Below are 57,671 nucleotides of genomic sequence, written 5' to 3' on the forward strand. Positions count from 1 at the left end.
CGCTTAATACCATGCACTTCATACCCTTTTTTCAGTAATAACTCCGCCAAATAGGCGCCATCCTGTCCGGTAATACCGGTAATCAATGCTTTTTTCATATCCGGATGCTTCAATAGTTTGAATAATGTGTACCATCTGCCGCAATTTCCTGCTGCCCGCTAACGGGCGCAAAAATAAGGGGTTTTACAGGCAAAGCAGCACTTCACCTGATGGTTTTAATGAATATTTGGAACAAATGGGCATCATCTGTTGCAACCTGCAACCGTAACACCGATGTTCAACAATAAAAAATGGGAAATTTGGCCCGATACCGCCAACACGAATGTACGGTATGGAAAAAGTGATTCCAAATTTTTTTTGGGGGGGGGAGTGAAGCTGAAAAATAGGAAATAAGGAGGATGAACTTTCTATGTGTAGCCCTTTCCTGTTGCATGGAAGCATTAAGTATATATTCAGAGAATCTGTTATGGAGTAAACTGAAAACGGACTATGCTTCTCTATTTCCCAATTTGATTGACCGAAGGCGTTTCAACCGAAGGCGGTTAACGCCCTTTATTATTCAGGTTCAGGAACACATTTCTGCCAAGCTTGAAAACCTGAGTGAATTAATGGTGATTGACAGGAGGAGATAATGCGGGGAATAGAAATGTTGGTGGATGTGAAACACTGCAAATACAGGAAGCCCAAATCCTATTGAAACATTGCTGCAGCGCCTGCCAGAGATTCGGGAGTGCCCACATCTACCCAGCTATCGCCGGTATGGTCGAAGCACAGTATGGGATAATCGGGTGCCAGTTTCAAATACACATCTACCATGGAATATTTACCAGCACCGGGCAGGCGCTGCAATAAATTGGGATGCAGGATATGGATGCCACTGAAAGCTTTAGGATATAAAGGCGCATCCATCAATACCAGTTTTTCTTCTCCGGTTTTCCGGTTGCGCCAACCGCAAAGGCGGTTCCGTTGGTTAAATAAAAAATAGCGGGAAGAGGTACGCTGCATGACCGCCAGTGTGGCTGAGGCACCTAATGCAATATGCTGGGCCAGCATAACATATAGATCCAAATTGGTGAGTACATCCACATTCATCAACACCAATGCATCACAATCTCTAAAAAGGGTTCGGGCACGGTACAATCCGCCACCGGTTTCTAATACTTCACTGCTTTCATCTGAAACCATAATTGTACTGCCCCACCCCTGATTAGCCTCGATAGCAGCAATGATCTGATCGGCAAAATGGTGTACATTTACCACCACGTTGGTAATGCCAAATTGTTGCAGGTAGCAGATATTACGCTCTAACAAAGTTTTGCCATTTACCATAGCCAGTGCCTTGGGATGCTTAAGGGTAAAGGGTTGCAGGCGGGTACCAAGGCCGGCAGAGAGCAACATGGCTTTGATAACAGGATCTGGTGATGAGGTATTCATAACAATCAGTTAACGGTTATATATTAGAAGATTCAGTAACAGGCGTAGTGACCCAGTTGGCACGGTTGGTATGGTTTAACTGTACTTTCAGATTGTATTTGTTGCGCAAATGCCTGGCCGTTTGTTCGGCGGCATAAACACTGCGGTGTTGTCCGCCAGTGCACCCAAAATTGATTTGCAGATGGTGGAAGCCGCGTTGCATGTATTCCTGAATGGTAATATCAATCACATCCCATACGCTGTTTAAAAATACATTCATCTGGGTTTGCTGTTCCAGAAAATCCTGTACCGGTTTATCCATGCCGCTAAGATGTTTGTAGGCATTGATGCGGCCGGGATTCAGAATACCCCGCATATCAAAAACAAATCCACCTCCGTTATCGGTTGTATCCGCCGGGATCCCTTCGCGGTAACTGAAGCTGTTGATTTCAACCCGCAATGGCGTATGCTCATTGGCTTTGGGTATATGAAAACGTTTCAGTATGGGCGCATCAGTCATTAACCGCAGCAGGCGGTCCAGTTCCGGGGTAATAATACCCATCTGCCGGTGCTGCAGAAAGAATTGCAGGTTTTGCAGGGCCAGCGGAATACTGGCTAAGAAATGCGCCTTTCGTTCAAATAGGCCACGGAAGCCATAGGCGCCGAGTACCTGTAAGAGGCGGATGAGTACATAGCCATTGTACTGCCCTTCAAATACGGTGCGGTGCAGGGGTTTCGGCAAGAGCCTGTCAACACAATCCATATAATATTCCAGTAAACGATGCTTCCAGTCCTCGCTTAAATTGGCCCTGGCCTGCCACAATAAACTGGCCACATCATATTGCAGGGCGCCTTTCATTCCGCCTTGAAAATCGATACAATATACTGCACCTTCCAGCACCATGATATTGCGGCTCTGAAAATCGCGTACCATAAAATAATGGTGTTCCGTTTTTGTAAGGTAAGAGCCCAGTGCTTCAAAATCGTCCATCAGCGCCTGTTTATCATAGGACAATTGGAGGGTGTCGAGAAAATAATATTTAAAGTACAGCAGATCACTCAGAATGGCCTGTTTGCCAAATTCTTTGGCCGTTAAGCAGGCTTCGTAGGGAAAATGCCGGTGCCCATTTATCTGCAGTTGAGCCAGCATGGCCAGACTTTTTTGAAACAGCGCATATACCGCAGGAGTTGGCCCATCAGCCTCCAGCACATTCAGTAAGCTGGTATTACCCAGATCATTCTGCAGGTACAGGGTATGTTCGGCATTCATGGCCAGAACGGCCGGTACGGGCAAATTGGCCTGCCGAAAGTGGGCACTAAAGCGCTGAAAGGTCTGGTTTTCTTTGGTATTCAAATTATAAGTAGCAACCAACGACTGTTTGGGAAGGTGTACCCGGTAATAGTTGCGGTTACTGCCACTGGGCGGCAATTTCTCTATCCTTTCCGGTACCATACCGGCATATTGTTGGGTTAAATTGGCAATTTGTTCCGGAATCGTTTGCATAAGGCAAGGTTCAATGATTGGGGGATAAAAATAATTGAAATGACGGTTTTATTTATTATTTTTTAATAGATTAATTGAAACCTTCACAGTAATTTACAGTTTTACACTATTTCTGACCAAAACTAAAATGCATGAAGCTACTGAAACAACTTTTACTGCTAACGGGAATGGTATTGACTACCACCGTAATTTTTGCACAAAAACCGATTACCGGAAAAGTAACTGACGCCAAGGGGCAACCGCTGGAGAGTGTAACTGTACGGGTAAAAGGCACCCACACCACTACCAGCACCAATGCCCAGGGGGCATTTACCATTATTGCAGCGCCGGGAGCTACGCTGGAGATTAGCTCAGTAGGCTTTGAACCTCATACCATTAAAGCGGGCACTACCGGTAATCTTAACATTGTATTGCAAGAATCTGTTGCCAATCTGGGCGATGTGGTGATGGTAGGAAGCCGCGGGGCCGGAAGAAGTAAAACCGAATCGCCCGTGCCGGTAGACGTGATTAAGCTGGGCACGGTGAACAATACCACGGCGAGGATGGACCTTACCTCGGCCCTGAATTATTTAGCCCCTTCTTTCAACTACAATAAACAAAGTGGCGGAGATGGCTCAGATGCGATTGACCTGGCAACTTTACGTGGCTTAGGCCCTGACCAGACCCTCGTTTTGATTAATGGCAAACGCCAGCACCAGACTGCATTTGTATCTTTATTTGGTACCCGTGGCAGAGGCGCTTCGGGAACTGATTTAAATGCTATTCCGGAAGATGCCATTGACCGGGTGGAAATATTACGCGATGGTGCTTCGGCACAATATGGTTCAGATGCCATTGCAGGGGTTATTAATATTATCCTGAAAAAAGATGTGAACCACCTGAGCATCAACACCGGCTGGTCGGGCTACTACGACCACAAATACAATTCGCTCAACGGCTTCGACCCGAGCCAATACTATACCGGCCATCAGGTAGATGGTAACACCGTAATGTTGGGTCTGAATTATGGATTACCCATTGGTAAAAATGGAGGCTTCATTAATTTTTCCGGTGATTTCCGTTCTGCCGGCAAAACTTTCCGTGAGGTACCTGATACCAATGTAGCAACTAATCCCAAGGCATTGCCGGTTAATACCATTCGCAGAGCCTTTGGCGATGCTTCTGTTCTGGCTGTAGGGGGCATGTACAATATGGAAATTCCTGTAGCAGGAACCAAAACTACTTTTTACAGTTTTGGTGGATATAACTATAAAAACTCGAATGCTTATGCCTATACCCGTAACTTCTCTGCGCACCCCGAACGATTCCCCACCGATGCCAATGGCAAACTGATTTTTGTACCCGGCATCATGAAAAAAACAGCAGATGGCAGTGAAACCTATTATAACCCGATTGAAGATGTACATATTACTGACTACGAAGGCTCTGCCGGTTTTCGGGGCACTTTAGGCAAGGGGTGGAATTGGGATATCAGCAATACTATCGGTTATAATAACTTCCATTATTTCGGCCAAAAAACATTCAATGCTTCCTTAGATGCTGCCGGCGCCAACAAAACTAATTTTGATGATGGCGGGTTTAGCTTTTTACAGAATACCGTGAATGCGGGTGTGAACAAAAACATCAGCAAAGGATTTAATCTCGCATTTGGTACTGAATATCGCTATGAAAATTATAAAATTTATAAAGGTGAAGAAGTTTCTTATGCTTTGTACGACCAAAGTAAAGCGCCCGGTGCGCAGGGCTTCCCCGGCTTTCAGCCCGACGACGAAATTAATGCAAACCGCTCCGTGATTGCTGGTTATGCAGATGCCTCCATAGATGTAACCAGTAGATGGTTAATTGATATGGCTGTACGTGCAGAAAATTATACAGATTTTGGCGGTGTGGCTACCTACAAATTTGCAACCCGTTATAAGGTAACCGACAACTTTAACCTGCGTGGTTCAGTAAGTACCGGTTTCCGCGCCCCTTCTTTACAACAAATTAACTTTAGTAATACTGAAACCAGCATTCTGGGTGGTCAGTTAGTAGCCGTGAAAATAGTTCCTAATTACAGTCCAGTTGCCCGCACTGCTGGTATACCACCACTTACACCTGAAAAATCAACCAATGCCAGTCTGGGTTTTACCTGGAAACCAGCCACCGGTTTAACCATTACCACCGATGGTTATTTAGTGCATATCAAAAACAGGGTAGTATTATCCGGACAATTCAGTGCATCTGACAATACTCTGCCCACAGCGCTTACCTCGGCATTAAACAGTCTGCATGTAGTAGCTGCACAATTCTTTTCAAATGCCGTTACCACTACCAATACCGGTTTAGATATTGTGATAGATTATAATAAACATATTGGTAAAAGTAATTTGCATGCCACATTAGCGGGCAACTTTAACAACATTAAAATTGATGCTTTGAATGTGCCCAATGTACTCAACACCAGTTACCTGCACCAACAAACATTTTATAGCAGCCGTGAACAGTCTTTTCTGATGGCTTCGGCCCCAAAATCTAAATTCTCATTGGGATTAGATTATAGCCGCAATAAATTTGGAGCAGGCATACATTTTACCTATTTTGGACAGTTAACCACACAGGGATTTGGTTATTCCGGTTCTCCAAACCCCACCCCCAACGGACCAGGCGACCCGAATATTTCGGGTAGTGGCAATGGGTACGACCCTTATGTAACTACCGATAATGGTGCCACTTCTGTACCCGAAAACTTTTTGTTTCATGGTAAAGTAACCACCGATATTTATGCTTCGTACAAATTAGCCAAGTCGGTAACATTATTTGGCGGTATTGATAACTTATTCAATGTTCACCCTGATTTGTCAGCTGTGCCGAATGCGCGTTATGCTTCTGCATACGACAGTGAATCCGGTGGTCCTTTCGATGCTGTACAAATGGGATTTAATGGCATGCGGATGTTTGTTAAATTAGCCTTTAACTTCTAAGTATTTTCTAAACTCACCATAGCAGCCGCCTCCAGAAGGAGGCGGTTTTTTTTGGTGTGTTTGAAACTTAGTCTTGGACTGAGTATGTTGTAATTGCTCATTTTGTTTTTATCCTTGGATTTCTAGCGGTTGAAATTGCCAGTACCCAACTTAACTGTTTTCTGTTCCTGAAAATAGGTTGCAAAGGCAGACTGCACTCCTCCGGAGTGCGCCTTTCTATTCTGAAGTTTCCTGTTATCCAAACACTGCTCCTTTTGAGCAGGTTTAAACAGCGCCTTCATTTACCGTTGAACCAAATAGCTTTGTTTTGAAATGGGTGCCATACTATTACTTCAATATCCTACTGTTCTGGCGGTTTTTTTTTTGGAATTCCCGCAGTATTGCCACTACTGCTAACGTTACCCATTTTGTGTAGTTAAAATGAATGGTTGGTGTTATAACCTTTTGTGGAGATACTGTAGTAACTGAACCTAAAGACCAAATTCTACTGGCTCAACCTCATTCCTTGTTTTTCCCCGAAAAATAATAGACCGGAATACCTGCAGTGGTAATCAAAATACCCAGTAATGAATTGATGATGGGTGCCTGCCCTGAACGGTATTGCATAATATCTGTATATAGTGTAGCGGAAAGAAAAAAAGTTACAAATGCAACAAACAACAAGGGCACAAAAGGATATCCAAATACCCGGTACGGCCGGGGGGTGTCTTTCATTTTACTGCGCAGAATAAATACCCCCAGCGCACTCATCCCATAAAAAAACCAACTCACAAAAATGAGCATATCAGTAAGCATATCAAAAGAGCCACTCAATATCAGCATCACCGTCCATACTGCATTGGTAATCAATGCATTGCCAGGGGTATGGTACTTTGGCTGCATTTTGCCCGCCCAGGCAAACCATCGGTTTTCGGTGCCCATGGCATAGGTAACCCTTGCCGTTGCCAATACATTGGCATTGGTGGTGCTGATGATAGAGAAAATGACCATCAACGCAATCATACTGCCCCCCCATGTGTCCCATACCACCGTAGCAGCATCTGAAGCCACAAAAGCAGACAATGCCAACCGATGGATGGGCAAAACATAGAGATAGGCCAGGTTCACCAATGCATACACCACCATACAAAAAAACAGCCCTATTAACAGGCTTTTGGGAATATTGCGCTGGGGTTGTTGAATTTCGCCGGCCACAAAAGTGATATTGTTCCAACCATCATAAGCCCAGAAGGCACCTGCCAGTGCCGCCATATAAGCCCCCACCAAAGCCCATCCCGTTGGTGCACCGGGTAAATGCTCCTGCAAATGATGCCAATGCCCTTTTCCGGAGAATAAAATGCCACCAATTAATAGTACAATGGCTACTGATTTTAAAGCGGTTAATACACGTTGTATAGCACCCCCCTGCCGCACACTGCGGTAATTGACCCAGGTTAACACCAGCACCAGTGCAATGGTGAGTAGTTTAACACCAATATGGTTTAATGGATAAATGGTACCCACCAAGGGTATGGTAACATGCACAGCCTGTACGGTAGCAGCACTGCATTGGGGTAACGCAATAAAATAATTGGTGTATTGTGCAAATACATAAGCAATAGATGCATTGCCGGCAGTATTAAATACCGCAAAAGCCGCCCATCCATATACAAACGCAAAGGCATTCCCGTACATTTTCTGGAAAAAGATATATTGGCCGCCTGTTTCCGGAAACATGGCTGCTACTTCGGCATTACTCAAAGCCCCAAAAAGCGTGATGAGGCCTGCCACTACCCATACACTCAGTAATAACCATGGGTCACCCAATTGTCCTGCCATGAGTGCCGGTTTCATAAAAATACCGGAGCCAATTACTCCTCCTACCACAATGGCAACGGTGGTACGAAACCTCAAGGTACGTTGTAATTTAGCCATTCAATTGTTTAATTGTTGATAAAGTTGGGTTGCTGATTTAAAAAACAAAAAGCCCTATCCGTTAGTAGGTGTCAGACTTTGTGCCAGCAGCCGGTGAAAATGATGCGTACCCTGTTCGAGTAGAACAGAGTACCGGCCATGCTGATAAAAACGGGAGCGGATACCCTTTTGTACCAGTTGCACTACGGCTTCATCTTCCTGCTCCACCGTATCCAATCCACTGCCGGCACCGCTGCCTAATTTATCCGCATCGTATACATAAGTGATAAAGCGAACGGTAGTTTGATCGGGCGATTGGGGTTCAATGATATTCAGCGACAAACCCCAAGGATAAAAATTAAACATCATGTTTGGATATACCCAAAAATAATAGGCCGCAATTTGTTTGCCTACATCGGGCGCATTGGGCGGTATATCAAAACAAACATCACCCGCTTTGGCAATGCCAAGTTGCAGATTGCTCAGTGAAAATAATTCGGTGGTATAATCTTTAAAATTGAGGATGGCATTCAGTTGGGGGTGAACAAAAGGAATATGAAAACCTTCCAGATAATTTTCGCAATACAATGCCCAATGTGCCTGTACCTGATAGGTGGCCGATAAATCGGGCCGATACTCCATGTGTTGCAGCGGCAACCAGTTTACCCGTTGCATCATATCGCCGAAATAGGCGGTGGCGGGTAAGCCGGGCATTAACCGGGTAAACAACAGGTTGCCCCATTGAAACAGCGGTAATTCGGGCAGGTGGTTGTTTTCGGGAATAAAGTTTTGCACCCCTTCAAATTCGGGCATGGAGATAAAGCGTCCATCCAGTTGAAATAACCTGCCGTGATAATTGCAACGCAAGTGCTTGGCATTACACGGTGTTTGGGCAATGATGTTGCCCCGATGGTTACATACATTGCTGAGGCAATGGTATTGGTTTTGTTGATCGCGAGTCAATACCAGTGGCTCCTCCAGATATTCCGGCAGCAATGTAAAAGGGTATACCGTTGTATTGGCATCGAGGCGGCCGGTATCGCCTATCCACTGCCAGGAAGGGGCAAAGATGCTATCTTTCGATGCTTCAAAATAATATGGATCAAGGTAAAAATCGGTAGCGATGGTTCTGGCCACTGCAATATCAGGATGAACAAATAGACTGCTCATGGTTCAATATTTCTTTAAAAATAGGAAATTGAGCGGAAACCTGAGGTTGGGATTTGGGGGTGGAGAATGTTAACTTAGCTGTGTAAACATTCTCCTTTTCTTCTTACCGAACTCTTGCTATCATCCCTTACCCGCTGAGGCCTTTCAAAAAACATCTAACTGCTTAGCAATCATATTTCTATTACAGGCCATTAGCAATTGCTTCTCTCGGGTACCTCTACCCCAAAATCAATTTTTCAAAAGTAAAAAAACATTTCACCGGTTAATTAATTCAGCATTGAGGAAATGCTATGCGCAATGGGCAATATATTTAATAAATATTTTATTTAAATACATAAAAATACGTTTATACATATAAAACTAAGTCCATATTTTAGTGGCTGTGTTGTATGTGTAAGCTCTTCCACATCCACTCGGTTGGATTTACCTGATACACACACTCGTTGAGCCGAAGTTGGTGTATGCAGGGCATAGCCAAGGAGTTGCCGGCTGCAGATCCGAGAAAAAAAATGTTGCAACGGGCTGCCATTGCTCACCTAAATGCCAGTTTGCCCCATATTGCATCCAGGCAGTTTTGGAGGCAAGCATTGGCTGGCCAGTTTTGCAGTTTATGCACTATTACAGTAGGGTTGCTTCAGAACTGATGGCAGCATTCAATACTTTAGAAACGGGACAATTGGCTTCTGCATCTTTTACTGCTGCATCGAATTGATCTTTAGAAATGCCCGGAACTTTTGCCTTAACTATTAAATGCGAATGGGTAATACCGGCATCACCCAAAGTAATTTCGCATTTGGTTTCTAAATGTTCAGGCGAAAAACCTGCTGCACCTAACACAAAACTTAATTTCATGGTAAAACATCCGGCATGTGCGGCTGCTATTAACTCCTCGGGGTTAGTGCCTACACCTTCCGCAAAACGTGAATTATAAGAATATTGGGTTTGCTGCAGCGTAGTGCTTTGTGTGGTAAGATGGCCTTTGCCTTCTTTACCTGAGCCGGTCCATACGGCAGTTGCATTTCTAATCATAATGGTATTATTTGTTGAACAGGCAAGATACAAAATGTAGAAGCCTTTATCTTTGATGCCATCAATAATTCCCTATTTCGTGAATGTAACAGAAATCTGGCACCAACTGATAACAGGTATTCAACAAACTTCTTTCTTAGAATTTACGGGTACTATTTGCGGTATTGCCAGTGTGTTTTTCTCCCGAAGGGAAAATATATTGGTATATCCGGTTGGGATGGTGAGTACCATTATTTACATTTACTTGTATCTGGTACATGGTTTATACGCCGATGCCTCCGTTAATTTTTATTACACGGTGATGAGCATTGTTGGTTGGATAATGTGGTCTAAAAAAAAGAATCACCAAACCGTTTTGCACATTTCTTATAATTCAAAAAAAGAACAATGGATTAGTGTAGCGTTCTTTGCGGTTTGCTGGGTAGTATTGTTTTTAGTATTGCATCATTTTACCGATAGTACAGTACCGCAAGCCGATGCCTTTACCTCTGCTGCAGCTTTTACCGGTATGTATTTAATGAATAAAAAGAAAGTAGAAAACTGGTGGTGGTGGATTATTACCAATGTTGCCTCCATTCCCTTGAATTTTTATAAAGGATTGGTGTTTACCAGTTTTCAATACCTTGTTTTATTAATTTTGGCCATCATGGGTTTAACGAGTTGGATAGCCAAAGCAAAACAAACCCGTTTATAATAATATGTTGCCTTATTGCTCTTTTATTGATTCCGGTGATGAAAATGCCAATGGTTATGCTTTGCACAAATACTATCATGATCATTTGTATGGATTTCCGATTGATAGTGATGATGAATTATTTTGCCGGTTGGTTTTAGAAATTAATCAGGCGGGTTTAAGCTGGACGACCATTTTAAAGAAAGAGGTAGCGTTTAGAGCAGCCTACCATCAATTTAATATTGCAAAAGTGGCTGCTTATGGGCAAAAAGATAAAGAACGCTTGTTACAAAATGCCGGTATAATCAGAAATCGCTTAAAAATTGAGGCTGCCATTTACAATGCACAGGTCATATTGACGCTTCAGGAAGCTTTTGGATCTTTTAAACAATGGATAGAACATCATCACTCAAAAACAAAACAGGAGTGGGTGTTGTTGTTTAAAAATACATTTCGGTTTACCGGCGGTGAAATTGTGAATGAGTTTTTAATGAGTACGGGCTATTTACCAGGCGCACACGATGCAGATTGTATTATTTATAAAAAATTAATGAAAAGCAAACCGGCTTGGAGCAGAAAAACATAAAAAAAATAGTAGTGATAGGCCCGGAAAGCACCGGAAAAACAACACTATGCCAAAATTTGGCACATCATTTTAATACCCTTTGGGTTCCCGAATTTGCACGGGAATATTTAGAGGTGCATGGAAAGGAATATACCTTGGATGATTTGGAAAAAATTGCAGCCGGACAATTAGCACTGGAAGATGAAATTACCTTGAAACTTCAAACACAGTTACCGAAAGCATCTTGCCTATTGATAGATACCGACATGTATGTCATGAAAGTGTGGAGCGAATATGTTTTTGGGCAATGCAGCCCGTTTATTTTAGAAGCCATAGCGGAACGCAGCTACGATTTGTACTTATTGTGCGATGTAGATGTGCCCTGGGTGAAAGATGATTTGAGGGAATATCCCGATGAGGAACCGAGGATAGAATTATTTGCTATTTATAAAGATATTTTAATACATCAACAAACCCCCTGGCAAATTATTTCGGGTAGTTATGCAGAGCGCAACGAAAAAGCCATTCAGGCAGTGAGATCAATATTATGAATTTGTGGTATGTATAAACGGAATGTCATTGCTGTTACTGTATAATTTTTTGAATATCCGCATCATCTTCAATATTCCGCATTTGCTGTACAATTTGCGGATAACGCCAGGCCACCCTGGTACTCATGGGCACTACCGTAAATTTTTTTGGATTGGGCAGACAGGCAATAATCATGGCGGCTTCGGTTCGGGTTAAATTTTTGGCAGGTTTATGAAAATATTGTTGTGCGGCAGCTTCAATACCAAAAATACCGGGCCCCATTTCAATGGTATTTAAATACACATCTAAAATGCGTTGTTTACCCCAAATTTTTTCAATTAAAAAAGTAAAATAAAACTCTAACCCTTTGCGCAGGTATTTAGAAAAGCCACTGCCCTGCCATAAAAAAACGTTTTTTGCCGTTTGTTGCGAAATGGTACTGGCAGCGCCACCGAGCGGTATGCGGGTTTTCTTTTTCTTTTTTGGGTGCAGGCTTTTTTGAATGGCATCCCAGTCAAAGCCATTGTGGTCGGCAAACGACTGATCTTCGCTGGCAATTGCCGCCAGCTTTGCATTGTAAGAAATATTGTTCCAGGAAATATAATCTCTTTTCAATCCATAACTAAACACATTGCCCAACTGCGTAAGGGTAATGGGGGGCATGATCCATTTGCACGCAATTACATACAGCAGGGAAGAAAGAAATAAAAACAATACTACCCTTGTGGTCCATTTCCAACATTGGGATATCAACTTGTTTACCGCCATGCTGGCAAGATACTATTTTGCCGGTGGCAGATGAATATATTCCAGCGTAAATTTTTTTCCGATTTTGTAACCCGGGGGATGTTTGTTTTTAAAAGGTTTAATGTATTGTGTGGCAAAATTAATGGCTAATGCTGAAGCAAACTGCGCCAGATAAATGGTAGGGACAGGAATGTTGAATTGGTTAACAACAGCAATGCCGCCAATAATAAATCCGGCTTTAAAAACAAGGTTGCCAATATCGGCCCCTGTCATTCTTTTGGCGGGAATTATGGCAATATCTTTTACTGCTATGGTAATAAAACCCATAAAAATACTATCTATGGTACTGCCAAACATGGTTGGTTTTAAACCCATGTAACCAAGGTGGATAATGATGCTGTCATCCCTGCAAAAAAACACAAAGCCCGAGTAGGTATTTTGGTTTTTGGTATAAACGGTGATGGGCTTGTCGTTGTAAAACCGATCAATGGTGTAGCCGTTTTTTTTCAATAATACAAAATCGTTTTGGCTAAACGATGGTAGGGTATTGATGCAAAAAATGAAGAGTAAAATATATTTCATCGAAGTAAATTAAGTTGCAAATTTTTATGATACAACTAAATTTTGGTTAAAAGCGATTGCTAAATTCCAAAGTACCCCAAATTAATGCCAGACCAAAGCCTATTAAAATTAAACCGGATATTTTATTGATGAGATGAATATTGTGTGGGGTTAATTTTTGGCGAAGTTTTCCTGCTAATAATACTTTGGCTATATCTGTACTTAGTACAAACAATAAGCAGGTACTAAACATAATGATACGGTAACCGCGGGAAAGGTCAACTACCGAAGTGGCTATCACCAACCAAAAACCAATTACGCCGGGATTCAGGGTATTCATAAAATATCCTGAGAAAAAAGTTTTAACATAGTCGCGTTTACTCATGGCAATCATCTGGCTGCCATCTTCATTTATTTTTACTTTTTTGAAGAAAAGAACAAAAATGCCAATGGCAATTAAAAGCATGCTGCCACCAATGCCAATTTCTTTTTTAAAATCGAGCAGGTACCGAAACAATTCTGTAAACAACTGGCTAATCAGCACAAGGGTAATATCGCTGGCACTTACGCCGGCAACGAAAGTAAAACCGCCTTTATGACCATTGTTAATGCTTTGTTTAATGATGGAAAAAATAACCGGGCCAACCGATATAGCCAGCATAATTCCCAAAACCAGTCCTTTTAAAAACGGTGCAATCATATCATAAAACTGGCTACTAAGATAATTCTTATTTACTGTGGGCCATTTGCTGTTGCATATATTCCTGCCATTCTTTTAACATATTGCCCTTTAAAACCCTTGGAAATTTGTGTTGTCCGCCCATTTTGCCTTTTTGTTGCATAAAATCAAGAAACTGTTGTTCACTTAACACATCCACAAAAACTTCTTTTAAAGCACTTCTTCGCTCAACAGCATAATCATCGTTTAATGTTTTCAGGTTCTCATCTATACAGCGTTTCAATTCATTTGCATCTACAGGTTCGTTACACGCTATGTACCAATGGTGCGCAAAAAAACTTTGGTAAGGAATGCCGGCTACGGTAAATTCAGGAATGCAAATATTTAATTGTTCGCCTGCCAGTTGAATGGCTTTATTCATATTATCTACACTCAGGTGTTCGCCAACTAAGCTTAAAAAATGTTTGGTGCGGCCGGTAATAATAATTTCGCAGCGTTTTTTATCAACAAATTTCACGGTATCACCAATCAGGTAACGCCATGTGCCGGCACTGGTGCTAATGAGCAGCGCATATTCTTTCCCTTCCTCTACTTCATGAATCATGAGGGTTTCCGGGTTTTGAATCATGTCGCCATTACTATCAAAATTTTGTTCGTTAAAAGGCACAAACTCCAGAAAAATATGTTCATTGGTAACCAAACGCATGCCTTTAGCATATTGCCGATCCTGATATGCAATAAATCCCTCACTGGCCAAATAAGTTTCAATGTAAGTAATGGGTTTGCCCAACAATTTTTCGAAGCCTTTTTTGTAAGGTTCAAAACTTACACCGCCATGTACAAAAAATGCAAGATTGGGCCACATTTCATGAATGTTGTTGAGTTGATATTTTTTAATAATCATCTCAATGCACATTTGTATCCATGCAGGTACGCCTACAATAAAACCAATATCCCATTCCGGGGCTTTTTCTACTATTTCTTCTAATTTTTTATTCCAGTCGCGTTCTTTTGCAATTTTTTTACCCGGTTTATAAAAAGGTTGAAACCAAAGGGGTAACTTTTTTGTGGTAATTCCACTTAAATCGCCGGCATAATAACCCAGGTTTTTTTGCAGATCGGTACTGCCACCTAAGGTTAACCAGCCTTTTCCAATAGAACTAAAAGGAATGTTTTCGTAATTACGCAGGGTAAGTAATTGTTTAACCATCACCATTTTATTTCCCGCTAACAAATCGTTGGTAATGGGAATGTATTTGCTGGCAGCTTCTGATGTGCCGGAAGAAAGGGCATAATATTTTATTTTTCCGGGCCAGCAAACATCGGGTATGCCATCTAAAGTTTTGTGCCACCAATCGCGGTAAATGCTGCTATAATTAAAGGTGGGTACCTGTTGTCGGAATTTTTTGGCAGGGTTTTTACAAAGCAATATTTCATCGAACCGGTAAAACTGGCCAAACTCGGTAAAACGAGCCCTTCGTAATAATTTTTTTAAAACGCGAATTTGTTGGCGCTCCGGACTATTGCTGGGAAGGCGCAAAGCTTTTGCAACAGATTTAGGCAAGTGTATATCAATGATAGCCATTAATGGGGATATAATTTATTGATTCATAAATACATATATACAACCCATTCCAATTGGGTTCGTATGCTGTAAGTTAAGTATTTTTGAACAGTGCATTCAGGTGCTGAAACATAAAGATAATATCATTTGGCCATTCATATTGCTGGGCATAGACTTCATCTGTTTTTTGTATCAGGGTTAATGGCAAAGTTAGGGATTGACTGTTATTTCTGCCAAGTGTATTTATTACACCGGGTTTAAGCAGCGGCAGGCTGTTTGGTGTAGAGGCATATCCAATCCAGGTTTTTTTACCGATGAATACCAGCCATGCATTATGCAGTAAACTCAGACCCTGAGCACCTTTTAGTAAAATTAATATGCTGATACAAAAACAAGAAAAGGCAAACATAATATCCATACCTCGCTTCATTCTTTTTTGAGCGGGGAGGGCAATGTTATATTTTTTTTCAGATAAAAAAACAGCGCCTTTTTCTTTCCTGGTATCGCTGCCAATCATGGCATTGGCGCTTTTGTTGAAAAAGCGAAAGTAAAACCGCCCCGGCATGCTTTGCATCTGTTGCAGAATTAATTGAATGGGCAACCCATGACCCCAGCCAAAAATGAGGGTAGCTGCAGGCAGATATGCCCAGTCAGCTGCATCAGAACTTGCTATTTCCTGTGGTGTAAAAATTGCCAAAACGGAAGGGTGATGGGTAGATGAATTTAAAAATTGCTGTAAAGCGGGTTTTGTATCCGGCGAACAGAGGGCAATAGCCGAATTGCTTATTGAACCGGTCACCGAAATCCATTTGAGTTCTTGCAACAGCCTTCGGAACAAAAGAATAAATAATAAACCAATAAAACCTGACAGCACCACTACGCCTCTTGAAAAACGAATCTGCTCGGGCAATAAGGCATACAATGCTAAAAGTATCAGTATTGCCAATACCCCCGAACTTAAAGTTTGTGCAGGTTTATAAACGCCATCATACAACCCACCCATCCATAAAATACCTGCAAAAACAAATGCATACAATATTACAGCATAAGGCACAAAAAATGTGTGAAAGGGGATACCGTTATGAAAGGCATTTTTCCAAAAATAGAGGGCAGTAATATTGGCTGCTATCAACAATATAATATCAAAAAATACTATAGTATATTGGCGCAATTGTTTTACAATGATTGAGAAAATAGCGCTGCCAATAATTGCTATTTGCAGCAATACTGCCATCAATACCGCACGACTACCCCTATAATGCTTTTTTACAAATACTTGCATGGCTCCATAAAATTGCTGCACATGCTGCAGATAATCAGTTGGTTTGCTTTCGCCTTTAAAATGCAGAATGGTAACTTTTCCAAAATAATAATTATGAAATCCTACCTGTTCAATTCTATAACTTAAATCAATATCTTCCCCATACATAAAAAATTGTTCATCAAAACCACCGGTTGTGTCTAATACTTTTTTTGGAATGAACATGCAGGCACCCGATAAAACCGGTACGCGATGCAGTTCATTTTCCGGAAGATGGCCAAGTGCATAATAGTTAAAAAAGGACGATTTTGGGAAAATGGCTGCCAGACCACACAACTTAAACAGGGCATAGAGGGGCGATGGAAATGAACGTTTGCTTTCGGGTAAAAAATAACCGGCGCCATCAATCATTTTTACGCCTACAGCCCCGCAATTCGTTTGGCGTGATACAAAAGTCAATATTTCTTTAAAAAAATTTTCCGGCAACAAAGTATCAGGATTCAAAAAAAGGATAAATTCTCCGGAAGCTGCTGCCAGGCCTTTGTTATTGGCCTTGGCAAATCCTTCATTTTCGGTATTCGCCATCCAGTGTACATGCGGAATCTGTGGTTGTAGATCGGCAACCGTATCATCGGTTGAAGCATTGTCCACCACAATAATTTCTCCTTCAATACCCTGCAAAGCATTGTGAACAGAAAGCAGGCATTGTGCTAAAAAATAACGAACATTATAACTAACTATAATAACAGAGATGGTCATATATCAGCTAAACAGGATACACCCGTTATGTAAAAATAGGGTTTCGGGGCGTCCCCACCTGAATATGCCACAAAAATGAATGCAGGGAAGGTTATCTTTGTTGCATGTTAAAAGAAACACTTCTTCAAGCAGCACAGGCAGGTGCACGAGTTATGAAAATGTATTTTGAGCAACATTTTTCCGTTGCCTTTAAAAGTGAAGGGATGAATAATCTGGTAACGGAAGTAGATACCAAGAGTGAAGTGGCCATTATTGATGTTATTAAAAATGCGCATCCCATGCATGCTATTTTAAGTGAAGAAGCGGGCGCTTTGGTGCAAGACTCAAACTATAAATGGATAATTGACCCCATTGATGGCACTATTAATTATGCCAACGGCATACCTATTTGCTGTATAAGTATTGCCATTGAAAAAGAAGGTGAGATGATTTTAGGTGCTGTGCTGAACCCCTTTATGAATGAATTATTTGTTGCAGAAAAAGGAGAAGGTGCCACCTTAAACGGCAAAAAAATTCAAGTAAGTACTAAAGCAGCATTGTTAAACAGTTGTCTGGTTACCGGCTTTCCGTATAGTTATATAGACACCCCCAATGGTCCTATTCAGGTTTTTGAAAAATTAATACGCAAGGGGGTTCCCGTTAGAAGACTGGGTAGTGCCGCTATTGATTTGTGTTGGGTGGCTGCGGGTCGGTTTGATGGGTTTTATGAACACAAACTCAATGCATGGGATAGTGCAGCAGGATTTTTAATGGTGGAAGAAGCTGGCGGTAAGGTTACTGACTTTGCTGGCAACCCCTACAGTCCATACCAGCCCCATATTATAGCTACCAATGGTGTTATACACGAGGCATTGCAACAAGTAGTAAACGGTGGCACTTTATAAAAATGAATAAAAAATTATATGGAAAACAGAACTGAAATTTCGGAGTTAGGAGAATTTGGCCTGATAGAACATTTAACCAAAAATTTTGAGATTCAAAATGCATCTACCATTGTGGGTGTTGGAGATGATGCTGCCGTGATTGATCATTTCGGAAAACAAACGGTTATTACAACCGATTTGTTATTAGATGGCGTACATTTTGATTTAATGTATACCCCATTAAAACATTTGGGGTATAAAAGTATTGTAGTAAACCTGAGTGATATTTATGCCATGAATGCACAGCCTACACAGGTTACCGTAAGTATTGGAATCAGCAATCGTTTTAGTGTGGAAGCATTGAACGAATTGTATGAAGGCATTTATGCAGCCTGCGAAAAATATGGGGTTGATTTAGTAGGCGGCGACACTTCTACTTCTAAAAAAGGAATGGTAATATCTGTTACCGCCATAGGTGAAGTTGCGCCTGATAAATTTGTAAAAAGAAGTACCGCTCAAAAAGGCGATTTAATTTGTGTGAGTGGCGATTTAGGTGGCGCTTTCTTAGGCCTTACCCTCATGGAAAGAGAAAAGCGGATTTTTTTAGAAAACCCTAATATTCAGCCCAATTTAGAAGGCGAAGATTATATCGTGGGGCGTTTATTAAAGCCTGATGCTCGCCGAGATATCATCACTTTCTTTGAAAAAAATAATATAACACCCACTTCCATGATGGATGTTAGCGATGGGTTGAGTAGCGAGATTTTGCATTTATGCAAACAAAGCAATCTCGGCTGCAGGTTGTATGAAGATAAATTACCGATCAATGAACTTTCCCGTGCAGCTGCCTTTAAATTTGGTTTAGACCCAACGGTTTGTGCACTGAATGGTGGAGAAGATTATGAACTGGTATTTACGCTGAAGCAAGAAGATTACGAAGCCATTACCATTAATGAAGAAATTGCTGTAGTGGGTTATATGACCGGACCCGAAGAGGGAAAGAAAATGATTAGCCGCGGAGGAAATTTATTTGATATTACAGCACAGGGATGGAATGCTTTTCATGGGTAAGCAAGGCTACATAAAAAAAGAGATACCGCTCAAGCGCAAAATACCATTGTATGGTCTGCTGTTGATTGTATTACTACAAGGCTGTTCCGTTAGTAAGTATGTTCCCCAACAAAAAATACCTCCGCAACGTTTACAAAAAGATGTGGCTATTTTAAAAAAAACGTTGCAACAAAACCATCCGGGATTATATTGGTATGCCGATAAAACTAATATTGATGCAGCTTTTACAGCATTGCAACAATCGGTAATCGATTCATTAACCGAGCTGGCTTTTCATAACAAAGTGGCACAAATGGTAGCTACCATTGAATGTGGCCATACGGCAGTAAGATTTTCTAAACTATATATTCATTATTTGATGAACAACCGGTTCCCGATGTTTCCACTCTATTTGTATAATTGGAAAAATCATTTGTATGTATTTAAAAATATGCATGCAAAAGATACAATGCTCATTAAAGGCATGGAGGTATTGACCATCAATCAATTTTCGGCTGCACAAATTATCGACTCCCTTTATCAGTTCATCAGTGCCGATGCCAATAATCCATATTTTAAAGCACAGGTAATCAGCAACAATTTTCCAGCTTGGTATCGGTTGGTATTTGGTTTAGATAGTACCTATCAATTACAATATATTGATACCTCCGGAGCAAAAAAAACGGTATGCCTCAAAAATTATGTTCCTGAAAAAGATACAAGTGCGCTTCATGCTACTACCATAAGAAGCAATAAGGCCTATCCGTTACCTGCTAAAAAAATATCTGCATTGCAATTAAAACGTTCTTTGCAAATAGATACCCTGCATCGCTTTGCTTATATGTATGTAAGCAGTTTTAGCGGTGGCAGGTTAAGGAGGTTTTTCCGCAAATCTTTTCGCACCATAAAACAACAAAAAATTACTCATTTAATAGTTGATGTAAGGGGTAATGGAGGTGGTAATGTTAATAAATCGGTTTTGCTTACCAAATATTTAATTCGGCAGCCTTTTAAAGTGGCCGACACAGCAGTATCCTTGCACAAAACCATGTGGGATAAGCGTTACATTCTTCCTTGGTGGTTGTATTGGTTTCCCATGCAATGGGGTTCAGTAAAAGGGGCAGATAGGTTGTTTCATGCAAAAAGGATTGAAACCCATATTTATCGTCCTAAATTAAAAAAACATTTTAACGGTCATATCTTTTTGTTGCAAGATGGCTACACATTTTCTGCAGCCGCTATGTTTACCGGCAGTTTAAAGGGGCAGCCGAATGTACAAATTGCTGGAACACCTTCGGGAGGTGCGTATTATGGCAACAATGCACTGTTTTTACCTCATCTCAAATTACCCAATTCTAAACTACGCATTACATTGCCCATGTATCGGGTAGTATTAGATAGTGCAAGGCCTAAAAATGGCAAGGGCGTTTTGCCCGATATGTGGGTGCAGCCGCAGCAACGTAACCATTTAACCCTACCGCCCAATGCTTTACAACAGGTAATATTCAAAATAGTACAAAACAAGTAAACAAGTCTAACATTTCTTTTAGCACCCTCATGCTTTTTTGCAGAAATTTCATCTGATTTTTAGCTTTTTGTTTATTCAGAACATGCAAAACTCATAATTTTTTATTATATTGTGAACATGCCCAAAAACCCTACGTTACGATAACATTTTATCACTGTCTTGTGTTAACATTTGTTGAATTGTATTAAATGTTGCAAGCATGTTTTTGAATAAAGAAATTTTAATAAAGAAAAGGCTGGAATTAAGAATAGAGCGTGTTTTGATGTATTTACAGGAACCACGGCGATAGGTTGTGCAATAGTATTATGGGTATGCATTGGTTGGAATTATAGCTGCCGGATTAATTCCTATTTTATTGCCATTAATGGTGGCCGATTTATCGCATCAGGTAAGTTGGGTGGGAATTGTTTTGAGTGCTAATAATTTGGGGTTATTGTGTTCATTTATTTGGGGCCGACTGGCAGATAAGTATCAAATGCACCGATTGCTGTTTTTTTCGGGAATAGCGGTGTTAATGCTGGTAGGTTTTTGTATTACTTATTTTAATGCATTATGGATATGGATGCTGTTGGCATTTTTGGCAGGCGCCTCTGTTGATGCCACCACTACAGTTGCTACTCTTTTTGTGGTTGAGTTTAATCCACAGAAAGAATGGGAGCCTCGTATTGTCTGGTTGCAAACATTTTATGGGATAGGTCAGGTAACCGGCCTGTTAATGGCCAGTGCGTTTGTAGTGAATATACAGGTTGGGTTTATTGCTGCTGCCATCATATTAATACCGGCATTGCTGATTGTTAGAAAAAGTATTCCAAAACAACAAATGCCGCATATTGCATTAACTGGATTGAAAGAGAAATTACTGAAAATAACGGATATACATTTTCTCGGATTTTTTGCCAGAATAGAAATGTATAGCAACACGTTGCATTTTTCTTTTATAAAAATTTACGAAACGGTGGGCTCAATAAAAAGCAAAACAACCACTCCCTTTGGTTGCTTTATGGTTTCCTGGTTTTTATTGTGTTTCGGTATTTCTTCCTTCTTTGCTTATTTGCCGGTAACCTTAAAAAATGCGTATGCGGTATCTTCTTCATTAACCTCTTTTATTTATGGCTTGTTTTCTGCAGCCGCCATTATTTTATATACTTATGGCGGAAAGCTTTCTGCAAAATGGGGCAGCAATAAAGTTTACAGGGCAGCTTTGTTATTGCGTTTTGCAGGTTTTATGATGTTGTTTGGCACTTTTTTCCTTCCTTTTGGAAAAGAATGTGTGGCAATTCCCGGGTTTATTTTATTGGTAATTACCTGGCCATTAATCAGTATTTCGGGTACTGATTTGGTAGTAAAACTTTCTCCCTATAATAAAGACGCTACCATGGGCTTATTCAATGCAATTTTGGCCATTGCTTTTGTTTTGGGAAGCTTTGTAAGTGCGCCTTTGCAACACTATTTGGGATATGCATCACTTTCAGGTATTGGCATACTTAGTCTTGGTATTTCTTATTTAGTGGTAATAAAGGAAAATGTTACGCAGCAAAGCGAATGAATGTAATATAATAAATTAGCGGAAAGAACCCGAACACATTTTCCCGGTTGCATTATTTTGTAATAATTGTATTTTGTTTTTCTAAAAAAATTTTCCAGGAAATGGCCATTCTAATATCGGCATAACTAATGTCAGCAACAACATTCTGCTTTATGAATGTTATGCCTTTTGCTATAGTATCATTTGTTAACAGAGGCAATATGGAATTGAGTTTTTTTTCGGGAAGAAAATCTGTAACCTTTAATTTTCCTTCTGCAACATAGTGCGATAAATGATTTTGGATGGTTTGTACCGTTAATTGCCGCTCTTCAGCAATGAAGGCTATACTTTTGCCGGATTGGTATAGTTGGAAACTGATGAGTTTTGTGTCAGGCTTTACTACTTTGTCTGATTTTTCTTTTCTTTCTTTTTTCACTTTTATTTGATCCATCAACGAAGGCAAATCATGTTCATTGCAATAGCGTTGAATAATATCTAAAAAAATCATGCCATACTGAGCGGTTTTAACGGTACCAAACCCGCTTATTTTTTTTAAATCGTTCAATGTTTGTGGAAGGTATTGCGCCATTTCATATAAACTATTACTGCCTGCAACCATATAAATGGGCAGATTTTTGCTTTCGCAAAGGCTATCGCGTTGTGCTTTTAATAATTTAAACAATGCTGCATTCGGAACCGGTTTATTGGTGGTTTGTATTGCGGTTGCATATGCATTTACGGAAAAGAAGGGCATTGTATACGCTTTTTTCTTCTGCAAAAAAACATCCACATAAAAACCATTGTTGCATAATTGCAATTGGTATTGTTGTTTTGCTAATTGTGTATACAATTCCTTGATTAAATCATTGAAATGTAAAGCCTGCAATTTACTGTCTGTACTTACTGGTGAGATTTTTAAAAATTCTAACAGGGTTTGTATTTCTTTATCAAAATAAAGAGCGGCCTGCTGTATTCTTAGTTGTAAGGCTGGTATTGCCTCCGGCAGTTCATCTTCCTGAAACAATTGAATTAATTGCGGATGAAATTTTTTTCCTACTTCAATTAGTGCATCAATTTTTTCTGAAATTTTTTGTACAAAGTCTATTGCAGTATCATTAAAGGCAGTTTGTTGTTCTGTAATAAGTGTTTTTAAAGCAGCACACAGGTTAGTAACAGTTTCAAAATTAAATAATGCAATAATTGTTTTTTGTTGAAATAACTTTTTTGATTGCTGTAAAGTGTAAGGCAAAGCTTCTGTTTTGCAACCTGCTGCAAAATTTACAATGCGTTGATCGGTATGTAAACTCTGTGCTGAAATCTTGCTATGAAGTACTACTCCCTGCAAACTGGTACATCGGCTTAGTGCTACATATACCTGTCCGGGTGCGAAAGCAGCGCCGGCATCAATAATGGCTTTTTCAAAAGTAAGGCCCTGACTTTTATGAATAGTGATGGCCCAGGCCAAACGCAGCGGATACTGTGTAAATGCGCCCACTACCTCTTCTTCAATTTGTTGTTTTTGTGCATTGTGTGCATATCGAACATGTTCCCAACGGTATTTTTTCACTTCAATTAAATCGGGTTCGTTGGCACAACGAACAAATATTTTATCTTCTTCCATTTTATCAATTATCCCAATTTTACCGTTGAAATAACGTTTGGCTTTATCCGCATCGTTTTTAATAAACATTACCTGTGCCCCTACCTTTAATTGCAATGCAACATCGGCAGGATAATTTTTTTCCGGAAAATCCTGTTCAATGCTGGCATGAAAGGTATGTAAGGGTTTGGTTAGCTTTTTTAATTGTTGCGCATTAATATGGTCTGCTTTTTCGTTGTGGGTGGTTAACATGATGTACCCGTCTGCATCTGCACTCTGAAAATCGGGCCGATAATGTTGGTGCAACAAGGTATAACCGTTATCGCTTAAGCAATTGTTGCGAATTTGATTCAATATTTCAATAAAATCAGCATCTTTTTGCCGGTATATTTTATCTAATTCAATATAAGCTGGTGGTGCTGCCTGTATAACCCGGCTGCTGAAAAAATAAGGGCTATCATAGTATTCCGATAAAATTTGCCACTCTTCCTGTTTGGCAACAGGCGGCAGTTGATACATATCACCAATCAACAAAACCTGAACACCGCCAAAAGGCTCGAAATGACGTTTTCTAAAATGGCGCAACACAGTATCTATAGCATCCAGCACATCAGCCCGAACCATACTAATTTCATCAATAATCAGTAGTTCCAGCTCATTAAAAATTCTTCTTCTTTCTGTATTTATTTTTATTCGGCCCAATAAATAATGCCGGTCCATCAATTCGGGCGATGCGTTTTTGACATTTGATTGAAAATAATTTTTTGTATTGGTTTCCGGGATAAATGGACTGAATGGCAATTGAAAAAAAGAATGGATAGTAACGCCGCCGGCATTGATTGCAGCAACACCCGTGGGTGCAACAATGGCTAATTGTTTAAGCGATTGTTCTTTTATATATTTTAAAAATGTGGTTTTACCAGTACCTGCTTTTCCGGTTAAAAAAACAGAACGTTGGGTATATTGAATAAAATCACTTGCTAATTGAAAGGCTTTGTTGGAAGTATCTGTTACCATGAGGGATTAAAGATAATTGGATACAATTTGTTTTCAAAAACAGATGGTTGCAAAACCTTTTCCGGCATTTTTATAAATGAGCGGATAAAGGGATGGATTATTTTTCTTTTCGTTTCAAATGAATGATTGTTTCAAGTGTATTTACAGAAAATTTGTAATTTTTAAAAAACCTACCCGGCACTATTGCAGCAAGCCTTTATTCGGGTAACATTTTTTAAAAAAAACTGCAATTTAATGTACAGTTAAACAAGGGTTAACGTTTAAAATTACAAACAAATTAGCAGTTGCTTTTCTCTTACATCATTCCATTTATTGGTAACCAATTTTTGGCAACCAAATATCTGCTGTAATCATACAATTGCTGAATTCTGTTATTTTTCCAGCTCAAGCTTTATAAAAAATAATACCACATAATACTACAGCGTAACAATCAATCTCAATTATCCTCCTTTGCAATCCGCTTTAGTTTAATTGCATAAAAATCTGAATTATGTTATACTAACCATGGCAAACCATTAGCATAAAGTAAACAAAACAATAGTTGTAAGGATTTGCTGAACATATACTCTGTTGTTTAACCGGGTAAGTACAGGGAAGGTATATTCTATCGCCCTTCCCTGCTTGTATTGCATACCCGATGTTTGCATTAAGCCTTAACCCCCTGCTTTTCCCCTAACATTAATATTTCGTTTACCTGCACTTCGGTAATGTATTTTTTATTACCCGCTTTGTCGTTATAAGAACGGGAAACCAATTTGCCTTCCAATGCCACCTCACTCCCTTTTTGTAAATATTTCTCGGCAATTTCGGCCACCTTACCCCAGGCAACAATATTGTGCCATTGCGTTTCAGCAATTTTTTCGCCTTTTGCATTGCGATAGGTTTCGCTGGTGGCTACACTAAAACGAGCCATTTTTTTGCCCCCATCTAAATTTTTAATTTCTGGAGCATTACCTAAGTTTCCGATTAACTGAACTTTGTTTTTTAAAGCGTACATAGTTTTACAATTTGTGCTGTATTGGTTTGAACAGCGATGATGAATTTTGTTTATTTCAATTAAAGCCGGCGACGTCATTCCCGCTTCAACAACACAAAATTGCAACGGTTCAAAAACAGGAGTCGGTTTTTAATTATTTCTAATCGTATATAAATGTGTTTAAACGTTTGCACACAGATAAATATTTACTATATTGTAGTTTAAAACCCTTTGCTGATGTCGTTATCCACTCCCATAAAAACCTGTTTGTGTTGTGGTAAGCCTGTGAAAGGCCGGGCCGACAAAAAATTTTGCGATGATGCCTGTCGTAATACTTACAACAACGAACTCAAAGCCAAAAGCCATTACAGCAGTTATGTGCGCAGCATTAATAACAGCCTGATTAAAAACAGGAAAATATTGGAAGAATTACTACCCCAAGCATTGGGTATGATAAAACTGCCGCAGGAAAAATTGGTACAAAAAGGATTTTCTTTCACATACCACACCCATACCTATACCAACAAAAAGGGCGATACCTATTTTTTCTGTTATGATTATGGCTATCTGCCATTAGAAAACAATTGGTATTTATTGGTAAAAAGAAAAGAGGCATAGTGGGGGCTACTCCTTTAATGGAGGTGGGTGGTTGTTGCCTCGATATAATAAAGAAAAGTGGACGCTACCTCTTTTTATACAATACACATTTGATCCGGTGTGCGGTTGGGCTAATTCCGAAGCATTGTTGGGTAAAGATACACTAAGCATACTTGTGTTCAGAAAAGGCTATGTAAATGAAAAGGGGCTTTTTGTAATTGTACAAGGAGCAGGAAGCCTCTGGTAGTAGGCGCTTATAAAACTATGCTATGCTATTGTTAACCAAGCAAAATAGCATTAGTTATTTTTTATAGAACTATCTAATACAATTGGGGTGTGATTCAAAAAAATAATTTTTGGAATAAGCTACTATAATTTATATGTAGTAAAAATTAATTTGCGATTTTTTAATCTGCAGTTTAAAATTTTAATTCTTTTTTATTGTTAGAATACACTACTTTTGAAATGCTTTAGGGGTGCCGAAATACGGCTGAGATGATACCCTTTACCTGATCAGGATAATGCCTGCGTAGGGAAAAGTAAATACTTCTTTTTTTGCTGCTTTTTTGTATTTCCTAAAGTTTATTGGTTCTTTTTTATTTCACCATTATTAATGGTATATGACTATTCATTTAAATGAGGCTCAGATAGAATTATCTGAAGGCCAAACTATTACAGCGCTACTAGATAAACTTGCAATTACTTCATACAATGGAATTGCAGTGGCAGTTAACAATACTGTTATTCAAAAAAAAGACTGGGACGAGTATCAATTACAACCAAATGATAAGCTTGTTTTGATTCGGGCTTCGCAGGGAGGATAATTTAATTATTTAATACTTTTATTCAACACAATTATAAATATGAATAAGGATAAAGAAACGAAAGCTGAAAGCGATCTGATTATAACAACTCCAATAAGTGGTTCAAAAAAAATTTATGTACCGGGTAAGTTGTTTAATATTCAAGTAGCTATGCGGGAAATTCAATTGGGCGATACAATTCATTCCTCATTGGGAAAGGAAGAAGTATTGTCTAATGCACCTGTAACAGTTTATGATACCAGCGGCCCTTATACCGATTCTGCAATAGAAATTGATATAAGAAAGGGATTACCCCGTATAAGAGAATCATGGATCACTGAACGCGGTGATGTAGAGTTATTAAACGATTTCTCATCGGAATATAGTAGACAGCGATTAAATAATCCGGATCTGAAAAGTCTGCAATTTCAACATATTCGAAAACCATATAAAGCAAAGGCATGCAGGAATGTAACCCAATTACATTATGCACGAAAAGGTATTATTACTCCAGAAATGGAATACATAGCAATTCGTGAAAACCAGCAAATAGAGGAAAGGCAAAATAATCCATTGCTTGATCAACAACATGCAGGTAATAGTTTTGGTGCAGGAATGCCAATAAAAAAAATAACGCCTGAATTTGTTAGAGATGAGGTGGCAGCTGGCAGAGCTATTATACCTGCCAATATTAACCATCCTGAAAGTGAACCGATGATAATAGGCCGTAATTTTTTAGTTAAAATAAATACCAATATTGGTAATTCTGCTGTTACTTCTTCTATTGAAGAGGAGGTAGATAAAGCAGTATGGAGTTGCCGCTGGGGAGGCGATACTTTAATGGATTTATCAACCGGAAAGAATATTCATGAAACCAGAGAATGGATCATAAGAAACAGTCCGGTACCTGTAGGAACAGTACCAATTTATCAGGCATTAGAGAAAGTAAATGGTAAAGCAGAAGATTTAACCTGGGAAATTTTTAAAGATACATTGATTGAACAGGCAGAACAAGGGGTAGATTATTTTACAATTCATGCCGGGGTATTACTGCGTTATATTCCACTCACATCCAAAAGGTTAACCGGAATTGTTTCAAGAGGTGGTAGTATTATGGCAAAATGGTGTTTAGCACACCATAAAGAAAGTTTTCTTTACACACATTTTGAAGAAATCTGTGCTATTATGAAAGCTTATGATGTAAGTTTTTCATTAGGAGATGGTTTGCGCCCCGGTTCTATTGCCGATGCAAATGATGCTGCACAATTTGCAGAATTAGAAACACTTGGCGAATTAACAAAAATTGCATGGAAACATGATGTACAAGTGATGATTGAAGGCCCCGGCCATGTACCAATGCACCTGATTAAAGAAAACATGGAAAAACAACTTAAAGAATGTAATGAAGCACCATTTTATACATTGGGCCCTTTAACAACTGATATTGCGCCGGGATATGATCATATTACTTCTGCAATTGGTGCTGCAATGATTGGATGGTATGGAACGGCCATGCTTTGCTATGTAACTCCAAAAGAACACCTTGGTTTACCAAACAAAAAAGATGTAAAAGATGGTGTAATTACATACAAAATTGCTGCACATGCGGCAGACCTGGCAAAGGGGCACCCCGGTGCACAATATCGTGACAATGCGTTAAGTAAAGCCAGATTTGAGTTTCGCTGGGAAGACCAATTTAATTTATCATTAGATCCCGATACTGCCCGTTCCTTTCATGATGAAACGCTGCCTGCTGATGGAGCTAAGATTGCACATTTCTGTTCTATGTGCGGTCCTCATTTCTGTTCCATGAAAATTACACAGGATATTAGAAATTTTAGCGAAGAACAGGAAAAGTTACAAATAAAAGGTATGGAAGAAAAATCAAAAGAATTTAAAGCAACAGGAGCAGAAATTTATAGATAAGCATGACAGCTACAAGACCTTATATACTAACAATTGCAGGATTTGATCCGAGTGGCGGAGCCGGCATTCTCTCTGATATAAAAACCATTGAAGCAAATGGTGGTTATGGATTGGGCGTTCTTTCTGCCAATACCTGGCAAAATGATATTGCTTTTGAAAAAGTTGAATGGGTTTCTTTAAAAGACATGCAAGCACAAATAAATATTTTAACAAGTAGGTTTAATTTTAAATATATTAAAATTGGCATAGTTCAAAATCTGGCTGCATTGTATGAGCTTCTGCTGTTTTTAAGAAAAAAAATTCCAGATGCTATTATTGTTTGGGACCCTATCATGAAAGCAAGTGCAGGATTTTTATTTCATAACTGTATTGAAAAAAAATTATTAGAAAACATTTTAAATTCAGTAAATGTTATAACGCCTAATCTTCCTGAAGCAGAAATTTTATTTGGCGCTCAATATCTCCAATTGTTTAATGAAATCAGTAAATCTTGTGCAGTTTATTTAAAGGGCGGTCATACAACCAATCAAGAAGCAGTTATAGATATGCTTTACTACAATAAAAACAGCTATCATTATAAACACGAACGATTACCTAAGGGAAGTAAACACGGCAGCGGTTGTGTTCTATCATCAGCACTCATAACTGCATTGGCAAATGGTTTGAAAATAGAACAAGCTGCCGAAACAGCTGCAAAATATACACATCATTTCCTTTCCAGTAGCAATTCACTTATCGGATATCACTATTTAAGCAAAATCAATATATGATTCAGCCCGTACAATTTATTGCCACTTCTGCCGAACAGGCTGCTGCTGCATGCAGTGGTGGTGTAAAATGGATACAACTTCGTTTAAAGCAGGTAGATTATGCTCATTACAAAACAATTGCCTTAGCTGTTCAAAAGGTATGTAAACAATATGAGGCTGTATTTATTATAGATGATAATGTGGAGCTGGCATTTGATATTAAAGCCGACGGTGTTCATATAGGCAAAGAAGATATGCCAATAACAGATGCTCGAAAATTATTAGGAAATGATTACATTATTGGTTGTACAGCAAACACACTGGGCGATATCATTAATTTAGCTGATAGTACTGCTAATTATATTGGATTAGGCCCTTTTCGATTTACCACTACAAAACAAAAACTCAGCCCAATACTTGGTATAGAAGGCTATAGAACTATTTTCAAAGAATTAAAAGCAAAGGGCATTAATGCGCCACCAGTAATTGGTATAGGAGGTATACAGGTTGAGGATATAGTTCCACTATTACAAACCGGATTGTATGGTATTGCGGTTGCAGGCGCTATTGCTAAAGAAAAGAATATGTTAAATGCAGCGCAAAGAATCATGCAGGAATGTCAGAAAATAATATCTGTAAATACATTTTGAACTATTAATATATAATTAAAATGAATGATTCATTAATAATAGCAGGAATGCCTTTTAATAGCAGGCTTTTAACGGGTACCGGAAAATTTGGAAATCATTTGCTCATGCAGGAGGCTTTATTGGCCTCGGGCTCCGAATTGGTAACGGTAGCGCTGAAAAGAATTGAAATTTTATCTGCCGACGAAGCAATTATACCCTATTTACAAAACAATCAGTTTCATTTAATTCCCAACACATCCGGTGTTCGAAATGCAAAAGAGGCTGTATTTGCTGCTCAGTTGGCACGTGAAGCGCTGGGAACAAACTGGCTTAAATTAGAAATTCATCCTGATCCAAAATATTTATTACCCGATCCCATAGAAACATTATTAGCAGCAGAAGAACTGGTGAAGTTGGGATTTATTGTTTTGCCTTATATACATGCCGATCCGGTATTGTGTAAGCGATTGGAAGACGTGGGCGTTGCTGCGGTAATGCCATTAGGTGCACCTATTGGCAGTAATAAAGGACTTTTAACCAAAGATTTTTTATCAATTATCATTGAACAAAGCAAAGTGCCTGTTATTGTTGATGCCGGAATTGGTTCGCCCAGTCATGCTGCAGCAGCCATGGAAATGGGGGCCGCAGCTGTACTAGTGAACACTGCAATTGCAGTAGCAGAAAATCCGGTAGCAATGGGCGCTGCATTTAAAAAAGCTGTAGAGGCTGGCAGAATGGCTTATTTGGCCGGACTGGCAGCAGAAAGCAGTATAGCAGAAGCAAGTAGTCCGTTTACACAATTTTTAGCTGCTTTATAAAAAATAAAATCATGTTTCAGGAACAATATAATTTACTAAACTGGGATGCATTAAAAGAAAGCATTTATAGTAAAACAGCTGTTGATGTTGAAGTTGCTTTACATAAATCTAAACGCAATTTAGAAGATTTTAAAGCATTGATTTCTCCCGCGGCACTCCCATATCTTCAACAGATGGCAGTACTAAGCCACAAATTAACGCAAAAACGTTTTGGTAAAACACTACAGTTATATATACCATTGTATTTATCAAATGAATGCCAAAATATTTGCACCTATTGTGGGTTTAGTTATAATAATAAGCTGGCAAGAAAAACGTTAACCCCAAATGAGTTGATGCAGGAAGCAATGTATTTAAAAGAACAGGGTTTTGAGCATATCTTGTTGGTTACCGGCGAAGCCAATAAAACAGTGGGAGTTCCTTATATTCAACAAGCAATTACTTTACTAAAACCGCATTTTGCCAATATTTCTATTGAAGTGCAACCTATGGATGAAAATGACTATGCCACTTTAATTGCAGCAGGCCTTCATACAGTACTTGTTTATCAGGAAACCTATCATAAAGCAGATTATCACCTACATCATACAAAAGGGAAAAAGTCAAATTTCGATTACAGGCTGGGAACACCCGATAGACTGGGTAAGGCCGGTATTCATAAAATTGGTTTAGGCGTATTAATTGGATTGGAAGACTGGCGAACAGATAATTTGTTTACTGCTATACATTTAAGCTATCTCGAAAAAACTTACTGGAAAACGAAATATAGTATTTCTTTTCCCCGATTAAGGCCAGCAGAAGGTTTAATAGAACCGAAAGTTGTAATGAGTGATAAAGAATTGGTACAGCTAATTTGTGCCTGGCGTATTTTTAATGAAGAGGTAGAGTTGTCTATATCAACCCGTGAAAATGAATATTTTAGAGATAATATCATTCAGCTTGGTATTACCAGTATTAGTGCAGGTTCTAAAACAAATCCAGGTGGGTATGTTACTTCAATAGAATCTTTAGAGCAATTTGAAATAGATGACAGCCGCACACCGGCAGAAATTGTAGCAATGATAAAAAGAAAAGGGTATCAACCGGTATGGAAAGACTGGGAGTCCTTTGTGTAGAAAATAATTTGTATGCTAACTACGCAAGAGCAAATACGTTATCAACGTCAATTAATTTTACCCGAAATTGGTGTGGATGGGCAATTAAAACTGAAGGCAGCTAAAGTGCTGATTATTGGTGCCGGAGGATTGGGGTGCCCCTTGGTTCAATATCTTGCTGCTGCAGGTATTGGATACATTACAATAATGGATGGCGATAAAGTAGAAGAAAGTAATTTGCAAAGGCAAATTTTATACACATCATCAGATGTTGGATTATTTAAAGCAACAGTTGCATCTCAAAAAGTAAAAGCAATTAACCCATTTGTGAATGTAACTCCCATCAATGAATTTATTACCCCAGAGAATGCGCTTTCTATTATTGAAGAATATGATATTGTGGTGGATGGTTCAGATAATTTTACTACCCGATATTTAGTGAATGATGCTTGTGTCATAAAAAATAAACCACTTGTTTTTGGTTCTATTTATAAATTTGAAGGCCAGGTATCGGTATTTAATTTTCACGATGGTCCTACCTACCGATGTATATTTCCGGAACCCCTGGAGGAGGATGATATGCCAAACTGTGCAGAAATTGGCGTGGTTGCAACCTTGCCTGGAATTATCGGAACTATCCAGGCAAATGAAGTAATAAAAATGATCACTGGGCAAAAAGAAATACTTTCCGGTAAGTTACTGGTAATAGATATAACTTCCATGCAATTTCAACTATATCACTTTAAAGCTAATCCCCTTAATAAAACCATTACTGCATTGCATTCTGAACTGAAGCACTGTATTAAAAAGAATTATTTTATTGATTTAAATACATTGCTGGAATTATTAGGGCATAAAGAATTGCAACTGATCGATGTTCGTGATACCGATGAACACAATAAAGAAAACTTAGGAGGATTAAATATTCCTATAAAAAAATTAAAAGATCATTATAGAGAATTAAACCCGGAAGTAATAACAGTACTGTATTGTGCAGTAGGCAACAGAAGTAAAATAGCAATGGAATTCTTGCTGGAAAAGGGTTTTAAAGAGGTATACAGCTTAGAAAAAGGTATTAGAGGATATAAAAAATAAAACATATATCTATCCTTTACAAAAAATTATAAAGCAACGGAAATAATCTTTTTTTTATCAAATATTTTTGCTAATCCTATCAACTGTTAATTAAAAAAATGAAAAAGCTATTGTTGTTATTTTCTTTTGTTAATTTTTTCTCTATAGGCTATTCACAAAGCAATGCTAGTGATAGCAGCGGCAGTAAGTGGCATCCTTCGGTAGGAATTAATTTAGAGCCAGTACCTGTTTATGATATATCAGGAGCAGACACAAGTTTTGTAAATAGCTTTTCTATAGCTCCTTATTTTTCTTATAGAAATGATAATGGTATTGGTATTATGTATTCGCCAAAATTTGTAATGGGAGGGGCAACTCCAGGCATTTATGTGCATGTAATAACTGCAGGAATTGAACAATATGGTAAAAAAGTATGGGATTATGTTTTAGATTATAGCCACTATTTTTTTACTGGCAATACAAGTATTCCTTATACGCCATTAAATAATGAGATATATTCCTCATTAACTTATAAGAAAAGCTGGATCCGTCCATTCATTCAGGCTGGTGTAGGATTTGGAAAAGATACAGAGAATGTATCGTCAACCTCAGCTTATGATGTTGGCGCCACAATTGGTATAAGTCATGCATTCAGTTGGGATAAAAATAATGCCAGCTATTTAATTAGCCCTTCAGTTACTTTAAATGCCGGTACTAATCAGTATTTTTCACTATTAAATATTACAAAATACATAGGTAGAAGTACAAAGTTTACGCAAATAGTAAAAAACAGTGTAGCAGCCGCAGCAGCCACACGCTCTGCCACTGCTAACAGAAGGGGTAGAAATACCGGCGGAAGTTCTCCCACTGGCGGTGGAACCACTACCACCACAACAACATCCTCTTTTATACCTGCTGAATCTTTTAACCTTAATAATATTGGCCTAGGTATTGAATCTGAAATTGATCTTGGCTCATTTGGTATTCGTCCTACTGCTAATGTTTATCTTCCGGTTAGTTCTTTTGTCGGTATTGGCGCAATTAGCTATTGGCAGTTGTCATTTGAGTATAATTTTTAATGAATATATTTTATGGTTTCTTTTCTTTTAATATTGATAAACAATTTTTTAATAAAATAAATTGTTTTACGGGGTTTGGCATAAGCCAAATACTTCCTATTGCAGCAACACCATCAAAACCGGCATTGAATAACAAATGAAGATTCGTTTCTGAAATTCCTCCCAAACCAATAATTTTTGGACAAACCTTTTTTTGCGTAGTTATTTTTAAACGGGTAGCCTGTATGTCCGAAATATTAATATTTCCTGTATATCCAGATTTAGAAATACTGTTAAAAACGGGGCTGATAAAAATATATTCAAATGGATGATTGTTGTTTTCTAATTCCTTCCATGAATGAAATGAAGCTGAGATTATTCTTGGGGCATTTGAAAAAACAGAAGCCATTTTTGCAGGGTTTTGCAATGTGGTTCCTGTGCAATGATATCCGATTGATGTAAAACTTTTTATTAGCTCCGGATGTGCATGAATAGAAATGCGGGGGTAAAAAGAGGGGTCTATCTTTTCAATAAATTTATGGTAATCTTCTATACTTGCATTCGGTTTTCTAATATGAAGCCTCTGTAAGTCTAATTGAAACATCTGATGAATCATTTCTGTTTCATTGGATGTATTTTCAGGAGGAGTAATAACAATTAAGTCCATTTTATTCGATTCATCTATTTAAAGGATAAATGTACAATGATCAAACAGAATGACTAAATTTGAATATGTATAAACCTGTTATTGGTAACATTAAAAAAATACAACTCAACTCCGGCTTATACCAACTACATAAGAACGGAACAGGAAAAAATGCCTTCGGAATGGACAATTCTTCCGAATTACTTAATGGCGGCTTCGGCCTTTATTCAACAATAAATTTAAAGAAAAATATCGGACCCATTAAGACAGATTATTTCAGAATTGGATTAGTCAGGAAAGGTAATGCCACTTTTGAAATTGGATTTGAAAAATATTTGGCTAACAGGAATTGTATAGTGTTTGGTATTCCTGAACAAATTTTTTCACTTAACAATATTAGTAAGGACTTTTTTGCCTACTATTTGCTTTTTAGTGAACTATTTATTGCCGATGCACTTTTTAAATTAAATAAGAATCAGCACTTCCCTTTTCTCACGTATTCAGGTTTTCAATGTTTTAAAGTAAGTAATGATTCGGCTAACGAAATTGAGGCCCTTATTTTCAAGATGAACGATGAAATTAAAAGAAATAAAACGGAATGCATTGAGGTTATTTGCTTATACATTCAACTCATTCTTATTCATGCAAACAGAAATTATAGAGCATTGTTGCTCACTCAACTCAATACATCTAATACCCTGCAAAACTTGTTCTACTCTTATTCAAAATTAGTAAGTCAGCACTTTCTTACAGTTAGGAAAGTAGCGGATTATGCCAAGAAGCTTCATGTTTCGCCCGATCACCTGAACAGGGCAGTAAAATGCAGTTCCAACAAAACAGCACATGAACTTATTGATGAAATGATTTTGATGGAAGCAAAATCGTATCTCCTTTATTCTAACATGACAGTTTCTGAAATTGCTTATAAACTTGAGTTTGCCGACCCTTCTCACTTCATTAGGTTCATTAAAAAAAATTGCAACATAACACCAGTTGAATTTCGTAAGAAGTCGTAACTGTACTATTCAAAGTCGGGTTTATACTAAGTCATTATCAACACTATTAGCAATTTTATACTGTTAATTCAATAGCCATCTGAGTTACTATTGTGTAACGGTAAGATAATTTTTTTGTATATTATTATTAAAAGCAGTTTCAATAGTATAATTATAATACTCTTGTATTTTTCACCTAATCTGAATGAATATGAAATCAAAATCTATTAACGAAGCAACAACACCCCGTCGCAAATTTTTAGGTAGGCTCGCGGCAGGTGCAGCCAGCATTGGAATTGCTAGCATGTCGCCATCCATTCGGCTTGCGGCAGCCACTTCAGGAGCTGCAGAAACTGTAACTGCCGCCGATGACTGGTTTAAAAAAATTAAGGGGAAGCACCGCCAGGTATTTGATGCCACCTCTCCTCATGAGGGATTTCCACTGGCTTGGGCCAGAGTATTTCTAACCACTAATAATGAAACCGGAACTCCCGATAACGAGTTGTGTGCAGTGGTTATCTTGCGTCACAGTGCCATTCCCATTGCCATGGAAGACCGGCTGTGGGCCAGATACAAACTGGGAGAAATGGTCAATGTCAATGACCCCATAACCAAAGCTCCTGCAGTGCGCAACATTTATTGGAATTCTCAACCAGGCGACTTACCACTGCCGGATATGTCTGTCGATCAACTACAAAAAAGAGGTGCTCTGTTTTGTGTCTGCAACATGGCTATCACTGTTTACAGTGGCATGTTTGCCAAAAAGATGAACCTCGATGCTGATGTAGTGAAAAAAGAGATATTGGCGGGAATTTTACCAGGCATTCAGGTAGTTCCCTCTGGTGTTTGGGCAACCAATCGGGCACAGGAGCATGGGTGCTCTTACTGTTTTGCAGGATGATAAAACGTGTAAGGGATTCATAACGCAATTTTTATAGCAGCCGCTTGTTTTTAATAAAATTCAGAAATGAAGTGGTGGAGGTTATTGACACCAAATAGCTTGTTAAGCCATTCAAGTTTCATTGAGGGTTATACAGGTTCTGTTTTTCTTTTTCAATCAAATAATTACAAAAGTAGAGAAAGGGTGGCATCACCTAAAAAACAAGAAATGAAACACTAAACCATATAAGCAACTAAACTAAAATTATATTTTATGCCTAAGTATGTTATTGAACGGGAAATTTCCAATGCAGGTAAAATGACTACAGAACAATTAAAAATTATTTCACAAGCATCTTGTGGCGTGCTCAGCAATATGGGGCCTAAAATTCAATGGCTGCAAAGTTATGTAACTGGAAACAAAATTTATTGTGTATATATTGCGCCAAATGAGCAAATGGTTCGTGAACATGCAAAACAAGGAGGATTCCCAGCTAACTCCGTAAATGAAGTAGTGACAATCATTGACCCAACTACAGCGGAATAATATAAGAGGAAACCCCGTGATTAATAATTCCAATAATCGATTGAAGTGGTATACTAAAAGCATACCATTGCATGCTTTTATTGTACTATCCGCTTAAACTTAAAATACTTTCAAATGAAAAAATTCACACTTATTCTATTCATTATTATTTTCTCAACCCGTCATACTGTTAAAGCACAAGACCTGTGTTCCTACAATCCAAAATATTGTAAATTATTAAGTGATACGGCAGGAATCAAAATGATGTTAATTACACTTCCTCCGGGTGCTAAATTGTCTGAGCATACTCATCCAATAAATATGGGATATGTTATAAAAGGAAGCCTCTACAAGTGGGAATATACAACTGGTAAGATGGAAAGTGCAAATATGAAACCTGGCGATTCGTTTTATGGCGGGCCTGAAACGCCTCATCATTCGTGGAATGCCGGCAAGTCGGTATTGCAGTTCATACTAATCGAAAAACAGAAGTGACAAAATCGTGTGTAACATCTTATTTGTGTTAACAAATTTTGGGCTGGCTTATTTATCCATTGTTGTATTTGGTATACATTTTAATCAGAGGATCGTTTTCAGGTTTTTATCCTTATCCATTTGTGAATGTTTTACAAATTGGATAGCAACAAACCCTTTTGAATGCCTTGATTTTATTTTTTGTATTTGCAGGTCCGGGAGCGCTTTTTATATTTTTAGGAAAAATGTTTCCTAAAAGAAAAAGTTCCAAAACAACAATATTTTAAAAACAGATTATTTTATACATCTGCGGGAATATATTTTGGATGAAATGAAGAATTAATGTTAAATTGCTAGTGATGATGAACAAATCAATACCATAGTATGCTGCGCTTCCAAAGAAATATATTTTTAATACTGAGTTTATTAATGATGGCTGCTATGGCCGATGCGCAATTGCCCGCCCCGGCAAAATCGATTCCTGATTTTCAATTGTATCAATTTAACGGACAGCCATTTGTGCGTAATAACCTTCCAAAGAATAAACTGCTGTTTTTTATATTTTTTGATGTAACCTGCGATCACTGTCAGCATGCTTTCCGTGAAATAAATGCGCATTATAATGCCATGAAAGGTGTTGCGATGTATTTGATTTCTTTAGATTCTGAAGCCGGCATGGCCAATTTTATAACCAGGTTTGCACCTAATTTGGTGGGCAAACCCAATATTACATTGTTGCGTGATGTGCAAAATCAGTTTATACAACACTTTGCACCCCGAAAATATCCTTCTATGTTCCTGTACAATGCAAAAAGGCAGTTGTTATTGTATGATGACGAACCGGAACATTTTCAGCAATTTTTGCAGGCTATTCATTCAAATACACATGCATGAGTGAATATGACTTTTGTCACAGTTCATGGCCAAACTTTATTGTAGTTTTAAGCATTGTTTTACCTAAAATAACGGTGTATGTCTTACTATTTTTCAGCAATCGTGAACGACAGTTTCTCCAATACCATTCAAAGAGTAACCGATGCTTTAAAGGCGGAAGGTTTTGGCGTATTAACGGAAATTGATATGAAAGCTACTTTAAAGAAAAAATTGGATGTTGAAATTGCACCCTACACCATATTAGGTGCCTGTAATCCACCTTTTGCCTATCAGGCCTTACAGGCAGAAGATAAAATTGGCACCATGTTGCCCTGTAATGTAATTATACAGGAAAAGGGATCGGGAAAAGTAGAAGTAGCTGCCGTTGATCCTGCTGCATCTATGCAGGCCATTCAAAATGCGGAATTGGAAAAAATTGCCGGTGCTGTTCGCGATAAAATGCAAAAGGTGATTCAGCACCTTGTATAATTGTGTCGGCAATTTTCTAACTTCATAGTACTCGTTCAAAACAATGGGCAGGGCTTATTGTGCATCTGTACACAAACGTTTGTGCATGGTATGGCAATTGATTAAGTGTTATATTTGAAAACATCATTTCAATCATTGTTTTCTAAATGTTTGCCACATGTATTTACGGAAGAAAATTGTATACTTAGCATTACTCACTACTTCTTTTTATTCCTTTGTTCATGCGCAGGTTGTAACCCATTATCAACAAAAAGAACAACAACAAATTTTTACTTTGAGTAACACCAAGGTAACGCAACAAATTGTAGTAGACCATCATTTTTTACACGAAGATGCGCTATTGGCAAAAACGGATTGGCTAACAGCGTACCATAACACGCAAACACATGACGTATATACAGATGCTGATTTTGCTTTAAAAATGATGTGGACGGACTGGAGTGCGCCTGGAAAAGACTTTAATGGCGATTTGCAACTATCACTTACCAAAAGAGATTTTGTATTACAGCGATACGAATTTATTGCTTTACCCAACAATGGTAAGGAGCTCAATTTATATTTTACCCCGGTAAATAAAGAGAATTCCCTGCAACTGCGGATTACCTATCAGTTATTGGATCAGGCATTTTATGCCAGAAGAAAAATTGCAATACAAGATACATCGCTGCAAAAAAACTGGATTGAAGCCATTGTATCCAGAAGTGGTAAGATATTTACACAAAGCGGATACAATGCCGGCTATAGCATGCGGGAAGAAAACAGTGCATCCGCTCAGTATATTTCGTTACAACTACATCCGCAGGCAGAAACAGACAGAATTGTAAAACAGGGCGATTTTGGTCAGCCTTGTGCCATAAATTTTTCTGGCGGTGGTGTATTTTTCGGTATTGAATATCCGGCCGCCAATTCATCGGTAGTGCGCAACAGTGATATGAGTTTGCAATTAAACTGTAAAGAATTAATGGGTAAAGTAGTGAAACAAGAATGGATTGAAAGTAGTTGGGTAGTAGAAGGTCTTGCACCGAATCATGCCATTCAGGATTGGTTTTATGATTATATAAATGATATAAAAGCAGCACCTGACAAGCCTTATGCGTTATACAACAGTTGGTACGACTTGCGTTCACCATCCTATCCGCATGTGGAACCCAATCATGTAATGAATGAAAAAAATATTCTGCATATCATTGATTTGTTTAAAAAGAACATGACTGATAAATATGGCATACATCTGGACGCTTTTGTATTAGATGATGGTTGGGATGTATATGAAAGCAATTGGATGCTAAATAAAACAGCATTTCCAAATGGTATTCAACCTATTGTAAATGCCTTAAAGCCAATGGGTACTACGTTAGGAATTTGGCTGGGCCCTACAGGTGGTTATTCATTTAGAATGAAACGTATTAACTGGATGAAAGCACACGGATATGAAACAGTGGGTACAACGTCCAATGATGCCATGTTAGATATTGCAGGGCCTGATTACAGCCGTTTGTTTGAACAACGTGTTACTGATTTTACAAGGCAAGGGGTGGGCTATTTTAAGTGGGATGGTATTCAGTTCTCATCCAGTGAAGCGACAAATGGTCATCCCGTTGGGTATCATTCCAGAAGAGCTGCTGTAGAAAGTATTATTGAAAAGTGTAAGGCTGTACGCGCCATTAATCCGAATGAATATTTAAACATTACTTCAGGTACCTGGTTGAGCCCGTGGTGGCTGCAATATGCCAACCAAATCTGGATGCAAGGCGCTGATTATGGTTATGCCAATACACCCGTTATTAACGATCGGGATGCTGCCATGACTTATAAAGATATTGTATTGTATGATGATTTTAATCGGCAGAATGTTTGGTTTCCGTTGAATAATATGATGACACATGGAATTATTAAAGGAAATTTGGCCTCTATTGGCGGCAATGATGATCCGTTACATAAGTTTGCTGATGATGTGGTGTTTTATTTTGGCCGTGGTGTTACTATGTATGAATTATATCTTTCTCCCGACTTGCTGCATGCTGACGAATGGGAAGTGTTGAGCCGCTCTTTGAACTGGGCGAAGCAAAATTTTAGTGTGCTGGATAAAACTTACATGATTGGAGGTAATCCTGCAGTAGGTAACGCTTATGGCTTTGTGCATTTTAAAAATGATAGCGGTATTATTGCAGTTCGCAATCCGAAAATACAAACACAGCAGCTTACCGTTCAGTTATCTTCGCAACAGGGATTGGTGGATACTGCTGCTTCGTTGGTATTGGAAAGAGTATATCCTACGCATTGGATTGCGCCTGATTTATATGCAGCTGATGCTACCATCACCTTACCGGCTTTACAAGGATTTGAAGTAGCGGTGTATCAGGTTTATCCTGTACAAAATGCAAAAAAGCCATTATTGGCAAATGCAGTAATGAATATTGCTGAGCAGAATGGCCCTTCGCAACAACTTCGGGTAATGGCTACAACCGGCAAGGTACAACTATTAAATCCATGGATGGTGAAGGCTGTTAAGGTTTCAGAAAAAGAACAAAATATCAATGACATTCAAATTACACAACAATCTTTTCCTGCACCCATTGCAGCAGGCATACAGTTTTCGGAAAATACAGTAAGCGGCACTGTTACAATAGATGCACATACTACCACCACACGATTGGTGGTGATGCTGCAACCGGACAGCAGCAATATGGGCAAACCATTTCCTGACATACAATTCATGGTAAACGGCCAAAAATTGAATGCAACCAAACAACTACAAGATGGTCATTGGGGTAGTTATTCAATTGTACTTGAAAATACAGGCAAACATGATATTCGGTTTGAAATAGGTTCTACCGAAAAAGTACAGCAATGGAATGGAACAGCCTTTTTATGGGCCATTACTCAGCAGGTGCAGCCCATCATAAAAGTAACATTATCAACCTGGCAAGCCATAGATAAAGAATTGCTGTTGCCGGATCCTTATGCAAAAGGCGGCGCTTTGCCGCAAACCCAATTGTTGGCAAGCGGCCCAGTGAAATTATAAATGATTGGTGCTGATGAAAATCACCATTGTTGCAGGGAAACGATGGTGATTTTTGTTGTTGACGCTTAAATATTAATACCGCCACTTACTTCAATTCGCTGGCCATTTACCCAGCGTGCATCTTCACTACAAAGAAAAGCTACAACACCACCTATGTCTTCAGCAATGCCTACCCGTCCTAATGGTGAAAGCGATGCCAGTCTTTCTTTCATAAGCGGATTGTTGCGAATGGCAGCATGGTTAAAATCTGTTTCAACAGGTCCGGGAGCAACAACATTGGCCCTAATACCTTTATGGCCCAGCTCTTTGGCCAAATAACGTGTAAATACTTCTAAGGCGCCTTTCATCGAGGAGTAAACAGAATAACCTGGATTGCAATAACGGGTGGTACCGCTTGAAATATTGATAATGCAACCTCCATTGTTCATGAAAGGAACACAGTATTGCGTTAAAAAATAAACCGATTTAAAATGAACATTTAGAAACTCATCAAACAATGCTTCTGTAACCTGCTCAAATGGAACAGTAGCGCCCATGCCGGCATTGTTAATTAAAATATCAAAATGTGTAGTTTGAAAATGTGTTTGCAGCGAAGTTTTAAATGTTGCTACAAAAGCAGGAATAAATTTTGTATCTGAAAGATTGAGTTGTAATGCCAATGCTTTCACATTTAATTCTTCCAGTGCCTGCACTGTTTGTAACGCCTGCTCTTTGTTTTGCTGATAGGTAATAATAACGTGGTTGCCTTTACGTGCTAAACTTAAAGCCATATCTTTTCCTAATCCTCGGCTGCCGCCTGTAACCAATGCTATTGAAGAATGATTCATAAAATGATTTTTGATGCATATAACAGTACAATTATTGTATGGTTTGCCTTAAATAACATTTTACCAGACATTTATGCAATACTATTCCAGATTTTTTTCAGGTTTTGCATGCTGGTAGTAATGCTTGCAAAAGGATCGGCGGGATTATCATGCTCCACAAAATAATATTGCATTCCTGAAGTTTTGGCATGTTCAAAAATATTCTTAAAATCAACAACACCGGTGCCAACGGGTTGTGGTTTTTCTAATGCTTTGTCAATATCTTTTACATGCCAAAGCGGAAAACGACCCGGATGTTGTTTAAAAAGTGTAACCGGATGTACGCCGGCTTTGGTAGCCCATGCCAAATCAAGTTCTAATTGTACCGGTGTTTCTTTTAAAATTACATCATAGGGCAATACACCATCCACTGCTTTAAATTCAGTGTAATGATTGTGGTAAGCAAAATGGATTCCAGCTTTTTTGCAGGCCTCATCTGTTTTGTTCAAAACATCAATCGACGATTTTATTTGCTCTGTAGTATTGAGTGGAATGCTGGCACATACCAAATAAGGTATACCACCTGCTGCGGCATCATCAACCAGTTCCTGCATATTGTCGCGTAAATTTTTCATGGGTGGAATGGTAATGGGTTTGCCATCTGGGCCGGTAGGCATCTTTCTGCCGGGCGGTAGTTGAAATGGTGCGCCCAATACATGGTGCGACTTCCAGGATAAACCTTTGTCTTTTACCAAGGCGGCAAATTCCCGTGGCTTCATACCATAATAGCCACCTTTTTTACTGAAAGCAGATTCAATATTTTGATAGCCAATGGCTGCAATTTTTTGTAAAGTGCCCGGTACATCTGCATCAATTACATTAAAAAAAGTGTATAATTGAACGCCGGCAGGCGGCATTGCCTCCCAATTTAAACCGGCGCCCAGTGTTTTAGAAATGGCTAAGCCGCTTAATGCAGCAATGCCTGTTGTTTTTAAAAAATCTCTACGTTTTAGCATATCGTTTGGTTTATATTTTAAAGGTAGATTTTTGTTTTGGTTTGTTGAAAGCCCAATTTTTTAAAATATTGTTGGGTAGTTGTTGAATAGAGTAGTTAAAACGCACTTTATCACTGCATTTAACAGTTTTTTATATGCAATGGCACACAATTTTTTGATAATTATCAAATACAAGCTTCAAGAACTATGGGTTTACATATCTTTAAAAAAATGGGTTCGCTATCTGAACAAATGATGAAATTGAATTTGAACGTGGTATTGAAAAAATGAAATGGCAAAAACATCATATTCATAAGCAATTTTTAATTGCAGAAATACGCATAACGTTGTACATTTCATTTCCTTAATTGCTGTCATATGAACAAAAATCGGTTCCTTTCAAAACTATTGTTATTATCATTTCTTATTACTACGAACCTACACGCACAACAATGGGTTTCATTGTTTAATGGAAAAAATTTAACGGGCTGGCAATTGGCAGCAGGAACTGCAAAGTATGCTGTTCAGGATGGGATGATTGTAGGAGAAACGGTAGCGGGCTCGCCCAATAGTTTTTTAAGAACCGAAAAAGAATACGACAATTTTGTTTTGGAATTAGATGCCAAATTACCCGACAGCACCTCCAATTCGGGTATACAGCTGAGAAGCCATGTAAATACTGCTGGAAGGGTTTACGGATACCAGTATGAATTAGACCCTTCTTCCAGAAAATGGACCGGCGGATTGTATGATGAAGCCCGTCGCGACTGGTTATATCCGCTCAGCCTAAATCCCGAAGCACAAAAAGCATACCTACCCGGCCAATTTAATCATATTAAAATTGAATGTATTGGCCATGAGATAAAAACATGGATTAATGGTGAACCCGCTGCTTATGTAGTGGATACGATGGATGCAAAAGGATTTATTGCCTTACAGGTACATAGTATTGGCAACAATACGGCTCTGTCCGGTGAGAAGGTATATTTTAAAAATATACGCATTCAAACAGGAAATGTGCAGCCCACTCCTTTTCACAAACCCGTGTACGTTGTAAACAACATACCTAACTATTTGTGTAATGCAGAAAAGAAATGGGGCTGGAACTTATTGTTCAATGGAATAAACAGTGATGGATGGCGTGGGGCGTATAAAGACCATTTTCCTAAAACCGACTGGCAAATAAAAGATGGAATGATTACCGTTTTGTCATCACAAGGAAAGGAAGGAGGAAACGGTGGCGATGTGGTTACTTTGGGCCAATACAGTGCTTTTGATTTATCGTTTGAATTTAAATTAACACCCGGTGCCAACAGTGGTGTAAAATATTTTGTAACCCTTACCGAACACAATGAAGGTTCTGCTATTGGATTAGAATATCAGGTATTAGATGATGCCTTACACCCCGATGCCAAATTAGGCAGGGATGGCGACAGAACTTTGGCATCGTTGTACGATTTAATTCCTGCGCAAAAGCAGGCTCGGTTTGTACATCCTATTGGCAGTTGGAACACAGGGAGAATAGTGGTATATCCCAACAACCATGTTGAACATTATTTGAATGGAATAAAAGTGTTGGAATACGACAGAGGCTCACCGGCTTTTAGAGCGTTGGTAGCCATTAGCAAATTTAAAATCTGGAAAAATTTTGGCGAGGCAAGGCAAGGGCATATTTTATTGCAGGATCATGGCAATGAAGTAAGCTATAGAAGCATTAAAATAAAACCATTACAATAGTTGAAACAAATTAGCTGCATAGCGTTACAATAGTACAAGTGTGCGACGCAACAGCAGCAGCATAGCAATTTTGCAGCCGGGTTCATAAAAAAAACAACATGCAACGAAGAAAATTTATTGAACAGGTATCACTTGCATCGGCAGGTGTAACTATTTTAAACTTTCCGGTTTTTGGCAAATTAGCCCCGAGTAATAAAGTGGTGGTGGCCGTTATGGGCGTAAACAGCAGGGGAGCTTATTTGGCAAAAAGTTTTTCACAATTGCCCAATGTTGAAGTGGCGTACATCTGCGATGTGGAAGCCGGGGCTATTAAAAACGGATTAGATGCTTTAAAAAATGCCCAACGGAAGCCCATTATAGTACATGATATACGTAAGTTGGTTACTCAAAAAGATTTTGATGCTTTGGTAATTGCAGCTCCCGACCATTGGCACACACCGGCAGCCATTTTAGGCGTTCAAAACGGGAAACATGTGTATGTGGAAAAGCCGTGCGGACAAAATCCGCATGAAGGCGAAATGATTGTTACCGCCATGCAGCGGTATGGAAAACTCATTCAAATGGGTAATCAGCGCAGGTCTTTCCCAAGTTTAATAGAAGCAGTAAACTTAGTGCATGGCGGCATTATTGGTAATACTTATTTTGCCAAAGCATGGTATGCCAATAACCGTACCGGCATTGGCTACGGCAAGGTAGTACCGGTACCTACTACATTAGATTATGATTTATGGCAGGGGCCTGCACCCAGAAAACCTTATCAGGATAATCTGATACATTATAACTGGCATTGGTTTTGGCATTGGGGAACCGGCGAAGCATGTAATAATGGAACGCATGAAATAGATTGTTGTCGTTGGTTTTTAAATGTTGATTATCCAACCAAAGTTTCGTCAAGTGGAGGGCGTTATGCTTTTAAAGACGATTGGCAAACCCCCGATACACAAGTAGCCGGATTTGAATTTGGCCATCAAAAAGCCATTACCTGGGAAAGCAGGAGCTGCAATATTTATCCTGTTGAAGGCGCCGGCAGAGGTTTTATTATTTATGGCGATAAAGGTACTTTGGTGAATAAAGGCGGTGGCGATTATGCTATTTATGATAACGATAATAAATTGGTGAAAGCAGTAAAGAGTGAGGTAGTAGCCGATCCTTCTAATCCGGTGAGTGCCAATGGTAATTTAGATTTTTATCATTTTAGCAACTTTATTCAGGCAGTGCGTGGTGAAACTAAAATCACCTCACCGGTAACGGAAGGTAGTAAAAGTGTTTTACTATGTCATCTTGCCAATATTGCACAAAGGGTAGGCCGTACTTTGTATTGTGATGCCGGGAATGGCCATATTTTGGATGATGCTGAAGCTATGGCACTTTGGGGAAGGACTTATGAGCCAGGTTGGGCACCTGAAATATAATGTACTGTGTATTGCAATATCCGATATTTGTTTAATCAATATCCTAATGTTGGATTGACTGATTGTTTCTATTTACAAATGCCGGACGAATCAGCCAACTTTTCTTGGTGGGTTTTTTAAACACCAGCCACCAAATAAATATTGCAATAATTGTTATCACAAAGAAGGTTACCACCCACTGTGGCAAGCTGTTTTTTAACGAAATCAATAACCCATCATTACTAAATTTTGAAAATCCAAATAGCTCCGGAATCCTGTACCAATAATAAATAGAAACACCTGCTGCTGCATACATTTGAATAAGTATTTCTGTTGATTTTTTGTCGAGAAAGGATACTAGAAACAGAAAAAGAATGATAGATGCTGTGGCGCCTATCCAGGGTAAACCATAGGTGCTCAAAGCATTAAAGTGAGGTATTGGAGATTGAATATCGGGCACTTGAAACCAACCCCAAATAAATCCGGGTAATCCGCCAATAATCAGTAAGGCATTTATTTTTTGTAGTAACGATTTGTGTGCTTTGCCTGGATGAAAATCAGGTGTAGAATCCGGACAAGGTAAAGAGCAGTTTGCACATGCGGTGCAATGTGCATTGGGTAATGTAAGCCATTGTTTTTCACCATATAATTTCTCTACACTATGAATGGGGCAAATGGTTGAACACCAGGCACTTTTCCATTCAAAGAAAAAACCCATCGTAATTCCAATAGCAATGAGCATCATTAATAAAATGGCAGTAGCATGCCCGTTATTGTTAAATATAGGATGCCGTAAAGGAACAATGATAAACAATAATAAGATAGAGACAAATTGTAACCTGGTTTGCCATTGTACACTCATGCGGTTTCTTTTCGATAAATTAAAATATCTTGGTAGTAAAACAGTGGTAGATAACGGACAAACATTTCGCCATAAGCCGGTTGCAAATACCAATAAGGCAGGAGCAATCGGAATCAATATATTCCAAAAAATGAGCACACCTGTTTTAGGAAAAAAAACCAAAGCAAAGAAAATAGCCAATCCAATTATCCAAAATATAATTTGTATGAGTTTCCATATGCGATATGGCTTTTGATGTTGCAGAAAGTGCGTTTGCGAAATTTGCATATTTGTTTCCATATATTGTGAATGCGTTGTTGTGTATTATGAAAGCAATGTATTCTCTCCTCAAAATATAAAGTATGATGCTCGTCATATCACTAAGCCATTCCTCCCCGTTGCATTCTATTTTGTATTTGTTGTAGCGATATAGTGCTTACTTTTATTGATTGGAGCTAAAATAAAAAAATCGAAAAATTAAAATAGGGTGGTAAATTGAAGTAACTTTTAATGAAATTTTATGTGGTGAATGGGGTTGCATTTTTTCAATACCTAATTTTTTGAAGATGAAAAAACGAATTGCTTATGCTTGCTTATATCTGTTGCTAATAGGTAATGGGGTATATGCTCAACAAATTAATCCTTCTCTTTTAAAAAACACCTGGCCTGCTTATTGGATAGCAGCACCCAATACCCCGCCTACCGATTATGGGGTTTATTTTTTTAGAAAGCAAATCACTCTGCCATCCAAGCCCAATCAGTTCATCATTCACATTTCAGCCGATAATCGTTATCAACTGTTTATCAATGGTAAATTAGTAAGTATTGGCCCTGCCCGAAGCGATTTATATTTCTGGAAATTTGCCACGATTGATATTGCCCCCTATTTACAGCAGGGCATCAATACCATTGCAACTGCCGTTTGGAATGAAGGTCATTACCGGCCTGAAGCGCAAATTTCGAACCGTACCGCTTGGGTATTGGTGGGCAATGATGCATTAGAAAAAATGCTCAATACCAATAGCACCTGGAAGAGTTATCGGTGTATGGCTTATCGGCCATTGCCGGGTATTGACTACAGTGCATACTATGTTGCCGGTCCGGGCGAAATAGTTGATATGCATCAATTCCCGCTTCAATGGCAACAAAATAATTTTGATGACAGCCAATGGCAACCGGCACAACAAATTGGCTGGTCGGGTGCTAAACCCAAAGGTATAGGTGATATTAACGAATGGATGTTGATTCCCGATCCATTACCTGCTATGGAATTAAAGTTGCAAAGAATGACTTCTATACGGAGTGCCATTGGTGTAACTATCTCCCATGATTTTTTAAGTGGAAAAGCTGCTTTTCAAGTTCCTGCGAACACTACTGCTACTATTTTATTGGATCAGGGTGTATTAACCAATGCTTATGTGCATCTTTTATTTTCAGGAGGAAATGGAGCAACGATAACCTGCACTTATGCAGAAGCATTGTTTGAAAAAGATAAAGAAGGGAAGCCCATACTTGAAAAGGGGAACCGTAATGATATTGCCAATAAAATAATATTGGGAAGAAAAGACAGCATCTTTTCTTCCGGTGTTGCAAAGCAAGCGTTTAATTCATTGGCATGGCGCACTTTTAGATATATTCAACTCAACATAACCACACAAAACGAACCCATTTCAATAGAAGACTTTTATAATACTTTTATCGGATATCCTTATCAACAAAATGCAAGTGTGCAAACAACGGATACACTTTTACAAAAAATACTGAACATAGGATGGCATACTGCCCGTTTATGTGCTATTGAAACGTTTATGGATTGCCCTTACTATGAAGAGCTGCAATATATTGGCGATAGTCGTATTCAGGCTTTAATTGGTTTATACAATAGTGGCGATGACCGGTTGGTTAAAAATGCATTGAACCAAATGGACCATTCCAGAATTGCAGAAGGGATTACCTTAAGCAGGCATCCATCATTCACCCCGCAACAAATTCCCACCTTTTCGTTGTGGTATATTGGCATGTTGGCCGATTATTGGAAATACCGTGGTGATAGTGCTTTTATTGCCAATAAATTGCAGGGAGTAAGAAATATTTTATGGTTTTTTCAGCAATACCAACAAGCAGACGGAACATTGCGTAAAGTGCCCTATTGGATGTTTACGGATTGGGTGGATGGTTATAAAGGCTGGAATGGTGGAACGGCACCGTATGGAAAAGATGGTTCATCTGCTATTTTAGATTTGCAACTGTTATGGGCCTATCAATTAGCAGCATCATTAGAAGCACAAATGGGTATGCCGGCTTATGCAAAATTGTACAACGCAAAGGCTATACAGTTACAAACAACCATTCAAAAAAAATATTGGCATAACAATAAGGCATTATTTGCAGATACTGATGAGGGTGATCAATTTTCTCAGCACGCCAATGCACTGGCCATTTTAACACATACTATCACAGGGAAACAGGCAACTGCACTGGCTCAGCAACTTTTGCATAACAAACAATTGGCTCCTGCATCTATTTATTTTAAATATTACCTGCATCAGGCACTGGTAATGGCAGGTTTGGGAAACGATTATTTACAGTGGTTAGATATATGGAAAGAAAACATTGCAATGGGCTTAACCACCTGGGCCGAAACATCGGATATTAATGGTTCCAGATCAGATTGTCATGCCTGGGGGGCCAGTCCGAATATTGAAGTATATAGAACCATATTGGGAATAGATAGTGATGCACCGGGATTTAAAAAAGTAAAAATTACACCACATCTCGGAAATATAAAAGAAATAAGCGGGCAAATGCCGCATCCTAAGGGAATGTTACATGTGGCCTATAAAAAAAATGGTAATAAATGGACCATTACAATTGTGTTGCCTAAAACGGTTACGGGGCAATTGGTTTGGAAAAATAAAATATATGCCTTGCAAAGTGGCAATAATGCGTTTGAATTAGATTGAGCTACTGCTCTGTTATTATGTAAAATAATTAAACGAAAATTTTAAAGGCTTAACCAAACCATTCATACATGTTTTGTAATAATAGTTTATGCTTTTCTGCCGCATTCAAGTCACGCACTAATTTCCCCTCATGTATTTGTAATAGGCGGTTGCCATATTGCTGGGCATCTTTTAAATTATGTGTAATGAAAATAGCGGTTAATTGATATTCTTTAATAAGCGACTGTGCGACTTTCAAAATAATATCAGCCGACTTTGGATCAAGGGCTGCAGTGGGTTCGTCTAATAATAAAACGGTAGTGGTATCCATAATGCTCATCAACAGGGTAAGTGCCTGCCTTTGCCCGCCCGATAAGGTACCCATGGGTTGATTTAATTTATTTTCCAAACCCATTCCCAAACGTGCAATGGTATTTTGTACGCTCCTTTTAAATGCAGTATTAATGCCTATTTTTAATGGTTTGCTTTGTGTTCTTAATGCCGCCAGTCTAAAATTATCCAGAATAGTAAGGTCGGGGGCCGTACCATCAAACGGGTTTTGAAAAACCCTTGCAATCCATTTGCTTCTTTTATAATCCGGCAAAGTGGTTACCTCTTCTCCGGCAATCCATACTTTCCCTTTTGTTGGAATCACAGCCCCTGCAATGGTATTAAACAAAGTAGTTTTACCTGAACCGTTAGCGCCAATAATGATTACAAATTCACCCTGCTGAATATTCAGTGATACATTGTTCAATGCCATCACTTCATTCACCCTTCCCGGATTAAAAACTTTTGTTACTTGTTCTAATTGTATCATTCCCAAAACAGATTATTCATTTTGATGCATTAGTACATTTTTTACCCTGGGTAAAGCAACAATTAACAATACAAAAAGGGCTGTAACCAATTTCAATATATTGGGATCCACACCCAATGATAAGGTAACTGCCAGTACCATTTGAAAAATAAAGCTGCCCGCAATAACCAGTACAATTTGCCAACCAATTGCAACAATATTGAGCCAAATGCGCAAAGCATCTGCAATTAAAACTGAACCCAAACCAACAATTACAATACCAATGCCCATATTAATATCGGTAAAACTTTGGTATTGAGCTACCAATGAGCCACTTAGTGCCGTTAATGCATTGGCCATGGCCAGTCCAATTATTTTCATTCTGTTATTGTTAATTCCTAACGATCGGGTCATGCTACTGCTATTCCCGGTTGCCCGCATGGCAATACCAAAGTCTGTTAATAATATGAACCATAATAACAGTACAAAAAACCCAATTATCAATGCGCCGGTAAAAAGTGCATTATAAATTGAATTATTAAAAAAATGTATGTATGTAAATAAAGTGGACAGATTAACCAGTGGAATATTAGAACGCCCCATAATTATTAGATTAATGGAATATAATCCGGTCATTACTAAAATGCCCGCCAATAAAGCATCAATTTTAAGTTTGGTATGAATATAGGCAGTGCAAATACCTGCGGTGGCTCCGGCCAACATGCTAATGAACATTGCCGGGAATAAAGGCCAGTGGTTTACCAATAACAATGCAGTAACAGCCGCACCTAACGTGTAACTGCCATCGGTAGTAATATCGGGAATATTAAAGATGCGCATGGAAATAAAAACACCCATCGACATAGCCCCGAGGCACAACGATAGAACCAATGCAGATAAATAAAAGTCCATTATTGTATGGGTTTATAATCCGGAGGAAATTGTAAATGATACCTTTTAGCAACTGCAGGATTATATACCCTGTTTCTAATTTTTACCATTTGCCATTGCAAACCCTTTGTGCTTTTTGTTTGCAAAAAAACCGCAGCCTGTTCACCGGCCTGATGCCCCCAATCATAAATATTGGCTCCAAAAGCTGCTACGGCACCACGGGCTACTAATCCTTCCTCGCTCGTAAAAATAGGTACCTTTTGCTCGTTGCATGCTTTTACAATATTTTCAAAAGATGCAAAAACAGTATTATCGGGATTGGCAAAAAATGCATCAATGTGTTTTGATAAAAGCGATTGGGTTACTAATAAAACATCTGCACTGCTATTTACGGGTAATGAAACCAATTGAATATGGTTAGCTGAAGCCAGATTTTTAATACGATTAATGGCCTCAACCGATTGAGGTTCTGACTGATTGAAAATCATACCAACCGTTAATGGTTTATTGGCAGCAGAATGTAATATTTGTGGAATCAGTAAAAAGGAAGTATCGATATAATTTAAGTTTTCGCCCACGCCAAAAAGATTGGGTGGCATGTTGCCTTTGGCATCCGTTAATTTCATGAGTTGCGGCGTTGCAGCTACCATCATAAATACAGGAATGGTTTTAGTATTCTGAATGGCAGTAATGGTAGGTAAAGTGGCATTGGCTGCAATGAGTGTTACATTTTCAGTAATAAAATAGCGAATAATTTGTGTTAACATGGGTATGCTGCCTTGTGCATTGCGGTATATAATTTTTACAGTGCCTTTGCTTTCATCAAACCCATGCGCTTTTAAGGCATCTATAAATCCGGTTTTTGCCTGTTCAATGGTATTATCCTCAAATGCATCGGCAAAACCTATAACAGGCACGTTGCTTTTATGGTTGTTGCAGGCGGTTAAGAATAAAATAAAAAATATAAAAGTGCAATATGTTGAAAGCTTCATGCCTTTGGAAAATTTTAATAGCTTCATTAACAACAATTTTTATTCATTGTTTAAAATTAGGCCACAGAGTTGGTTTTTCCATATTTATCGAAAAAAACGCTATGATGATTTATAAAGTGTAAAAAGCCATCAGCTCATTTTCGTAATTAAGGCATCCGTTTTTTCTTTTGTCAGGAAATAAACCGTTCAACGACTATTGGGTATAATAAAATCTAAATAGCAGGGTTTAACAAAATATTTATTTAAGTATTTGCTTAAATAATAAAAAAGATATAGCTTTGCTCAAAATAACAACAATATGAGTTTTTGTATTCGTTTATATGCCGATCCTGTTCAAATTAATCAGTGCAAAGAAAAATTAGATCAGACCCAAGAATCATTCACTACCATGTCGGGAGTATTAGCACTGGCCGGTAATGAAGTCCGTTTAAAGATTTTATATTTATTGGAAGAAGAAAAAGAACTATGCCCCTGTGATTTGAGTGATATTTTAGGTATGAGCATTCCAGCCATTTCACAACACCTCCGAAAAATGAAGGATGGCGGAATTATTCAGGCCAGAAAAGAAGGACAAACTATTTTTTATTCATTAAAGCCCGAGCATTTAAAAATGCTGCGCGGTTTATTTAAATACATTCAACAACTCAACCAACAAAATCAACTCGTATGAAACAGGAAAAATCAAACGGAAAAACCTGGATAGCCGTATTGGCAACAGCTTTTATTGCCTCTTTATGCTGTATTACACCGGTGCTGGCTTTAATAAGTGGTGTTACGGGAATTGCATCTGCTTTTTCGTGGATGGAGCCTTACCGCCCCGTTTTAATTGGTATAACGGTACTGGTATTAGCATTTGCCTGGTATCAAAAATTAAAATCTCGCAGTGCTAATGAAATTGCCTGCGATTGTGAAGAAGACAAACCTTCATTTTGGAAAAGCAAATCTTTTTTAGGTATTGTAACTGTTTTGGCTGTATTGCTAATGGCTTTCCCTTCCTACTCCTCTATCTTCTTTCCTAAAATAGAAAAAAAGGAAGTGGTGTATGTTGATAAATCAGCTCTGCGAACCGTGAAATTAAAGATTGAAGGAATGGATTGTGAAGCCTGTAGCTCAACCATTAATCTGGCTTTGTCAAAAGTGCCGGGAGTAATAAAGTTTGAAACCGCTTTTAAAGATGCCAGCAGTACAGTAGAATACAATGCCGCTGAAACCAAATTAGATACCATTGTGAATGCCGTAAACGCAACCGGGTACAAAGTTTCAGGCGTATCGGCAGTTGAATAAATGTAGAAATATTTTTAAAATTTAATTTTTTACTATGAAATACATATTTATATTTTTGGGTACTATCACAACCATAGGCATAACAGGCATGTGTGGTTGCGGGGGTAGTTGTGCTGCAAAAGCAATGCATACAAACACCCAACAGGTTATGTTGCATACCCAAGATGATATTAAAACAGTTACGCTTAAGATTACAGGAATGTTTTGTGCAGAATACTCTAATCATATTCATTCCGAATTAGCTAAAACGAGTGGAATTATCAGCGATGTAATTCAATATCCTGGAAATATCGGCATCATTAAATGTGACGCTTCAAAAATTTCTAAAAAGCAATTATGGTTGTGATTGAAAAGACAGGATATAATGCAGTTGTAATGAAGGACAAAAGCATGACGCATACTGCTGATAACTAATATATTGTATATGAATTGTATTTAATAAAAAAAGTATGGGTATGCAAAATTGTTCAACTATTATTCATCAATTAATTAATATATTTCAATGAGTTTCTTTAAAAAATCAAATGCCGATAACAAGTCAGATAATACGCAAAATGATGCGCAACAGGAAAAAATTTTGTTGAAAATTACTGGTATGACCTGCGAGCATTGTGCCCGTACTGTTGAAAAAATTATTCATTCTAATCCCGGAATTGTAAGCGTCAATGTTCAGTTTCAGGAAGGAAAAGGGGAAGTGGTTTTTAACCCGGAAACGGGGAGCGCAGATGCAATTATTGCTTCAATTAATCGTTCTGCAAGTTATCGGGCACAAAAGAATCAGAGTGTTTCCGGCGCTCATCATTTTGATTTGATTATAATTGGTGGGGGCTCTGCCGCTTTTTCGGCAGCTATTCAAGCAGAAAGTTTAGGTCTTTCTACTTTAATGGTCAATGCCGGCCTCCCTTTTGGTGGCACATGTGTAAACGTGGGGTGTGTACCCTCTAAAACTTTAATCAGAGCTGCTGAAGCCGCTTATCATGCCTCTCATTCCAATTTTTCAGGAATCAAACCCAAAGGCTTTGACATTGATTTTGCGCAGGTAATCAAAGATAAAAAAGCATTGGTGCATACCCTGCAGCAAAAAAAATATATAGATGTAGTACAAGACTTTAAACAGCTTACCATGATCAATGGATGGGCAGGTTTTGAAGATGCAAAAACAATTGTAGTGAATGGAAAAGATAAATATACTGCCCTGAAATTTATTATAGCTACAGGTGCTACTACTAATGTTCCGAACATTGAGGGGCTGGATTCCATTGGTTATTTGACTAATGTTTCCTTATTTGATTTAGAAGAACAACCCACAAGTATTACCATTATGGGTGCCGGTTATATAGGATTGGAAATTGCGATGGCCTATAACCGTTTGGGAACAAAAGTGCGTATTATTGAATTTACAGATAGGGTTTTGCGTACCCAGACACCCGACATTAGCGAAGAAATTGAGAAGCACATGCGGGATGAGGGCATAGAAATATTGCCCAATTTCCGGGCTGTTAAATTTGAAAAATCGGGCAACAATACGATTATTCATTGCAAATGCCCGGATGGTTCTTTTACCCAATTGATTGAACCGGGTAAAGTGGTAGTAGCATCTGGCACAAAAGCCAATACAGAAAAATTAGGATTAGAAAAAATTGGGCTGCAATTAACGCCGAAAGGCCATATTCAGGTAAATGCAATGATGGAAACCAACCTACCCAATATTTATGCCGTTGGCGATGTGGCTAACACTCCCGCCTTCGTGTATACTGCTGCATACGAAGGTAAAATTGCAGTTGAAAATGCATTTACCGGGAGTGAAAACAAAACCGATTATGCTGCTTTGCCCTGGGTAGTATTTACCGACCCGCAAATAGCAGGGGCGGGGTTAGATGAAGCGCAGGCTGCGGCACTCAATATTCCTTTTGAAGTGTCTAAACTAACATTAGATAATGTACCCCGTTCACTCGCAGCAAACGACACAAGAGGCTTTATTAAACTGATACGCAATAAGGAAACCGATGCTTTGATTGGTGCAAGAGTGGTAGCCCCCGAAGGCGGCGAATTAATTGAATTGCTAAGTATGGCTATTCAGCAAAAAACAACCATCAAAACCCTGGCAGAAAATCTGTATCCTTATCTTACTTTGGGTGAGGGTATTAAATTAGCTGCTATTACTTTTGGTAAAGATGTGGCTAAGCTAAGTTGCTGTGCTAGTTAATAAAAAATTAAATAGGTAAACTTACCTTTTATCTAAGTTGCAGGGAATAAAACAATTTATCATAATACTCAAATTTTTAAGGCTAAACGCTTAATTTTTCTAAATAATAACACGAATCCTTACATACAAGTTAGCTAGACCAAAATATTTATAGCACGACTGATAGTCCATTCATAATAATGATCATTCTGAATTGCTGTGGTTTAAGTTTTAAAAGTTTCTAAAAAATAAAATATATATTGGTGATGACCCCCCCCGGCA

The 57,671-nt window shown here is 38.6% G+C and carries 53 protein-coding genes, 1 pseudogene and 1 riboswitch; of the genes and pseudogenes, 34 read left to right on the forward strand and 20 right to left on the reverse strand.

What is annotated here, in order from left to right:
• The coding region (locus tag JK139_RS08845) for a GDP-mannose 4,6-dehydratase (protein ID WP_218331145.1) at positions 1-98 on the reverse strand (98 nt) is incomplete at its 3' end.
• 297 nt (positions 99-395) lie between these two features.
• Between JK139_RS08845 and JK139_RS08850 the strand changes: the two are divergent.
• A pseudogene (locus JK139_RS08850) lies at positions 396-620 on the forward strand (IS982 family transposase); the annotation flags it as partial.
• Positions 621-690: 70 nt separating this feature from the next.
• Here the strand turns inward: JK139_RS08850 and JK139_RS08855 are convergent.
• Both JK139_RS08855 and JK139_RS08860 read right to left on the reverse strand, forming a co-directional pair.
• Entirely contained in the window at positions 691-1,434 is a 744-nt protein-coding gene (locus JK139_RS08855) for a sugar phosphate nucleotidyltransferase (protein ID WP_218331114.1), read from the reverse strand.
• Positions 1,435-1,450: 16 nt separating this feature from the next.
• Entirely contained in the window at positions 1,451-2,917 is a 1,467-nt protein-coding gene (locus tag JK139_RS08860) for a RapZ C-terminal domain-containing protein (protein ID WP_218331115.1), read from the reverse strand.
• A gap of 131 nt (positions 2,918-3,048) precedes the next feature.
• Here JK139_RS08860 and JK139_RS08865 point away from each other — a divergent pair, with 131 nt between their 5' ends.
• Entirely contained in the window at positions 3,049-5,880 is a 2,832-nt protein-coding gene (locus JK139_RS08865) for a TonB-dependent receptor (RefSeq protein WP_218331116.1), read from the forward strand.
• Between the two features lie 498 nt (positions 5,881-6,378).
• Here the strand turns inward: JK139_RS08865 and JK139_RS08870 are convergent, their stop codons facing one another.
• Positions 6,379-7,794 carry an APC family permease gene (locus tag JK139_RS08870; RefSeq protein WP_218331117.1) on the reverse strand — a complete coding sequence of 472 codons (1,416 nt, stop codon included), beginning with the start codon at positions 7,792-7,794 and terminating at the stop codon, positions 6,379-6,381.
• Between the two features lie 54 nt (positions 7,795-7,848).
• Positions 7,849-8,943: an aromatic ring-hydroxylating oxygenase subunit alpha gene (locus tag JK139_RS08875; protein WP_218331118.1), complete on the reverse strand. Its 1,095-nt coding sequence runs from the start codon at positions 8,941-8,943 to the stop codon at positions 7,849-7,851.
• A 443-nt stretch (positions 8,944-9,386) separates the two neighbouring features.
• On the opposite strand from JK139_RS08875, the gene JK139_RS15865 reads away from it, so the two are divergent.
• Positions 9,387-9,587: a DUF2891 family protein gene (locus tag JK139_RS15865; RefSeq protein WP_353744836.1), complete on the forward strand. Its 201-nt coding sequence runs from the start codon at positions 9,387-9,389 to the stop codon at positions 9,585-9,587.
• Here JK139_RS15865 and JK139_RS08885 read toward each other — a convergent pair.
• Positions 9,562-9,972, reverse strand: coding sequence for an OsmC family peroxiredoxin (locus JK139_RS08885; RefSeq protein ID WP_218331119.1), 411 nt, complete (start codon positions 9,970-9,972; stop codon positions 9,562-9,564). The genes JK139_RS15865 and JK139_RS08885 overlap by 26 nt on opposite strands.
• A gap of 55 nt (positions 9,973-10,027) precedes the next feature.
• On the opposite strand from JK139_RS08885, the gene pnuC reads away from it, so the two are divergent.
• Genes pnuC through JK139_RS08900 form a run of 3 tightly spaced genes read left to right on the forward strand, consistent with a single transcriptional unit; the run spans position 10,028 to position 11,761 of the window.
• A complete protein-coding gene (pnuC, locus tag JK139_RS08890) occupies positions 10,028-10,666 on the forward strand; it encodes a nicotinamide riboside transporter PnuC (protein ID WP_081301432.1) in 639 nt (212 codons plus the stop codon).
• Between the two features lie 4 nt (positions 10,667-10,670).
• A complete protein-coding gene (locus JK139_RS08895) occupies positions 10,671-11,231 on the forward strand; it encodes a DNA-3-methyladenine glycosylase I (RefSeq protein WP_074421216.1) in 561 nt (186 codons plus the stop codon).
• Positions 11,213-11,761, forward strand: a complete 549-nt coding sequence (locus JK139_RS08900; RefSeq protein ID WP_228733183.1) for an AAA family ATPase — start codon at positions 11,213-11,215, stop codon at positions 11,759-11,761. Before JK139_RS08895 ends, JK139_RS08900 begins: the two co-directional genes overlap by 19 nt.
• Positions 11,762-11,795: 34 nt before the next feature.
• On the opposite strand, the gene mtgA is transcribed toward JK139_RS08900, so the two are convergent.
• From mtgA to JK139_RS15945, 5 genes are all read right to left on the reverse strand, one after another.
• A complete protein-coding gene (gene mtgA / locus JK139_RS08905) occupies positions 11,796-12,509 on the reverse strand; it encodes a monofunctional biosynthetic peptidoglycan transglycosylase (RefSeq protein WP_218331121.1) in 714 nt (237 codons plus the stop codon).
• Between the two features lie 12 nt (positions 12,510-12,521).
• On the reverse strand, positions 12,522-13,070 hold the full coding sequence (locus JK139_RS08910; protein WP_074421218.1) for a hypothetical protein: 549 nt from the start codon (positions 13,068-13,070) through the stop codon (positions 12,522-12,524).
• Positions 13,071-13,116: 46 nt separating this feature from the next.
• Complete coding sequence (locus JK139_RS08915; protein ID WP_074421219.1) at positions 13,117-13,749, reverse strand: LysE family translocator; 633 nt, start codon at positions 13,747-13,749, stop codon at positions 13,117-13,119.
• 28 nt (positions 13,750-13,777) lie between these two features.
• Positions 13,778-15,313, reverse strand: coding sequence for a GH3 family domain-containing protein (locus JK139_RS08920; protein WP_074421220.1), 1,536 nt, complete (start codon positions 15,311-15,313; stop codon positions 13,778-13,780).
• A gap of 73 nt (positions 15,314-15,386) precedes the next feature.
• Positions 15,387-17,312: a glycosyltransferase family 2 protein gene (locus JK139_RS15945; RefSeq protein WP_218331122.1), complete on the reverse strand. Its 1,926-nt coding sequence runs from the start codon at positions 17,310-17,312 to the stop codon at positions 15,387-15,389.
• Between the two features lie 104 nt (positions 17,313-17,416).
• Here JK139_RS15945 and JK139_RS08930 point away from each other — a divergent pair, with 104 nt between their 5' ends.
• The 4 genes from JK139_RS08930 (at position 17,417) to JK139_RS08945 (ending at position 22,299) form a co-directional block, all read left to right on the forward strand.
• Positions 17,417-18,196: an inositol monophosphatase family protein gene (locus JK139_RS08930; RefSeq protein ID WP_218331123.1), complete on the forward strand. Its 780-nt coding sequence runs from the start codon at positions 17,417-17,419 to the stop codon at positions 18,194-18,196.
• An 18-nt stretch (positions 18,197-18,214) separates the two neighbouring features.
• Positions 18,215-19,246 carry a thiamine-phosphate kinase gene (gene thiL, locus JK139_RS08935; RefSeq protein WP_074421281.1) on the forward strand — a complete coding sequence of 344 codons (1,032 nt, stop codon included), beginning with the start codon at positions 18,215-18,217 and terminating at the stop codon, positions 19,244-19,246.
• A complete protein-coding gene (locus JK139_RS08940) occupies positions 19,239-20,753 on the forward strand; it encodes a S41 family peptidase (protein ID WP_218331124.1) in 1,515 nt (504 codons plus the stop codon). The genes thiL and JK139_RS08940 overlap by 8 nt, the downstream gene beginning before the upstream one ends.
• 316 nt (positions 20,754-21,069) lie before the next feature.
• A complete protein-coding gene (locus JK139_RS08945; protein ID WP_218331125.1) occupies positions 21,070-22,299 on the forward strand; it encodes an MFS transporter in 1,230 nt (409 codons plus the stop codon).
• A 52-nt stretch (positions 22,300-22,351) separates the two neighbouring features.
• Here the strand turns inward: JK139_RS08945 and JK139_RS08950 are convergent, their stop codons facing one another.
• Positions 22,352-24,895, reverse strand: coding sequence for a helix-turn-helix domain-containing protein (locus JK139_RS08950; protein WP_218331126.1), 2,544 nt, complete (start codon positions 24,893-24,895; stop codon positions 22,352-22,354).
• Between the two features lie 646 nt (positions 24,896-25,541).
• Complete coding sequence (locus tag JK139_RS08955) at positions 25,542-25,892, reverse strand: single-stranded DNA-binding protein (protein WP_074418216.1); 351 nt, start codon at positions 25,890-25,892, stop codon at positions 25,542-25,544.
• Positions 25,893-26,108: 216 nt separating this feature from the next.
• Here JK139_RS08955 and JK139_RS08960 point away from each other — a divergent pair, with 216 nt between their 5' ends.
• The 9 genes from JK139_RS08960 (at position 26,109) to JK139_RS09000 (ending at position 34,640) form a co-directional block, all read left to right on the forward strand.
• Complete coding sequence (locus JK139_RS08960) at positions 26,109-26,489, forward strand: hypothetical protein (protein ID WP_074418207.1); 381 nt, start codon at positions 26,109-26,111, stop codon at positions 26,487-26,489.
• A gap of 441 nt (positions 26,490-26,930) precedes the next feature.
• Positions 26,931-27,021, forward strand: a riboswitch (TPP riboswitch).
• Positions 27,022-27,088: 67 nt separating this feature from the next.
• Entirely contained in the window at positions 27,089-27,292 is a 204-nt protein-coding gene (gene thiS / locus JK139_RS08965; RefSeq protein ID WP_068243955.1) for a sulfur carrier protein ThiS, read from the forward strand.
• Positions 27,293-27,331: 39 nt separating this feature from the next.
• The gene (gene thiC, locus JK139_RS08970; protein ID WP_074419447.1) at positions 27,332-29,197 is read left to right on the forward strand and encodes a phosphomethylpyrimidine synthase ThiC; all 1,866 of its coding nucleotides are present in this window, start codon (positions 27,332-27,334) and stop codon (positions 29,195-29,197) included.
• A gap of 2 nt (positions 29,198-29,199) precedes the next feature.
• The gene (locus JK139_RS08975) at positions 29,200-29,967 is read left to right on the forward strand and encodes a hydroxymethylpyrimidine/phosphomethylpyrimidine kinase (protein WP_074418215.1); all 768 of its coding nucleotides are present in this window, start codon (positions 29,200-29,202) and stop codon (positions 29,965-29,967) included.
• On the forward strand, positions 29,964-30,596 hold the full coding sequence (locus JK139_RS08980; protein WP_143439140.1) for a thiamine phosphate synthase: 633 nt from the start codon (positions 29,964-29,966) through the stop codon (positions 30,594-30,596). The genes JK139_RS08975 and JK139_RS08980 overlap by 4 nt, the downstream gene beginning before the upstream one ends.
• A gap of 20 nt (positions 30,597-30,616) precedes the next feature.
• On the forward strand, positions 30,617-31,393 hold the full coding sequence (locus JK139_RS08985) for a thiazole synthase (RefSeq protein WP_068243963.1): 777 nt from the start codon (positions 30,617-30,619) through the stop codon (positions 31,391-31,393).
• 11 nt (positions 31,394-31,404) lie between these two features.
• Complete coding sequence (thiH, locus tag JK139_RS08990; RefSeq protein WP_074418214.1) at positions 31,405-32,508, forward strand: 2-iminoacetate synthase ThiH; 1,104 nt, start codon at positions 31,405-31,407, stop codon at positions 32,506-32,508.
• Positions 32,509-32,520: 12 nt separating this feature from the next.
• Positions 32,521-33,582, forward strand: coding sequence for a HesA/MoeB/ThiF family protein (gene moeB, locus JK139_RS08995; protein ID WP_074421120.1), 1,062 nt, complete (start codon positions 32,521-32,523; stop codon positions 33,580-33,582).
• Between the two features lie 98 nt (positions 33,583-33,680).
• The gene (locus tag JK139_RS09000; RefSeq protein WP_074418212.1) at positions 33,681-34,640 is read left to right on the forward strand and encodes a hypothetical protein; all 960 of its coding nucleotides are present in this window, start codon (positions 33,681-33,683) and stop codon (positions 34,638-34,640) included.
• A gap of 10 nt (positions 34,641-34,650) precedes the next feature.
• On the opposite strand, the gene JK139_RS09005 is transcribed toward JK139_RS09000, so the two are convergent.
• Complete coding sequence (locus JK139_RS09005; protein ID WP_074419628.1) at positions 34,651-35,286, reverse strand: thiamine phosphate synthase; 636 nt, start codon at positions 35,284-35,286, stop codon at positions 34,651-34,653.
• Positions 35,287-35,351: 65 nt separating this feature from the next.
• On the opposite strand from JK139_RS09005, the gene JK139_RS09010 reads away from it, so the two are divergent.
• From JK139_RS09010 to JK139_RS09045, 8 genes are all read left to right on the forward strand, one after another.
• On the forward strand, positions 35,352-36,281 hold the full coding sequence (locus JK139_RS09010; protein WP_074419629.1) for a helix-turn-helix domain-containing protein: 930 nt from the start codon (positions 35,352-35,354) through the stop codon (positions 36,279-36,281).
• A gap of 190 nt (positions 36,282-36,471) precedes the next feature.
• Positions 36,472-37,161: a hypothetical protein gene (locus tag JK139_RS09015; protein WP_074419630.1), complete on the forward strand. Its 690-nt coding sequence runs from the start codon at positions 36,472-36,474 to the stop codon at positions 37,159-37,161.
• Positions 37,162-37,413: 252 nt separating this feature from the next.
• Positions 37,414-37,686 carry a DUF4242 domain-containing protein gene (locus JK139_RS09020; protein WP_074419631.1) on the forward strand — a complete coding sequence of 91 codons (273 nt, stop codon included), beginning with the start codon at positions 37,414-37,416 and terminating at the stop codon, positions 37,684-37,686.
• Between the two features lie 114 nt (positions 37,687-37,800).
• Complete coding sequence (locus tag JK139_RS09025; RefSeq protein WP_074419632.1) at positions 37,801-38,160, forward strand: cupin domain-containing protein; 360 nt, start codon at positions 37,801-37,803, stop codon at positions 38,158-38,160.
• Positions 38,161-38,198: 38 nt separating this feature from the next.
• Positions 38,199-38,306, forward strand: a complete 108-nt coding sequence (locus JK139_RS15875; protein ID WP_218331127.1) for a Pr6Pr family membrane protein — start codon at positions 38,199-38,201, stop codon at positions 38,304-38,306.
• 217 nt (positions 38,307-38,523) lie between these two features.
• A complete protein-coding gene (locus JK139_RS09035) occupies positions 38,524-39,033 on the forward strand; it encodes a peroxiredoxin family protein (RefSeq protein WP_074421121.1) in 510 nt (169 codons plus the stop codon).
• Positions 39,034-39,111: 78 nt separating this feature from the next.
• Entirely contained in the window at positions 39,112-39,501 is a 390-nt protein-coding gene (locus tag JK139_RS09040; protein ID WP_218331128.1) for a DUF302 domain-containing protein, read from the forward strand.
• A 157-nt stretch (positions 39,502-39,658) separates the two neighbouring features.
• A complete protein-coding gene (locus JK139_RS09045; RefSeq protein ID WP_218331129.1) occupies positions 39,659-42,526 on the forward strand; it encodes an alpha-galactosidase in 2,868 nt (955 codons plus the stop codon).
• Positions 42,527-42,591: 65 nt separating this feature from the next.
• On the opposite strand, the gene JK139_RS09050 is transcribed toward JK139_RS09045, so the two are convergent.
• Complete coding sequence (locus JK139_RS09050) at positions 42,592-43,353, reverse strand: SDR family NAD(P)-dependent oxidoreductase (protein WP_074421258.1); 762 nt, start codon at positions 43,351-43,353, stop codon at positions 42,592-42,594.
• 71 nt (positions 43,354-43,424) lie between these two features.
• Positions 43,425-44,348 carry a sugar phosphate isomerase/epimerase family protein gene (locus JK139_RS09055; protein WP_074421257.1) on the reverse strand — a complete coding sequence of 308 codons (924 nt, stop codon included), beginning with the start codon at positions 44,346-44,348 and terminating at the stop codon, positions 43,425-43,427.
• Between the two features lie 357 nt (positions 44,349-44,705).
• Here JK139_RS09055 and JK139_RS09060 point away from each other — a divergent pair, with 357 nt between their 5' ends.
• Together JK139_RS09060 and JK139_RS09065 are read left to right on the forward strand one after the other, a co-directional pair.
• Positions 44,706-46,064, forward strand: a complete 1,359-nt coding sequence (locus JK139_RS09060) for a 3-keto-disaccharide hydrolase (protein WP_074421256.1) — start codon at positions 44,706-44,708, stop codon at positions 46,062-46,064.
• A 98-nt stretch (positions 46,065-46,162) separates the two neighbouring features.
• A complete protein-coding gene (locus JK139_RS09065) occupies positions 46,163-47,476 on the forward strand; it encodes a Gfo/Idh/MocA family protein (protein ID WP_074421255.1) in 1,314 nt (437 codons plus the stop codon).
• Positions 47,477-47,519: 43 nt separating this feature from the next.
• On the opposite strand, the gene JK139_RS09070 is transcribed toward JK139_RS09065, so the two are convergent.
• A complete protein-coding gene (locus JK139_RS09070; protein WP_218331130.1) occupies positions 47,520-48,596 on the reverse strand; it encodes a cbb3-type cytochrome c oxidase N-terminal domain-containing protein in 1,077 nt (358 codons plus the stop codon).
• A 266-nt stretch (positions 48,597-48,862) separates the two neighbouring features.
• Between JK139_RS09070 and JK139_RS09075 the strand changes: the two genes are divergently transcribed.
• Positions 48,863-51,259, forward strand: coding sequence for an alpha-L-rhamnosidase-related protein (locus JK139_RS09075; protein ID WP_218331131.1), 2,397 nt, complete (start codon positions 48,863-48,865; stop codon positions 51,257-51,259).
• Positions 51,260-51,308: 49 nt separating this feature from the next.
• On the opposite strand, the gene JK139_RS09080 is transcribed toward JK139_RS09075, so the two are convergent.
• Genes JK139_RS09080 through JK139_RS09090 form a run of 3 tightly spaced genes read right to left on the reverse strand, consistent with a single transcriptional unit; the run spans position 51,309 to position 53,920 of the window.
• On the reverse strand, positions 51,309-52,058 hold the full coding sequence (locus JK139_RS09080; protein ID WP_074418654.1) for an ABC transporter ATP-binding protein: 750 nt from the start codon (positions 52,056-52,058) through the stop codon (positions 51,309-51,311).
• 12 nt (positions 52,059-52,070) lie between these two features.
• Positions 52,071-52,949, reverse strand: a complete 879-nt coding sequence (locus tag JK139_RS09085) for an ABC transporter permease (RefSeq protein WP_218331132.1) — start codon at positions 52,947-52,949, stop codon at positions 52,071-52,073.
• Entirely contained in the window at positions 52,949-53,920 is a 972-nt protein-coding gene (locus tag JK139_RS09090; RefSeq protein WP_218331133.1) for an ABC transporter substrate-binding protein, read from the reverse strand. Before JK139_RS09090 ends, JK139_RS09085 begins: the two co-directional genes overlap by 1 nt.
• Positions 53,921-54,218: 298 nt before the next feature.
• Between JK139_RS09090 and JK139_RS09095 the strand changes: the two genes are divergently transcribed.
• The 4 genes from JK139_RS09095 (at position 54,219) to merA (ending at position 57,410) form a co-directional block, all read left to right on the forward strand.
• Entirely contained in the window at positions 54,219-54,590 is a 372-nt protein-coding gene (locus tag JK139_RS09095) for an ArsR/SmtB family transcription factor (RefSeq protein ID WP_218331134.1), read from the forward strand.
• The gene (merTP, locus tag JK139_RS09100) at positions 54,587-55,204 is read left to right on the forward strand and encodes a mercuric transport protein MerTP (protein ID WP_218331135.1); all 618 of its coding nucleotides are present in this window, start codon (positions 54,587-54,589) and stop codon (positions 55,202-55,204) included. Before JK139_RS09095 ends, merTP begins: the two co-directional genes overlap by 4 nt.
• 34 nt (positions 55,205-55,238) lie before the next feature.
• The gene (locus tag JK139_RS09105) at positions 55,239-55,550 is read left to right on the forward strand and encodes a hypothetical protein (RefSeq protein ID WP_218331136.1); all 312 of its coding nucleotides are present in this window, start codon (positions 55,239-55,241) and stop codon (positions 55,548-55,550) included.
• 156 nt (positions 55,551-55,706) lie between these two features.
• The gene (gene merA, locus JK139_RS09110) at positions 55,707-57,410 is read left to right on the forward strand and encodes a mercury(II) reductase (RefSeq protein ID WP_218331137.1); all 1,704 of its coding nucleotides are present in this window, start codon (positions 55,707-55,709) and stop codon (positions 57,408-57,410) included.
• Positions 57,411-57,671 lie beyond the last annotated feature (261 nt).

Source organism: Hydrotalea lipotrueae (assembly GCF_019249625.1).
In the GTDB taxonomy this organism is placed as follows: Bacteria; Bacteroidota; Bacteroidia; order Chitinophagales; family Chitinophagaceae; genus Hydrotalea; species Hydrotalea flava.

What these genes read in the sequence shown, in the direction of transcription:
- JK139_RS08855 (WP_218331114.1), bottom strand. Translation starts at nt 1,434, where the DNA reads ATGAATACCTCATCACCAGATCCTGTTATCAAAGCCATGTTGCTCTCT.
- JK139_RS08860 (WP_218331115.1), bottom strand. Translation starts at nt 2,917, where the DNA reads ATGCAAACGATTCCGGAACAAATTGCCAATTTAACCCAACAATATGCC.
- JK139_RS08865 (WP_218331116.1), top strand. Translation starts at nt 3,049, where the DNA reads ATGAAGCTACTGAAACAACTTTTACTGCTAACGGGAATGGTATTGACT.
- JK139_RS08870 (WP_218331117.1), bottom strand. Translation starts at nt 7,794, where the DNA reads ATGGCTAAATTACAACGTACCTTGAGGTTTCGTACCACCGTTGCCATT.
- JK139_RS08875 (WP_218331118.1), bottom strand. Translation starts at nt 8,943, where the DNA reads ATGAGCAGTCTATTTGTTCATCCTGATATTGCAGTGGCCAGAACCATC.
- JK139_RS08885 (WP_218331119.1), bottom strand. Translation starts at nt 9,972, where the DNA reads ATGATTAGAAATGCAACTGCCGTATGGACCGGCTCAGGTAAAGAAGGC.
- pnuC (WP_081301432.1), top strand. Translation starts at nt 10,028, where the DNA reads ATGCCATCAATAATTCCCTATTTCGTGAATGTAACAGAAATCTGGCAC.
- JK139_RS08895 (WP_074421216.1), top strand. Translation starts at nt 10,671, where the DNA reads ATGTTGCCTTATTGCTCTTTTATTGATTCCGGTGATGAAAATGCCAAT.
- mtgA (WP_218331121.1), bottom strand. Translation starts at nt 12,509, where the DNA reads ATGGCGGTAAACAAGTTGATATCCCAATGTTGGAAATGGACCACAAGG.
- JK139_RS08910 (WP_074421218.1), bottom strand. Translation starts at nt 13,070, where the DNA reads ATGAAATATATTTTACTCTTCATTTTTTGCATCAATACCCTACCATCG.
- JK139_RS08915 (WP_074421219.1), bottom strand. Translation starts at nt 13,749, where the DNA reads ATGATTGCACCGTTTTTAAAAGGACTGGTTTTGGGAATTATGCTGGCT.
- JK139_RS08920 (WP_074421220.1), bottom strand. Translation starts at nt 15,313, where the DNA reads ATGGCTATCATTGATATACACTTGCCTAAATCTGTTGCAAAAGCTTTG.
- JK139_RS15945 (WP_218331122.1), bottom strand. Translation starts at nt 17,312, where the DNA reads ATGACCATCTCTGTTATTATAGTTAGTTATAATGTTCGTTATTTTTTA.
- JK139_RS08930 (WP_218331123.1), top strand. Translation starts at nt 17,417, where the DNA reads ATGTTAAAAGAAACACTTCTTCAAGCAGCACAGGCAGGTGCACGAGTT.
- thiL (WP_074421281.1), top strand. Translation starts at nt 18,215, where the DNA reads ATGGAAAACAGAACTGAAATTTCGGAGTTAGGAGAATTTGGCCTGATA.
- JK139_RS08940 (WP_218331124.1), top strand. Translation starts at nt 19,239, where the DNA reads ATGGGTAAGCAAGGCTACATAAAAAAAGAGATACCGCTCAAGCGCAAA.
- JK139_RS08950 (WP_218331126.1), bottom strand. Translation starts at nt 24,895, where the DNA reads ATGGTAACAGATACTTCCAACAAAGCCTTTCAATTAGCAAGTGATTTT.
- JK139_RS08955 (WP_074418216.1), bottom strand. Translation starts at nt 25,892, where the DNA reads ATGTACGCTTTAAAAAACAAAGTTCAGTTAATCGGAAACTTAGGTAAT.
- JK139_RS08960 (WP_074418207.1), top strand. Translation starts at nt 26,109, where the DNA reads ATGTCGTTATCCACTCCCATAAAAACCTGTTTGTGTTGTGGTAAGCCT.
- thiS (WP_068243955.1), top strand. Translation starts at nt 27,089, where the DNA reads ATGACTATTCATTTAAATGAGGCTCAGATAGAATTATCTGAAGGCCAA.
- thiC (WP_074419447.1), top strand. Translation starts at nt 27,332, where the DNA reads ATGAATAAGGATAAAGAAACGAAAGCTGAAAGCGATCTGATTATAACA.
- JK139_RS08975 (WP_074418215.1), top strand. Translation starts at nt 29,200, where the DNA reads ATGACAGCTACAAGACCTTATATACTAACAATTGCAGGATTTGATCCG.
- JK139_RS08980 (WP_143439140.1), top strand. Translation starts at nt 29,964, where the DNA reads ATGATTCAGCCCGTACAATTTATTGCCACTTCTGCCGAACAGGCTGCT.
- JK139_RS08985 (WP_068243963.1), top strand. Translation starts at nt 30,617, where the DNA reads ATGAATGATTCATTAATAATAGCAGGAATGCCTTTTAATAGCAGGCTT.
- thiH (WP_074418214.1), top strand. Translation starts at nt 31,405, where the DNA reads ATGTTTCAGGAACAATATAATTTACTAAACTGGGATGCATTAAAAGAA.
- moeB (WP_074421120.1), top strand. Translation starts at nt 32,521, where the DNA reads ATGCTAACTACGCAAGAGCAAATACGTTATCAACGTCAATTAATTTTA.
- JK139_RS09000 (WP_074418212.1), top strand. Translation starts at nt 33,681, where the DNA reads ATGAAAAAGCTATTGTTGTTATTTTCTTTTGTTAATTTTTTCTCTATA.
- JK139_RS09005 (WP_074419628.1), bottom strand. Translation starts at nt 35,286, where the DNA reads ATGGACTTAATTGTTATTACTCCTCCTGAAAATACATCCAATGAAACA.
- JK139_RS09010 (WP_074419629.1), top strand. Translation starts at nt 35,352, where the DNA reads ATGTATAAACCTGTTATTGGTAACATTAAAAAAATACAACTCAACTCC.
- JK139_RS09015 (WP_074419630.1), top strand. Translation starts at nt 36,472, where the DNA reads ATGAAATCAAAATCTATTAACGAAGCAACAACACCCCGTCGCAAATTT.
- JK139_RS09020 (WP_074419631.1), top strand. Translation starts at nt 37,414, where the DNA reads ATGCCTAAGTATGTTATTGAACGGGAAATTTCCAATGCAGGTAAAATG.
- JK139_RS09025 (WP_074419632.1), top strand. Translation starts at nt 37,801, where the DNA reads ATGAAAAAATTCACACTTATTCTATTCATTATTATTTTCTCAACCCGT.
- JK139_RS09035 (WP_074421121.1), top strand. Translation starts at nt 38,524, where the DNA reads ATGCTGCGCTTCCAAAGAAATATATTTTTAATACTGAGTTTATTAATG.
- JK139_RS09040 (WP_218331128.1), top strand. Translation starts at nt 39,112, where the DNA reads ATGTCTTACTATTTTTCAGCAATCGTGAACGACAGTTTCTCCAATACC.
- JK139_RS09045 (WP_218331129.1), top strand. Translation starts at nt 39,659, where the DNA reads ATGTATTTACGGAAGAAAATTGTATACTTAGCATTACTCACTACTTCT.
- JK139_RS09050 (WP_074421258.1), bottom strand. Translation starts at nt 43,353, where the DNA reads ATGAATCATTCTTCAATAGCATTGGTTACAGGCGGCAGCCGAGGATTA.
- JK139_RS09055 (WP_074421257.1), bottom strand. Translation starts at nt 44,348, where the DNA reads ATGCTAAAACGTAGAGATTTTTTAAAAACAACAGGCATTGCTGCATTA.
- JK139_RS09060 (WP_074421256.1), top strand. Translation starts at nt 44,706, where the DNA reads ATGAACAAAAATCGGTTCCTTTCAAAACTATTGTTATTATCATTTCTT.
- JK139_RS09065 (WP_074421255.1), top strand. Translation starts at nt 46,163, where the DNA reads ATGCAACGAAGAAAATTTATTGAACAGGTATCACTTGCATCGGCAGGT.
- JK139_RS09070 (WP_218331130.1), bottom strand. Translation starts at nt 48,596, where the DNA reads ATGGAAACAAATATGCAAATTTCGCAAACGCACTTTCTGCAACATCAA.
- JK139_RS09075 (WP_218331131.1), top strand. Translation starts at nt 48,863, where the DNA reads ATGAAAAAACGAATTGCTTATGCTTGCTTATATCTGTTGCTAATAGGT.
- JK139_RS09080 (WP_074418654.1), bottom strand. Translation starts at nt 52,058, where the DNA reads ATGATACAATTAGAACAAGTAACAAAAGTTTTTAATCCGGGAAGGGTG.
- JK139_RS09085 (WP_218331132.1), bottom strand. Translation starts at nt 52,949, where the DNA reads ATGGACTTTTATTTATCTGCATTGGTTCTATCGTTGTGCCTCGGGGCT.
- JK139_RS09090 (WP_218331133.1), bottom strand. Translation starts at nt 53,920, where the DNA reads ATGAAGCTTTCAACATATTGCACTTTTATATTTTTTATTTTATTCTTA.
- JK139_RS09095 (WP_218331134.1), top strand. Translation starts at nt 54,219, where the DNA reads ATGAGTTTTTGTATTCGTTTATATGCCGATCCTGTTCAAATTAATCAG.
- merTP (WP_218331135.1), top strand. Translation starts at nt 54,587, where the DNA reads ATGAAACAGGAAAAATCAAACGGAAAAACCTGGATAGCCGTATTGGCA.
- JK139_RS09105 (WP_218331136.1), top strand. Translation starts at nt 55,239, where the DNA reads ATGAAATACATATTTATATTTTTGGGTACTATCACAACCATAGGCATA.
- merA (WP_218331137.1), top strand. Translation starts at nt 55,707, where the DNA reads ATGAGTTTCTTTAAAAAATCAAATGCCGATAACAAGTCAGATAATACG.